The 57,671-nt window shown below is 67.1% G+C and carries 43 protein-coding genes and 1 tRNA gene (2 of these 44 only partly in view); 15 read left to right on the top strand and 29 right to left on the bottom strand.

Annotated elements, in window-relative coordinates; genetic code table 11:
• From DB354_RS03475 to DB354_RS03455, 5 genes are all read right to left on the bottom strand, one after another.
• Positions 1-265, bottom strand: the beginning of a protein-coding gene (locus DB354_RS03475; protein ID WP_107834029.1) for a ribulose-bisphosphate carboxylase large subunit family protein. It extends 1,004 nt beyond the left edge of the window; 265 of the gene's 1,269 nt are visible here — the first part of the coding sequence; it begins with the start codon at positions 263-265; its stop codon lies off the left edge, out of view.
• A gap of 22 nt (positions 266-287) precedes the next feature.
• Positions 288-2,363: a beta-L-arabinofuranosidase domain-containing protein gene (locus DB354_RS03470; RefSeq protein ID WP_107834028.1), complete on the bottom strand. Its 2,076-nt coding sequence runs from the start codon at positions 2,361-2,363 to the stop codon at positions 288-290.
• 213 nt (positions 2,364-2,576) lie between these two features.
• Positions 2,577-4,640 (bottom strand): beta-galactosidase, encoded by a 2,064-nt coding sequence (locus DB354_RS03465; RefSeq protein ID WP_107834027.1) that lies wholly within the window; start codon positions 4,638-4,640, stop codon positions 2,577-2,579.
• A gap of 129 nt (positions 4,641-4,769) precedes the next feature.
• On the bottom strand, positions 4,770-6,308 hold the full coding sequence (locus DB354_RS03460; RefSeq protein WP_107834026.1) for a sialate O-acetylesterase: 1,539 nt from the start codon (positions 6,306-6,308) through the stop codon (positions 4,770-4,772).
• Positions 6,309-6,361: 53 nt separating this feature from the next.
• Positions 6,362-8,776: a glycoside hydrolase family 2 TIM barrel-domain containing protein gene (locus tag DB354_RS03455; protein ID WP_158277344.1), complete on the bottom strand. Its 2,415-nt coding sequence runs from the start codon at positions 8,774-8,776 to the stop codon at positions 6,362-6,364.
• Between the two features lie 264 nt (positions 8,777-9,040).
• On the opposite strand from DB354_RS03455, the gene DB354_RS03450 reads away from it, so the two are divergent.
• Positions 9,041-10,510, top strand: coding sequence for an arabinose isomerase (locus DB354_RS03450; protein ID WP_107834024.1), 1,470 nt, complete (start codon positions 9,041-9,043; stop codon positions 10,508-10,510).
• Between the two features lie 49 nt (positions 10,511-10,559).
• Here the strand turns inward: DB354_RS03450 and DB354_RS03445 are convergent, their stop codons facing one another.
• The 3 genes from DB354_RS03445 to DB354_RS03435 all read right to left on the bottom strand — a co-directional run bounded on the left by DB354_RS03445 (position 10,560) and on the right by DB354_RS03435 (position 13,011).
• Positions 10,560-11,942, bottom strand: a complete 1,383-nt coding sequence (locus tag DB354_RS03445; RefSeq protein WP_107834023.1) for an ATP-binding protein — start codon at positions 11,940-11,942, stop codon at positions 10,560-10,562.
• Positions 11,939-12,607: a response regulator transcription factor gene (locus DB354_RS03440; protein ID WP_107834022.1), complete on the bottom strand. Its 669-nt coding sequence runs from the start codon at positions 12,605-12,607 to the stop codon at positions 11,939-11,941. Before DB354_RS03440 ends, DB354_RS03445 begins: the two co-directional genes overlap by 4 nt.
• A 71-nt stretch (positions 12,608-12,678) precedes the next feature.
• Positions 12,679-13,011: a DUF4405 domain-containing protein gene (locus DB354_RS03435; RefSeq protein WP_107834021.1), complete on the bottom strand. Its 333-nt coding sequence runs from the start codon at positions 13,009-13,011 to the stop codon at positions 12,679-12,681.
• Between the two features lie 174 nt (positions 13,012-13,185).
• Between DB354_RS03435 and DB354_RS03430 the strand changes: the two genes are divergently transcribed.
• A complete protein-coding gene (locus DB354_RS03430) occupies positions 13,186-14,256 on the top strand; it encodes a D-alanyl-D-alanine carboxypeptidase family protein (RefSeq protein WP_107834020.1) in 1,071 nt (356 codons plus the stop codon).
• A 62-nt stretch (positions 14,257-14,318) separates the two neighbouring features.
• Complete coding sequence (locus tag DB354_RS03425) at positions 14,319-14,534, top strand: hypothetical protein (RefSeq protein ID WP_107834019.1); 216 nt, start codon at positions 14,319-14,321, stop codon at positions 14,532-14,534.
• A gap of 61 nt (positions 14,535-14,595) precedes the next feature.
• Here DB354_RS03425 and DB354_RS03420 read toward each other — a convergent pair whose 3' ends face one another.
• The 5 genes from DB354_RS03420 to DB354_RS03400 are packed head-to-tail and all read right to left on the bottom strand — an operon-like array spanning position 14,596 to position 24,006.
• Positions 14,596-15,780, bottom strand: coding sequence for a HupE/UreJ family protein (locus DB354_RS03420; RefSeq protein WP_233256542.1), 1,185 nt, complete (start codon positions 15,778-15,780; stop codon positions 14,596-14,598).
• Positions 15,780-20,096, bottom strand: coding sequence for a glycoside hydrolase family 38 C-terminal domain-containing protein (locus DB354_RS03415; RefSeq protein WP_107834018.1), 4,317 nt, complete (start codon positions 20,094-20,096; stop codon positions 15,780-15,782). Before DB354_RS03415 ends, DB354_RS03420 begins: the two co-directional genes overlap by 1 nt.
• A 28-nt stretch (positions 20,097-20,124) precedes the next feature.
• Positions 20,125-22,653, bottom strand: a complete 2,529-nt coding sequence (gene ptsP, locus DB354_RS03410) for a phosphoenolpyruvate--protein phosphotransferase (RefSeq protein ID WP_146180092.1) — start codon at positions 22,651-22,653, stop codon at positions 20,125-20,127.
• A gap of 31 nt (positions 22,654-22,684) precedes the next feature.
• Positions 22,685-22,981, bottom strand: a complete 297-nt coding sequence (locus tag DB354_RS03405) for a PTS fructose transporter subunit IIB (protein WP_107834016.1) — start codon at positions 22,979-22,981, stop codon at positions 22,685-22,687.
• Entirely contained in the window at positions 22,978-24,006 is a 1,029-nt protein-coding gene (locus tag DB354_RS03400) for a PTS fructose transporter subunit IIC (protein ID WP_107834015.1), read from the bottom strand. The genes DB354_RS03405 and DB354_RS03400 overlap by 4 nt, the downstream gene beginning before the upstream one ends.
• Before the next feature lie 111 nt (positions 24,007-24,117).
• Here DB354_RS03400 and DB354_RS03395 point away from each other — a divergent pair, with 111 nt between their 5' ends.
• The 5 genes from DB354_RS03395 to DB354_RS03375 all read left to right on the top strand — a co-directional run bounded on the left by DB354_RS03395 (position 24,118) and on the right by DB354_RS03375 (position 34,149).
• Positions 24,118-25,005, top strand: a complete 888-nt coding sequence (locus DB354_RS03395) for a helix-turn-helix transcriptional regulator (protein ID WP_107834014.1) — start codon at positions 24,118-24,120, stop codon at positions 25,003-25,005.
• A 64-nt stretch (positions 25,006-25,069) separates the two neighbouring features.
• Complete coding sequence (locus DB354_RS03390) at positions 25,070-26,164, top strand: substrate-binding domain-containing protein (protein WP_107834013.1); 1,095 nt, start codon at positions 25,070-25,072, stop codon at positions 26,162-26,164.
• A 263-nt stretch (positions 26,165-26,427) separates the two neighbouring features.
• A complete protein-coding gene (locus DB354_RS03385) occupies positions 26,428-29,538 on the top strand; it encodes a TonB-dependent receptor (protein ID WP_107834012.1) in 3,111 nt (1,036 codons plus the stop codon).
• 62 nt (positions 29,539-29,600) lie between these two features.
• Positions 29,601-30,722, top strand: a complete 1,122-nt coding sequence (locus DB354_RS03380) for a sialidase family protein (protein ID WP_107834073.1) — start codon at positions 29,601-29,603, stop codon at positions 30,720-30,722.
• A 157-nt stretch (positions 30,723-30,879) separates the two neighbouring features.
• Positions 30,880-34,149, top strand: a complete 3,270-nt coding sequence (locus DB354_RS03375; protein ID WP_107834011.1) for a glycoside hydrolase family 2 TIM barrel-domain containing protein — start codon at positions 30,880-30,882, stop codon at positions 34,147-34,149.
• A gap of 83 nt (positions 34,150-34,232) precedes the next feature.
• Here DB354_RS03375 and DB354_RS03370 read toward each other — a convergent pair whose 3' ends face one another.
• The 4 genes from DB354_RS03370 to DB354_RS03355 form a co-directional block, all read right to left on the bottom strand.
• Entirely contained in the window at positions 34,233-34,616 is a 384-nt protein-coding gene (locus DB354_RS03370) for a VOC family protein (protein ID WP_107834010.1), read from the bottom strand.
• Positions 34,617-34,630: 14 nt separating this feature from the next.
• Positions 34,631-35,773: a hybrid sensor histidine kinase/response regulator gene (locus DB354_RS03365; RefSeq protein ID WP_107834009.1), complete on the bottom strand. Its 1,143-nt coding sequence runs from the start codon at positions 35,771-35,773 to the stop codon at positions 34,631-34,633.
• Positions 35,770-39,000 carry a PAS domain S-box protein gene (locus DB354_RS03360; RefSeq protein ID WP_107834008.1) on the bottom strand — a complete coding sequence of 1,077 codons (3,231 nt, stop codon included), beginning with the start codon at positions 38,998-39,000 and terminating at the stop codon, positions 35,770-35,772. The genes DB354_RS03365 and DB354_RS03360 overlap by 4 nt, the downstream gene beginning before the upstream one ends.
• Before the next feature lie 162 nt (positions 39,001-39,162).
• Positions 39,163-40,332, bottom strand: a complete 1,170-nt coding sequence (locus DB354_RS03355; protein WP_107834072.1) for a DNA polymerase IV — start codon at positions 40,330-40,332, stop codon at positions 39,163-39,165.
• Between the two features lie 277 nt (positions 40,333-40,609).
• On the opposite strand from DB354_RS03355, the gene DB354_RS03350 reads away from it, so the two are divergent.
• The gene (locus DB354_RS03350) at positions 40,610-41,341 is read left to right on the top strand and encodes a YebC/PmpR family DNA-binding transcriptional regulator (protein ID WP_107834007.1); all 732 of its coding nucleotides are present in this window, start codon (positions 40,610-40,612) and stop codon (positions 41,339-41,341) included.
• Between the two features lie 91 nt (positions 41,342-41,432).
• Here DB354_RS03350 and DB354_RS03345 read toward each other — a convergent pair whose 3' ends face one another.
• Both DB354_RS03345 and DB354_RS03340 read right to left on the bottom strand, forming a co-directional pair.
• A complete protein-coding gene (locus DB354_RS03345; protein ID WP_107834006.1) occupies positions 41,433-42,131 on the bottom strand; it encodes a zf-HC2 domain-containing protein in 699 nt (232 codons plus the stop codon).
• A complete protein-coding gene (locus DB354_RS03340; RefSeq protein WP_107834005.1) occupies positions 42,128-42,730 on the bottom strand; it encodes a sigma-70 family RNA polymerase sigma factor in 603 nt (200 codons plus the stop codon). Before DB354_RS03340 ends, DB354_RS03345 begins: the two co-directional genes overlap by 4 nt.
• A 173-nt stretch (positions 42,731-42,903) precedes the next feature.
• Between DB354_RS03340 and DB354_RS03335 the strand changes: the two genes are divergently transcribed.
• The 3 genes from DB354_RS03335 to DB354_RS03325 all read left to right on the top strand — a co-directional run bounded on the left by DB354_RS03335 (position 42,904) and on the right by DB354_RS03325 (position 44,369).
• Positions 42,904-42,978 (top strand) — tRNA-Lys (locus DB354_RS03335).
• 27 nt (positions 42,979-43,005) lie between these two features.
• Positions 43,006-43,653 (top strand): response regulator transcription factor, encoded by a 648-nt coding sequence (locus tag DB354_RS03330; protein WP_107834004.1) that lies wholly within the window; start codon positions 43,006-43,008, stop codon positions 43,651-43,653.
• Positions 43,654-43,721: 68 nt separating this feature from the next.
• On the top strand, positions 43,722-44,369 hold the full coding sequence (locus DB354_RS03325) for an OmpA family protein (RefSeq protein WP_107834003.1): 648 nt from the start codon (positions 43,722-43,724) through the stop codon (positions 44,367-44,369).
• Between the two features lie 129 nt (positions 44,370-44,498).
• Here DB354_RS03325 and DB354_RS03320 read toward each other — a convergent pair whose 3' ends face one another.
• The 10 genes from DB354_RS03320 to mce form a co-directional block, all read right to left on the bottom strand.
• Entirely contained in the window at positions 44,499-45,872 is a 1,374-nt protein-coding gene (locus tag DB354_RS03320) for a M20/M25/M40 family metallo-hydrolase (protein WP_107834002.1), read from the bottom strand.
• Between the two features lie 167 nt (positions 45,873-46,039).
• Complete coding sequence (locus tag DB354_RS03315; RefSeq protein ID WP_107834001.1) at positions 46,040-47,497, bottom strand: pyruvate carboxylase subunit B; 1,458 nt, start codon at positions 47,495-47,497, stop codon at positions 46,040-46,042.
• A 54-nt stretch (positions 47,498-47,551) separates the two neighbouring features.
• Positions 47,552-48,319, bottom strand: a complete 768-nt coding sequence (locus tag DB354_RS03310) for a biotin--[acetyl-CoA-carboxylase] ligase (RefSeq protein ID WP_107834000.1) — start codon at positions 48,317-48,319, stop codon at positions 47,552-47,554.
• A gap of 10 nt (positions 48,320-48,329) precedes the next feature.
• Positions 48,330-48,545 carry a hypothetical protein gene (locus tag DB354_RS03305; RefSeq protein WP_107833999.1) on the bottom strand — a complete coding sequence of 72 codons (216 nt, stop codon included), beginning with the start codon at positions 48,543-48,545 and terminating at the stop codon, positions 48,330-48,332.
• Positions 48,542-49,792 (bottom strand): sodium ion-translocating decarboxylase subunit beta, encoded by a 1,251-nt coding sequence (locus tag DB354_RS03300; protein WP_107833998.1) that lies wholly within the window; start codon positions 49,790-49,792, stop codon positions 48,542-48,544. Before DB354_RS03300 ends, DB354_RS03305 begins: the two co-directional genes overlap by 4 nt.
• A gap of 44 nt (positions 49,793-49,836) precedes the next feature.
• Positions 49,837-49,959, bottom strand: a complete 123-nt coding sequence (locus tag DB354_RS22805; RefSeq protein WP_255420668.1) for a hypothetical protein — start codon at positions 49,957-49,959, stop codon at positions 49,837-49,839.
• A 78-nt stretch (positions 49,960-50,037) separates the two neighbouring features.
• Complete coding sequence (locus tag DB354_RS03295) at positions 50,038-50,439, bottom strand: acetyl-CoA carboxylase biotin carboxyl carrier protein subunit (protein ID WP_107833997.1); 402 nt, start codon at positions 50,437-50,439, stop codon at positions 50,038-50,040.
• A 24-nt stretch (positions 50,440-50,463) separates the two neighbouring features.
• Positions 50,464-50,859, bottom strand: coding sequence for a hypothetical protein (locus tag DB354_RS03290; RefSeq protein ID WP_107833996.1), 396 nt, complete (start codon positions 50,857-50,859; stop codon positions 50,464-50,466).
• Between the two features lie 99 nt (positions 50,860-50,958).
• Positions 50,959-52,509 (bottom strand): acyl-CoA carboxylase subunit beta, encoded by a 1,551-nt coding sequence (locus DB354_RS03285; protein WP_107833995.1) that lies wholly within the window; start codon positions 52,507-52,509, stop codon positions 50,959-50,961.
• Between the two features lie 28 nt (positions 52,510-52,537).
• Positions 52,538-52,945: a methylmalonyl-CoA epimerase gene (mce, locus tag DB354_RS03280; protein ID WP_107833994.1), complete on the bottom strand. Its 408-nt coding sequence runs from the start codon at positions 52,943-52,945 to the stop codon at positions 52,538-52,540.
• Between the two features lie 250 nt (positions 52,946-53,195).
• On the opposite strand from mce, the gene DB354_RS03275 reads away from it, so the two are divergent.
• The 3 genes from DB354_RS03275 to meaB all read left to right on the top strand — a co-directional run.
• Positions 53,196-55,235 (top strand): methylmalonyl-CoA mutase family protein, encoded by a 2,040-nt coding sequence (locus DB354_RS03275; protein ID WP_107833993.1) that lies wholly within the window; start codon positions 53,196-53,198, stop codon positions 55,233-55,235.
• Positions 55,232-57,379: a methylmalonyl-CoA mutase gene (scpA, locus tag DB354_RS03270; RefSeq protein ID WP_107833992.1), complete on the top strand. Its 2,148-nt coding sequence runs from the start codon at positions 55,232-55,234 to the stop codon at positions 57,377-57,379. The genes DB354_RS03275 and scpA overlap by 4 nt, the downstream gene beginning before the upstream one ends.
• Before the next feature lie 84 nt (positions 57,380-57,463).
• Positions 57,464-57,671: the start of a methylmalonyl Co-A mutase-associated GTPase MeaB gene (gene meaB / locus DB354_RS03265; RefSeq protein ID WP_107833991.1), read on the top strand. Its footprint extends 929 nt past the window's final position; 208 of the gene's 1,137 nt are visible here — the first part of the coding sequence; its start codon is at positions 57,464-57,466; its stop codon lies off the right edge, out of view.

The following is a 57,671-nucleotide window of genomic DNA, read 5'->3' as shown; positions in this document are numbered from 1 at the left end:
CGAAGTTCTCGATCGACCACGAGACCGCGATCTCCGCCCGGTGATACACCGCACCGCCACCCCGCGCTCCCGGCAGCGAGGACTGCGCCACGTCCTCGAGCGGCGTGATCCGCTCCACCCGCGCGGCGAACCGCTGCTTCAGCTCCTCGGTCTCACCCGGCACGGCTACGAACGTGCCGGAGGACTGCTCGCCCGCCAGCGCCGCGGCCGCCTGCCCGACATCCCGCGGCGTCTCGATCAGGTAATGCGCAACAACTCGGTCCATGGGGCTCAAGGGTTCGGTTGGCTCAGCGCGCGGGAATCCAGACCGACATGTCGGTGTCTCCGCGATTGCCCCAGGCGAAATAGGGCACGAAGGTCAGCTCGGTCCGACGCACTCGTCCCAGGGTCGCCTCGCGGTACAGCTCGCCAGCCGCCCACGCCGGCGCTTCCTGCGTCCAGCCGGGCAGCTTCAGTGCCAGCACGTTCGCGTTCACGATCTGCAGCGGGACGGTGCGACACTCGCCAGCCTTGAGCCAGCGCCCAAGGGACACGTCGTCCAGCTTCACGCCCTCGGGCAGGTCGTTCTGCTCGAGGCAGTACACCAACGGGCCGTAACGCACCGCGACCTGGTTGCGCGTTTCCTCCACCAGCGGGTTCGCCTCCCAGACCGTCGGTGCAAACGCAATCTTGAGCTCAAGCGTGTCGCCCGCCTTCCAGGTCCGGGTCACGTCAAAGTACGTGCCCGGGACGGGCCGCCCGCCCAAACCGTCCGCAAGGGCGTCGCCGTTAACCGTCACCACCGCGCGGTCGGGCTTCGACCAGCCGGGGATCCGGAGCCGCACCTTGATCGGACGCGCTGGCGCTTCGTCGATGGTGAACTTGATCGCGCCGTCCCAGGGATAGTTGGTGTCCTGCCGCAGCCGGATCCGCGCGCCATCCGTCCACGCCGTATCCAGCGTGCTCGCCGCGTAGAGATGGACCCAGAGGGTATCGGCCGAGAGCGAATACACGTAGTTGTGCGCCTCGGCGATCGTGCGCACGACATTGGGCGGGCAGCAGAAGCTCGACTTGATGTTCGGCATCCGGCTCCGCGACCAGCGCATCGGCCACTGGAAGTCGGCCGATTTCCGCAGCGGGTTGACGTAGAAGTAGTCCTTGCCCTCGAGACTGATGCCGGGGAGCACGCCGTTGTAGAGCGACTGTTCGAACAGGTCCGCATACCGGGCGTCGCCGCTCAAGGTGAGCATGCGCCAGTTCCACATCGCGTATCCGATCGTCGCACACGTCTCGTTGTAGGCGGTGAGGTTCGGCAACTGGTAGTCGCGACCGTAGGACTGGTGCGTCGGCTGGATCGATTTGTGGTCCTTCGCGCCGTCGGGTGACGCCCCGTCGTAGAGCGCGCCGGTCATGCCGGTGATGTAGAGTTTCGTCCCGGCGACGTTGTCGGCCAGCACGCCCAACGTGCGGAGGAGCGTGGCGTCGCCCGACTCGGCGAACACATCGGCGACTCCGGCATAGAGATAGTTGGCCCGCACGGCGTGGCCCGCCGCGGTGGTGAGTTCGCGGAAAGGCAGGCGGTCCTGGTTGTAGTCACTTCCGACCTCCGCCGGCACGAGGCTGCGGATCTCGATCAGCTTCCGGCCGAGCTCGAGGTAGCGCGGCTCGCGCGTCACGCGGTAGAGCTCGATCACGCCCATGTAGTGCGACGGACAGATCGCGTTGCGCGCCAGTTCCTCCGGCACGCGGGTGCAGAGCCCGTCGATGTAGTCCGCGGCCTTGCGCGCCAGGTCGAGCATCGTGGTCTTGCCCGTCACGCGGTAGTGAACGCACGCGGCGGTCATCAAATGCCCCATGTTGTAGGTCTCGAAGTGCTCGCGGTCGGCGAACTCCTTCACCTTCGGGTCGCCCTGGCGCTGGGGAATGACCGTCTGGGTGTGCAGGTAGCCGTCCTCGCGCTGCGCTTTCGCCACCACGGCGATGATGCGGTCCATCTGCGCGTCGATCGCGGGGTCGCGCGTGACCGCGTAAACCTGGGCCAGGGCCTCGAACCACTTCAGGAAGTCGCCGTCATTGAACGGCGGACCGTGAAACTTGTTGTCGCCACGGGACTCCACGCCACCCGCGATCAGGAAGTTCGCCCAGGCGTGACTGTCGGTATCGCTCTGAAAGATCTCCCAGAGATGCGGTACCATGGTGTGCTGACATGCCGCGAAGCGCTCGGCCCAGAACCCGCTGGTCCATTTCACGTCGGCGAGATCGACCATGTACATCTTCGCCGCGGGCGAGCGGGTCGTGTCGATGAGCGACCGCTCGCCGCCGCGGAGCGTGAGCGGAACGAGGGCCGTCAGGAACGAAAGGCCGAGGGCAAACGGAAGCTTCATGAGACCGGGAAACGGGAGCAACGAGGCAGGCGGTTGAGGGCTTTTCCCGCGCGAGCGGGTCCGGGACAGGGGGAACAAGGCTGGACCGAGCGGAGCTGCGGCGCCTTCAGCGTAGACCAATTTTCCGGCGGGTTCTCCCGAGTTTGCGGCAATTATCTGCCGCATCCTAAGGCCGGGCGCCGAGGTGGAGCCGCCGAACGCCACGGAGCTGGCTTAGTTGGGTTTGGCGGGATTGCGCTGCAGGACAGCCACGTCGTATTGGGGGAGCTCGATGCGCTCCTGGGCGGACGGTCGCAGGAGGTCGCTGCACCCCACGGGGAGGTCGAGCACGACCGGCTTGGGATTGTGGTTGATGACGACGAAGACCTCGCGGCCCTGCCCCACCCGGCGGCAAACCTCGACGCCAGCGGGCACTGGGATCGTGGGCGAATTGACACTGGCGGCCTGCACCAGGTCGCGGGCCGCGCGCTGCATCATCGCCGGCTCAAGCAGAGCCCCAAGATACGAGATCGTGCCTTTGCCGAGCTTGCGGCTGACCATGGCCGGCTTGCCGTCGAGCCAGCCATTGGCGCGACCGTACGTCAGGGTCACGGTCGCGTCGGGCGCGAGCGGCCGGAGATACTCCGCCCAGATCGTCGCGCGACCGTCACCCCAGCGGCCGGAGACCGGCACGTCGTCGAGCAACGCGTAGAACTGCTCCACCTTCGCGCCAACCAGGTCGCGCAGCAGGCCGGGCTGCCCGAGCGTGCTGAGGGCGTTGTACTCGTTCATGAGCCCCGAACGCGGCCCCAGCAGCAGATGCCCACCGCCCCGGACATACTGTTCGAGGCGCCGCGCCATTTCCGGCGAGACGACATTCAGGTTCGGGGCTACCACGAGCTTGTAGCCCTCCAGTCCGCCCCGGGGATCGATGATGTCCACGGACTGCGTGAGTTCGCGCAGCGCCGCGTAGTAGCCAAGGAGGGTCTCGATCTGGTCGTAGCGCTTGGAGTGCAGGTGAAAATCGATCGCCCAGCGGCTGTCGTAATCGTGCAGGATGGCGACCTGCGATTCGGGTGACGTACCGGCGAGCGCGGGCCCCACCCGCGCGAACTCGGCGCCGAGCTGCCTGGCCTCCTCGTAGAACGGCACCGGCTCACCGTCGGGCCCGACGAGCACGCCGTGGTATTGCTCCTGGCCGTTGAGCGCCGCGCGCCATTGCCAGAAGGCGACCGCGTCGGCGCCATGGCCGACCGCTTCCCAGACCGCGGCCCGGGTCTCGCCCTTGTCGAGCGAGTTGGCGATGCCCGCCCAGTCGACGAAACCGGGCTGGATTTCCATCACCCAGAAGTTTTTCCGCTTCCACCCGCGCACGAGGTCGTGGGTCGCGCCAATGCGCGTGGGATTCAGGTGGCCCTGGCCCACGTACGTGTCCCAGGAAATGAAGTCCAGGTCCGCGGCGATGTCAGTCCGGTTGAAGCGGTTCGCCCATCCCAGCCCGCCGAGATTCGTGGTGATCCACTGGCGCGGGTCGGCGTGGGCGCGGATAACCTCGAGCTGGTTGCGCTGGAGGTGCACCCACTGCTCGGTGACGAACCGCTTGTAGTCGAGCAGGAGTCCCGGGTTGCTCCGCCCCGTCTCCATCGGGATCTGGTCCCACGCGCTGTACGTCTGGCTCCAATACGCCGTCATCCAGTGGTGATTGAGCTGGTCCAGGGTGCCGTACTTGCGCTGCAGCCACTGGTGCCAGAGCTGGCGCGAGTGCGGGTCGAAGGAGTCCTCGGTGTACTCGTTGCCGATCTGCCAGCCGATGACGTTCGGATGGTGCCCGAAGCGACGCGCCAACTCCTCGGCGATGCGGCGGCTGAGCTCGAGGTACTTGGGGCTGGTGTAGTTGAACTGCCGCCGAAAGCCGTGGCGGATCTGCACGCCGGCCTCCGTCACCCGCAGCGTCTCCGGGTACTTGCTGGTCAGCCAGGCCGGCGGCGCATCTGACGGCGTGCCGAGAACAACGACGATGTTGTGCCGGGCCGCGGCATTGATTGCCCGCTCGACCCAGTCGAGCGTGTAGCGCCCTTCTTCGGGCTCCATGCTGCTCCAGGCGAACTCGCCGATACGCGCCATGTGCATGCCGGCATCGGCCATCAGCTTGAGGTCTGCGTCCCAGCGCTCCTCCGGCCACTGCTCCGGGTACCACGCGGAGCCGAGCAGGAGCGGGCCCGGCCCGGCGGCCCGGCCGGCCACGGAGAAGACGGCGAGCGCGAAGAGCACAGCGAGAAGGCGGGGAACGGATTTCATGACAGATCGCACGAGGGACGGGGGTTGGGGGCTGCAGGCGGTGATTGAAGCGGGAGAACGGAAGGCGGAATCAGGAGCGCAGGTGACGAGGGCCAAACTAGCGCGCAAATTTCCGGGTCTTCGTCTGCCCTACTGACGGACGGCGCCGGATTTTCCGTGATCGGCGGTAGGCGCCGGCGTCGGAGCTTTGGGTTCAGCCGGAGGCTTGGGCGCATCCGAGACCACGGGCCAGGTGTCGGTCCGGAATGGCATCGCCGGCAGCCCGGCCGAGTTGACCAGGTTGGGCGTTGCCGTCTCGCGCCAGGCGAAGCGCACCGCCACGGGATCCTTGATCTCCGGGCAGCTCACGATCACGCGGTCCCCCTCGATCTCGGCCATCGCGGGCACGAACCGCTGGTCGGAACCGGCAACCAGGAAATCCGACACCGGCCGACCGTCGCGCGTGCGCAACCCCGTCCCGGCGTCCGCGAACCGGACTTCGAGCCTGCCATCCGCCCGTCGTTCCAGAGCGCGGAATTGCGGGCTGCGCGCCAGCCGTTCGCGGCCGTAGGTCTCGGCCAGCGCGAGCCCCGCCAGCCTAAGGCCGACGTCCCGCTTGTTTGTCGGGTGGATGTCGCGCACGTCCGCCACCAGATCCGTGGTAACGACCATCCCGGTATGCGGCACCGAAAGCGCCGCGCGCTGCGCCTCCCAGAACACCGGCAATGCCTCCGGCGTCTGGTGGCGCGGAAAGCTCGTCCACTGCGAATAGGTGAACGGCGCAAGCTGGACGTAGTACCAGGGCGCTTCGGGCTGGCCCCAGGCTTCGCGCCACGTTTCAACTAGCGCCCGCATCTTCTCGGTGTAGATCGCGCCCTCCGACTGCATCAGGTTGCTCTCGCCTTGATACCAGAGGAAGCCGCGCAGCGTGTAAGGCACGAGCGGGGTGATCATGCTCTGAAACAGCTCGGTGGCCTGGAGGCCCTTCACCCAGGTCTTGTAGGTGACGTGACGCAGCTCGCGCAGCGCGTCCGACCGCGCGAACGCGCCTTCCGGCAGCCAGGTCTCGATCTGAGTGCCACCGTAACTCGCGTTGATGACGCCGACCGGCACCCCGAGCTCCCGGACCAGTTCACGGCCGAAATAGTAACCCGCCGCCGAGAACTCGGTACGCACCACCGACTCCGGGGTGCACACGACCCAGGTAAAGCCGAGGACCTTCTTCTGTGGCCGGCCGTGCTTGGGCATCTGGTACAACCGGAGCAGCGGATGATCCGCCGCGCCGATCTCAGCCTCGTAGTTGTCGGTCGGCTTCTGTCCCCCGCGCGGGCCCAACTGCTTCTCCATGTTGGACTGGCCGGAGCAAAGCCAGACCTCGCCCACTAACACGTCCGTAAGCGTCATTGTGTTCGTCCCGCGCAACGTGAGTGTCCGCGGTTCCGCGCTGGCTGGCATGGCCGGCAGCTGAACACGCCAATGCCCGCCGGCATCGGCGGTCGTCGCCCGCGTCTGGCCGGCAAACTCAACCGTCACCGCTTCGGCCGGCGCCGCCTCGCCCCAGATCGCCACCGGGCGATCACGCTGGAGCACCATGTGATCGCCAAACACGGCGGCACAGCGAACCTCCGCCCGCACGGCGACGGCCAGATAGGTGAAGAGCAGCAGCCCAAGGAATCCGGAAGCGCGCATGAGGAGTAGACGACGGGGGTTGGCGGTTCGGCGAAGCGCCGGGGGGCGATGCATCAACGCGAACCAGGTTTGGCGGCGCGTTCAGATCGCATCTCGAGGCGGGACTCGGGCAAGCCCTCCGCCTGCGCGCGGAGGCTGATGGTCCCCGGTTTTGCGCCGGTGCGCAGAATCAACTGCGCGCGCCCCTGGAAAGTCCGATGCGGATTAGCCTGGTAGGTCTCCATCGTGGTCAGGTCGGCGTTGCCCACCCCGGCGATCATCGCCGGTCCATCAACCGTGAACCGGACACTCGTGTCCGCCGTCGGGACCCAGCGGCCTTCGGCATCCGTCACCTCGACGTCGACGAAAACCAAGTCCTGCCCGTCGGCTTGCACGACGCGACGATCGGCGGTGAGCCGGAGCTTGGCCGGTACCCCGGCAGTCTCGAGCGTGAAGCTCTCGACCTCGCGCCCACCCTGGACGCCCACGGCCTTGAGCACGCCAGCAGCATACGGCACGGCAAAGGTTGCCTTGAACTCCGCATTACGGGAGGTCGGCTTCTCGCCCACGAGACGGCCGTTGAGGTAGAGCCGCACGCGCTCGTAGCGGGAGTAGACTTCGACGTTCAGCTCCCGGTCCTCCTGGCCGGGCCAGGTCCAGCTCGCGAGCGCCGGCGGCAGCGCCCAGGGCGACACGCCCCAGGGCCGGCCGTCGGGCGACGGCACGAGCACGGCGGCGTAGAGTTTCTCGCCGCGATCCCAGACGATCGCGCGATAGTGCGAGGAGGGTCGCCGTTGCCCGATGAGGTCGATGTCGCCGCAGGCGGCGCCATGCCATGGGAACAGGTTGCCCTCCCAGTGCTTCACGATCGGTGCGCCGGGCGGAAACACGCGGCCGATGCCCGCCTCGCCGAGGTAGTCCAGCGCACTCCAGACGAAATCGCCGATGATGTAGGGGAAATCCTGCGCGGCGGCCCAGACCGAGAACGTCTCGTTGAGGTATGACTCCGTGACCAGGATCACGCGCTCGGGAACGCGGGTGTGATCCGCAGGATGCCGGGCAAGTTCGTAGTTGTAGCCCGCGACATCGAGCGTCGCGAAGAGCGGATCGAATTTCGTCCAATCGCCGTCCTTGCCCGGGCCGTTGATGCCCGCGGTCACCGGCCGGGTGTCATCCAGCTCCCGGATGCAAGCGCGCATCTGCTGGGCGAACGCGAGGCCCTTGGCGTTCCCACGCTCGTACATCTCGTTGCCGATGCTCCACAACACGACCGAGGGGTGGTTCCGATCGCGCCGCACCATCGCCGCAAGGTCACGCGGCCACCACTCCTTGAAGTACACGCTGTAGTCCTGTTTGTTCTTCGCGCTCGCCCAGCCGTCGAACGCCTCGTCGAGGACGAGCAGGCCGAGCTGATCACAGGCCGCGAGGAAAGCGGGAGACGGCGGGTTGTGCGACGTGCGGACCGCATTGAAGCCGGCGCGCCGCAACAACTGCACCCGCCGCTCCTCCGCGCGATCGTAGGCCGCCGCGCCGAGCGGACCGTGATCGTGATGCACGTTACCGCCGACGAGCTTCAGCGACCGGCCGTTCAGTTCAAAGCCCCGCTCGGCCGAGACGCGGACGGTCCGGATGCCAAACGTGACCTCGACTTCGTCCAGCACCTTGCGCCCCGCGAACACGCGCGTGACGGCCCGGTAAAGTACCGGAGTCTCAGGCGACCACGCTCGCGGGTGGGCGACGGTCAGCTCGATGTCGGCGCTCTGCGTTCCACCGGCAGGAATTTCCAGTTCGGCGCGTTGTTTCGCCACTTCGTGACCCGCGGCATCCAGGACCCGGGTCTCGACCGCGACCCGCTGCGCCCGGGCGTGGGCGCTGCGCAATTCGCGGCGAACGAGCAGGACGGCTTCACCCGCGGTGAGTCGCTTGGTGGAAACGAAGAGCCCGTCCGGCGCCACGTAGACGGGACCGGTGGCGATCAGCCGGACATGCCGGTAGATACCCGAGCCGGTGTACCAGCGGGAATTGGGTTGGGCGGAGTTGTCGACGCGAATCGCCAGCACGTTGTCCGCGCCTGGCTTGAGCTGCGGCGTCAGGTCGAAGCGGAAGCCGCTGTAGCCGTAGGGCTGACGGCCGAGGCTGACGCCGTTGAGCCAGACCTCCGCGTTCATGTACACACCCTCGAACTCGACGGCGACCTGCTGCCCGCGCCATTGCCGAGGCGCATGGAAATGGTGCCGGTACCAGCCCACCCCCGTCTGGAAGAACCCGCCGCCCCCGGAGGACGGCGCCTTTTCATCCTTCGGCAGCCCGATACTCCAGTCGTGCGGCACATCGACGCGGGCCCAGGTCGTCGCATCGAAGTCGGCGGCACTCGCCTGCGGCACGTCGCCCAGATGGAACTCCCAGCCGGCGGTCAGCGGCACGACGTCGCGGGCGGCCAGGGTCGCGCCGAGGAACGGCAGGACCCAAAGAATCGGACGGAGTAGCACGGTGGCCAAGCGGACACGACGGGCGTCGCGAGCAGCACCAAGCGAAAGGGGGGACGAGGGGCATCGGCTCATACGCAGACAGAAACAAAGCGGGAAAGGCCAAGGGATGAAGGCTGAAATCGGACCGGCGCTGACGCGCACTCGAAAGACGCGCCGGCACCGGAAACGGTACGATTCCGCACGCCTCGATGAATGACTATTCTCGTCGCATGTGACCGTCCCGGAGTTTTCGCTGCCCGCGTCAACCCGAGCAAAACTCCTCCCATGGCCCCATCCTCACCCGTTTCCCCCGCCTCGCCCTCCCTCACCTCCCCGACGCTCCGAGTTGGGCTCTTCGGCATCGGCCTCGACGCCTACTGGCCGCAGTTCGCCGGTCTCAAGGAGCGGCTCGAAGGGTACCTGGCACGCGTTGGCGCCAAGCTCAGTCGTCCCGGCGTCGAGATTGTGAACGTCGGCCTGGTGGACTCGGCGGATCGCGCGCAAAGCGCGGGCCGGGAACTCCGGCGCGCCGACGTCGACATCGTGTTCCTCTACGTCACGACCTACGCGCTCTCCTCGACGGTTCTGCCGGTGATCCAGCGGGCACGAGTCCCCGTGATCGTCCTGAATCTCGCCCCGGAACCGGCGATCGACTACGCCCGTTTCAACCAACTCGGCGACCGCACCCGCATGACCGGCGAGTGGCTCGCCTACTGCGCCGCCTGCCCAGTCCCGGAAATCGCCAACGTCTTCAAACGCGCGGGCATTCCGTTCCACCAGGTGACGGGCGTCCTCGAGGACGATCCGGTCTGCTGGAACGAGATCGATGGGTGGGTCGAGGCCGCGCGCGTCGTCGCCGGCATGCGCGACAACCGCCTCGGTCTCATGGGCCACTACTACAGCGGGATGCTGGACATCTACTCCGACGTGACGCTCCAGTGTGCCACCTTCGGCACCCAAGTGGAGATACTCGAAGTGGACGAACTGGCCGCGCTCCGTCGGGAAGTCCCCGCCGCGGAGATCACCCGCCGGGTGGCCGAGATTCGGCAGACCTTCGACGTCCAGTCGGACTGTGAAGCCGACGATCTGGCTGAGGCAGCCCGCACGTCGCTCGCGCTCGACCAGATGGTGCGCCGCTACCGGCTGGGCTCGATGGCCTACTATTACAAGGGCACCGGCGTGGCGGAGAACGAGACCACGCTGGCTTCGATCATTCTCGGGACCTCGCTGCTCACCGGCCAGGGCGTACCCGTCGCCGGCGAGTACGAAGTGAAGAATGTGCAGGCGATGAAGATCATGGATCTCCTCGGCGTGGGCGGCTCGTTCACGGAGTACTACGCGATGGATTTCAAGGCCGACGTCGTCCTCATGGGGCACGACGGCCCCGGGCACATCCGCATCGCCGAGGGCAAGACCAAGGTCCGCCCGCTGAAGGTTTACCACGGCAAGGTTGGCCGCGGCCTGTCGGTCGAGATGGCCGTCCGGCACGGCCCGGTCACGCTGCTCTCGATCGTCGAGGGTGCCGACGGCAAGCTGGCGCTGCTGTGCGCCGAGGGTGAATCGGTGGCGGGTCCGATTCTGGAAATCGGCAACACCAACAGCCGGTACCGGTTCGCCTGCGGCGCCCGCGAGTTTGTCAACCGCTGGAACGCCCACGGCCCGGCGCACCATTGCGCGGTGGGCATCGGCCACGTGACGGCCAAACTCGAGAAGGTTGCCCAGCTCCTCGGGCTCGCCTGCATCCGCGTGGTCTGAGCCCGCGCACACGCCCCGCCCGCCGCCGCCGCTCCGGCCCGCGCGACTCTCAACGGCCGGGCGCGGCCAGCGGTCCGCGAACGCGCATCGCCAACAGTCCAGGTTGCGGCATCTCGGCCTGGATGCTCCACCCCATCGCCACGCAGAACCGCTGCGTCAGCGCCAGGCCCAGTCCAAAATGGGCGCCGGAACCTCTCGCGGCGTCCTTCCGCCAATAGCGCTCGAACATCCGCGGAACCTCGTCCGGCGAAAGGTCCGCCACCGCGTTCGTGATCACGACGACCGCCGTTGCCGGGTTCTCGACCTGAAACGCAATCGTGAGCGCGCCGCCCTGGGCGGTGTAGTCGACGGCATTCTCGAGGAGATTCGTGATCACCGAGCGCAGCAGCACGCGATCCGCGCTCGCGGGCAGCGGCGTCCAGGCGACCGACGGCACGATCCCCCGCGCCTGCGCGCGCTCCTCGAGCCGCGACCACACCTCCCGAACCAGCGCGTCCACCGCCACGGTTTCGAGCGTGAGTGCGATCCGCCCTTCCTCGCTGCGGGCGATCAGCAGCATCCGGCTGAGCAAGGCGTCCATGTGGGTGGCGATGGCCAGGACGTCCCGATCGCTCTCCGGGTCCCGCGTGTCCGGCCACTTCAGCGCCGACTCGGCGAGCACGCGCAGTTCGGCCAGCGGCGTGCGCAGTTCGTGCGCCAAGTCCGAACTCACCCGCCGCTCGCGGGCAAAGGATTCTTCGAGCCGCGCGAGCAGGTCGTTCAGGCGCAGGGCAATCGGACGCAGTTCCGCCGGCAGCCCATCCAGCCGGAACCGGCGATCCAGCGACCGCGCATCGATCGCCGCCGCTTCTCCCGCCAGCCGGTCGATCGGCCGGAGCTCCCGCCGAAGCGCCCAGAGCACGAAGGCGACGATCGCGGCGATCAGCGCGACACCCAGCACCGAGATACCAACGACGAGCGTTCCCAGCACGTGCGCCAGCGCCTCCCGATCGGTGGCAACCACAATCCGGAGCGGTCCCCCCGCCGTGGACACGGACTTGGCCATGAGCAACAAGGCGCGGCCGGGCTCGCCTTGTGGCAGGACGATATCGCCGAACACCGGCCCGCCACGCCGTTCCGGCCGCGGGCTAAAATAGGCCGTATCCGCGAGGCCCTGCGCGTGGAGCACCTTACCCTCGTGGTCGGCAATCTGGAAAAAGTAGCGCTGCCCCCGCCGCGGATCGCGACTGTGCGGCGGCGCGGAATCGATCATCGGGGTCTCGCCGCGCCGGAGGTCCGCCTCGAGGTCGTGGGCGATGGCCAGAAGCGTCTCGTCCAACTGATGCACGAGCGCACCGCGCAGGCCCCAATAGAGCCCGCCCAGTCCGAGCAGGAGGAGGACGCCGAGCCCGAGGCACAGCGCGAGCGCGAGGCGGCGGCGAATGGAGGTCATGGCGCCGGCGACACGGCGAGCACGTACCCCTGGCCCCGCCGGGTGTGGATCAAAGGCGTGCCCAGTTTCTTTCGCAGCAGGCAGATGGCCGAGTCGACCACGTTGCTCATCGGGTCCACGCGTTCGTCGTACAGGTGCGCCTCGATCTCGTGCCGCGGCACGACCTCGCCGGCGCGGCGCGCCAGGTACTCGAGCAGCGAATACTCACGCGCGGAGAGTTCGAGCGGAGCGTCCGCGACGAAGGCGCGCTTCGCCGCCGTATCCAGCACCAGCGGCCCGACCTCGAGGCGGCTGCTCTTGCGGCCATACGCGCGTCGGCAGAGCGCCTCCACGCGCGCCAGCAGTTCTTCCAGCGCAAACGGCTTTACGAGGTAATCGTCCGCGCCGCCCTGCAACCCGGTGACACGGTCCGCCACCGTGTCGCGCGCCGTCAGCATCAGCACGTGGGTCTCCTGCCCCGACTCGCGCAGGCGCCGGAGGACGGTCAGGCCGTCGCGCTTGGGCAGCATCCAGTCGAGGACGACGGCATCGTACGCGTTTGCCTGCGCCAGCCAGAGGCCCTCTTCGCCGTCGCCGGCGACATCCACCGCATAGCCGGCATGGCGCAGGGCCGCGGCCACGGCGCGCTGCAAGCGCGGGGCGTCCTCGACCACAAGTACTCTCATGGCCCGGGAGCGTAGCAGCTCTCCGGCCGATGGGAAGCCGGCGGCGTGCCGGCACTCGGATCCCGCCCCGCTCACGGGGTGCCGCCCTGCGCCACCATAGGGCGGCCATGCGGCCCGCCGCGGTGATTCCAGCCCAGCGCGCCGAGCGCGACCACCAGCACGAGCGCAACCGTGAGCGACAGCACGCCGCGCCGGAGCTTCAGATAGCCGAGCAGCGGGCGCCAGTTCAGCAGCACGTGGACGGCGCCCGCGATGACGAAGGCCCAGCCGAACCATTCGTGCAGCACCATGATCGGGCCGTTCTTCACGTGGAAGAACAGGAGCACGCCGGTGATGGAGATCACGGCAAAGGCGACCGCCACAAAGGGAGAGAGCGAAGGCTTGGAAGGAAGAGACGCATTCATGTTCGAGGCGCCAAGATTACCGGATCGAACATTACGGCCGCATTACGCCGGCGAAGAATTGGCCACGCCGCTCCGGCAGCGCCTAACCCTTTGCCACCAAAGGTCAACCAGCCACCCTTCGGCCGCCCCGCCTTTTGACTCGCCCGGCGGACGAAATTCCCCTTTGTCGCGCGGATGGTTTTCTCGTCTCGCTTCCGCACCCGCATCCTCGGTGGACTCCTTGTCCTCGTCGCGGTGGTGGCCGCGCTGCCGGCCGCTCACGCCGCCGGCGCCCGCGCCAAGTCCGGTGCCGCCAAGGCCCAGCCTACCTACCGCAGCATCATCGCCACGGACGCCACGTCCGGAGCGGTACTGGTGGAAGAGAATGCCGACGAGGTGGGCGCGCCGGCCAGCATGACCAAGTTGATGACGTATGCAGTCCTCGCGGACAAACTCGCCGCCGGCAACCTCAGCCTCGATACGGTCGTAAAGATCGACAAGTCCGACTGCGGAATGGGTGGAACGCAGGTTTACCTCGATCCCCGGGAGAGCTTCACGGTCGAGGAGCTCATCTACGCGATGATGATCCAGTCCGCGAACGACGCCGCCCATGCCCTGGCGCGCGTCTCCGCCGGTTCGCGGGACGCGTTCGTCGCGTTGATGAACCAGAAGGCCCGCGAACTCGGCATGACGAAGACGACCTTTCGTTCGCCGCACGGACTGCCGCCCTCCACCCGCCGCACCGCCGACGGCGACATCACGACGGCGCGGGATTTCGCGGTGCTCTGCCGGCATCTGCTGCTCCACACTGATGTCCTGAAGTACTCGTCGGTCCGTCAGCGCGACTTTGGCCCGCTCCGCAAGCAGGGCCCGCTACAGATGGTAAACCACAACAAGCTCGTCGGTGAAGTTGACGGCGTGGATGGGCTGAAGACGGGATTCACGAAGGATGCCGGGTACTGCCTGAGCGCCACGGCCGAACGCAATGGCCGGCGCGTGATTGTGGTCATCATGGGCGCCCTCGGGCCCGGTGGTCAGCTCGACTACGGTCGTTCGCGGGACCGCAAGACCATCGAGACGCTCGAGCGCGCGTTCGCTGCGCTGCCGACTGAAGGCCCCACGTTTGCGTCCGAACGCGCCAAATACGTAAAACCCGCAGTGATCGCCATCGAGCCCGGGCGGGCCGCCCCTGCCGCCGGCTCTCCCTCGGCGCCGGCGGGAACGCCGGAGCAGCCGAGCATCACTTTTCCGCTCCCGAGGAAGTAGTTTCGCCACCCGGCGGATTTTCACCTGTATTTTGCGAATGATCCCTGCCTAACTCGGCGGCCATGAATCCCGTGGATCGGATCAACCAGACCAGCAGGCTCACGTCCGAAGTCGGCCGGCAGTCGGCCAATCCCGGCGATTCCGCGCTATGTCGGCAGACCGCGGAAGACTTCGTGGCCATTCAAAACCGGCTCGCGGCGCATCCGGAGGAACTGGCGCCCACGCCGCAGATGGACTCGATCTTCGACCAGTTGCGAAAGCAGCTCGCGAAAGGGTAAGCCGCCCCGCGGCGTCCGAGGCCGGGATTTGCCCCCGGCCTTTTTTGTGTCCAGCGGGCAACTACGCGATCACGCGCTCAACCGTCCAGAACAGCGCGACGGCACCAATGGCCAGCGACGCGGGCACGACCACCCAGCGCCGGTACCGAGGCCACGCACGCGCCCAGCCGACCGCTAGGAAGGCCAATGCGATGACGGCAAGCTGGCCGAGTTCCACGCCCGCATTGAACCCCACCAACGCGGGCACGAATTCGGCCCGCGGCAGCCCGAGTTCCTGCAGCGCCCCGGCAAAGCCCATGCCGTGAACCAGGCCGAACGCGAATACGACGGCCACGCGCCACCACCGCAGCTCCCCTCCCCGCAGGTTGTCGATTGCCACGAGGACGATCGAAGCCGCGATCAGCGGCTCGACCACCGCATCCGGCGCCTTGAACACGCCGTAGAGCGCCAGCGCGAGCGTCGCACTGTGCGCCACCGTAAAAGCCGTCACCTGCCACAACAGTCCGGAAAGCCGGCCGCCCAACAGGAACAGTCCCAACACGAACAGCACATGATCGAGGCCAAGAGGGAAAATATGCACGAACCCCAGTCGCACATAGCTGCCGTATCCGGCCAACCTTGCCCGCCAGGGCCGGCCCGTCGCCGACCGCGTGGCGTCCAGCGCGAGCGGCAGTTCCAGGCTGCGCGTCCCCGGCGGCACCGACTCGGCGTAGGCCTCTTCGCCGGGCCGTTCCACGGTCAGGACGACGGCGCCAATGACGTCCGGAAACTCAAACGCCACCTGCCGCGTTCCCGGAGGCAGCACGCAGGAGAACTCGGCGGTCGCGAGCACCGGCAGGCGTTGCAGGCGGTGCGGCGCGCCGGGTTTGAGCAGGTCGGCGGCCGCAGGAAACCGGTCGGCCTCGAGCGGCAGCTCGCGGCCGTCGGCCAGCACCCGCGAATGCCGCAGGAAGCGCCGGCTCGCGTCCTGCAACTGGCGGTCCAACTCGGCCCGCGGGCCGTCGAGCAACTCGAGCATTGCCCGGTCAGGCACACGGTCCGACAGATCGTTCAGCGCGAGCGCCAGCACGTCGCAGGTCACCGCCACGCGACACGTGCCCTCGGTGCCAATGACCGCCCGGGCCGAGGTCAGGTATCCCGGGTGTGCGACAGCAGCCGAGCCAAAGAGCGCCAGGCCAAGCACCGCCAGCACCGAACGAACCGGGCGGTACCCAGCCAGCCGCACTGCGATATGCGCGAATCGCATCATCGTTGCGGTCCCGCCGCCTTGAGCACCTCGATCGCAGCGACTGACAGGACGCCGTCCCACGCACTCACCTGCTGAATCTGCCCCTTGAACTTCCGTTCGTTGTCCCACGGATCCAGCGGCGCGAGCCGCAGCATGTCCTCGTCGTTGCCGAGTTCGGTGTCGATCGCGCCCACGTCCTGGCCGTCCACGTACATGCGCAAGGTGCGGCCATCGTACGTCGCGGTCAGCATCTGCCAGACGCCGGGCTTCAGCTCGACATTGCTCTCCAGTTCGATGCGCGGACGGCCCATCCAAAAATGGAGTCCGTTGGCGAAGTTGCCGAAATACCGGCCGACCCCGTCGCGGCCCTTCACGTCCAGGCGGCCGAAACCGAACAGCATTGTGCGGTTGGCCACCGGCTGCTCGGTGCGGACGAATCCGTTGATCGTCCAGGACCGGCCGCGCTTCGCGAAGCCCGCGGGCAAGGCGACCTCCTCACTTCCGCCGGCGACCGCGCCCTCGCGGACAAGCACCGGGCGAACCACCTGCAGCTTGAGGGTCTGTTCCGCCAGGCGGTTCGGAGTGGGCGCGCGGTCCAGGACCGCGCGCACCGTCACGTCGCCGGGACCAGCCACGGGCGCCGCGAGCGTCAGCATCACCGTATGGCCATCGGCCATCAGCTTGGCCGCGCGCACCTCGGCGCCACTGACCGCGTAGTTGGCCGCGACCTCCGCCGTGCTGGGATCGACCGGCTCCGAGAAGGTGAGCCGCACCAGCGGGCTCGTGGACGTGCCACAAGCCTCGAGGAGGCGCGGCGCGGTGCGGTCGGTGATCCGAAGGGTGGCCGAAGCCACCGGGCCGGAACGGCCGGCGGCATCAAACTCCGCGGCGGACACGACGACATCATGATGAACGGTTACCGGGCCGCTGTAGACCGGGGACGCCGCGGTCGGCTTCGAGCCGTCGAGCGTGTAACGCAAGCCGCCCTGCCGCCAGTAAAGCGGCGGCTGCAACGTCACCGCCAGCGAATCATCGAACGTGCCACCTGCCGGCGACACGCGAGGCGCTTCAGGCAGATGATCGCGCATCGTGTCGAACAACGGCGTGGCGGCCTTGGCCTGCGCGTGATCATCACGCGCGACCGAGATCGCCAGGACACGGATTCGCGGATTATCGGGCAACGTGAGCGTCTTGGCCCCCGCCGGGACCTCGAGTGCGTACTTGAACAGGTAGCTGTACTGGTAGTGGTCGTCACCTTGCGCGCTGTGGCGGTGCGAAGCGTACCACGCGACGGTCGCGGGCTTGCTAAAGCCGGGAGCCAGACCGGCGAGCGGGTTGAACCAACTGAACGCGATTTCACGCACGGTGCCGGCCCAAAGGCGGTTGTCCCATTGTCCGATGTAACCCGTCCAGTCCTGCACGCGCAGCTCCGTGGAGCGGTCATCGATCCGGAACACGCCGGTCGTGTCGCCGTCCGCCGCCGCCAGTAGGTAGACGCGATCGAAGCCCGCCGGCAGCGCGATGCGCTGGCCCCGGGCGGTGAGCGCATTGGCGCGGCCGTCCTGCGTCGGGCCCATCTGGAACTCGACGCCCTCGCTCACGATCGTCGCGGGCAACTGCTCGGCCGGAAGCGCGCGCCCGGCGGAGTCGAAACTGCCGTCGGTACGCTTGGCGTTGGTGCTCACCACGTCGTCGGTGAAGGTCAGCGGCACAGGTTGCGACGCCGTCGGGGTCACGAGGGACTTCGCCGGATCCAACTTCAGCGCAAAAGCACGAAGGCCGTAGCCCTGCAGGTCGAAGACCAGCTCGCCGTGGTCGATCGTCGCCCCGGCCAGCGGCCGCTCCTGCCCATCGACCTCGCGCGCCGCGGCAATGGCGCCGGCGGCACGGAGCCGCACGCCCTTTGCCGCGGTGCCGGAAAGCTCCCGGAAACGAACGACGATCTCGTCGCCCTGCTCCGCCTTCTTCACGGCCTGCAGAAGCACGTTCTCCGCGGTCACTTGGAAGAGTGAGACGCCGCGGCCGAGCGCGCCCGGGTGCGATGGCGTCGTGAATGCCAGCATGGGCTGATTCAGCCGCGCAGCGCTCTGCGGCACCTGTCCACGCCGCCAGTCGCCGGCGTGGCCCGTGATGGCATACAGGATCTCATGCCGGCCAAAGTCCTGCGTGGCCTGGTCCTGGTACCGGTCCCGCGTCGCTGGCGTGTAGAGCAGAGTCAACCGCAGCGTCGCATCATCGGGTTTGTCCGAGCCGAACTTCGAGTCGTTGAGCACCGCCACGCCGTAGCTCTGATCCGGCGCGTCGAGGTTGAACCACTGGTGCTGCGGCACCTCGTACTTCTTCGGCTCGTTGTTGCCGCGGTCGAGCGTGCCCACCTGCGAATCGTACGTTGCCATGGGATTGCTGACGGTCAGCGGGAACACGGCCTTGAGCGACGACTCGCGGGTCTGCCAGTCGATGCGTGTGGCGACCTCCACGCGATCGCCCGCCCCGCCACGGGCGAGCCGCACCGTCTGCACAAAGCGTGATCCATCCGTCTCCCGGGTGATTTCCAGGGCCACGCGCACCGGTCCCGACTCGACGATCCTCACCTGGGCCGGGCCTGAGACAAAGCCCCGCGGCGGTTTCTGCCGGTCCTCCCAATCCATGTTCCAAGCCGGGTACTCCCGGGGTCGTTCAAACTGAAACGCCAGGCGCGAAGGACCTGCGAGCAGCTCCCGGTTGGCGACCTTGTCGTGGACGGAGGCGATATCACCCTGCGCATCCACGGCCACCCGATAGCGGGCGTTCTCCAAAGCCGACGCACTGATCTTCAGCGTGCCATCCGAGGCGGCGGCCGTGTCGGCGCCGGTCACGTCAAACGTCGCGAAACTCACGGGGGCAAGCCCCGCCACGAAGGCGACGTGCAGCGTGTTGCCGTCCCGGCGCAGCACCTGGACCGGAAGGTCGTGGCCATCGGGTGCCCGCACGCGGACGTGCGCCGGCGCGCCGGCGGGGAACGTGACTGCCGCCTCGACCACATCCTCGCGGGCGAACCCCAGCGGGTTGTAGACGACGAGCGCCACGCCCTGCGCCCGCGTGTCGAGGCCGGCGGCGATGCCCCCGACCGAGTGCTCGAGCACCGCCGCATACTGGTTCGCGGCCAGAATCTCGTCGTTCCAACAGAACTCGTACGCCTTGGGCACGCTCGTGCCGGGCAGCATGTCGTGCATCTGGGAGCCGAGGACGAGGTCCCACGCGCGGTAGAGCTTCGCGGCGGGATAGCGCGCGGCGCCCAGCCAGTCGGCCGTGACGGCGGCACGCTCCGCCGCGTCGGCCAGCAGCTCATTCTTTCGGTTCCACCGCTTCATGTAGGCGGCGGAGGTAATCGAGCCGGCCGAATGCTGCGTGAGCAGCAACTCGCCGCGGTATTGCGGCAGCTTCGCCCGTTGTTCCGGCGAGAGGTCGAGGAACAATTGGTCCGCCTTCGCCGGAATCACCCGCACGGGGCCCTTGCCCGCGATGCTCTGTTCCACCCAGCGAACCGACTCCTCGTCCGGCGCGCCACCTTGGTCGCCGGTGCCGAAGTAGTGGTAATCGACAAACGCGCCGGATTGCGCGCCCGTGGCATTGATACGTTTCAGCCAGGATTCGCTCGCGCTCAGATCGGTCCGGACGCGCCCGGTGTAGGCCCCGGGGTCGAGCGCAGCCACGACCGAGTTGCCATCCGGCCCGATCCACACGCCGACCTTGAACGGGATTCCGGCGGCCGAGCCCCAGGTCAATTTCTGCGTGGAGAATCCCTTCACGCCGGCATGCGCCAGCATCGTGGGCAGGCTGTACGGGAACCCAAAGCAGTCGGGCAGCATGAACTCCTCGCTCGCCACGCCGAAATGCCGGCGGAAGTACGCGTTTCCATAGAGCACATGGCGGAGCGTCGATTCGGCCGAGGGCACGACCGAATCGTTCTCATCCACGGACGATCCGGCCGGAAACCAGCGCCCGGCGGCGACGAGGTCCTTCAACCGCGCGAACTCGGCCGGATAGTACTCCTCCATCATCTCGTACCGCCGCGAGCCGCTGAAATTGAAGACGTAGTTGGGGTACTTCTCCAGCAGCGCGAAATTGTCCTTCAACGTGTTGCCGATGAACTGGCGGATCACCTGCGGATACGTCCACCGCCACTGCGTATCGAGGTGCGAGTAACCAACGACGTAGAGATTGCGGTCCCGCGCCGTGTCGACCGGACGCGCCGGCGCCCGCTCAAACGTTTCGCCCGGGACGGGTGCGGCGGCGAAACAGGTCGAAGCCAGGAGGATGCTGAGGCCGAGGACGCGGGGGACGTGAATACTCATGTTGGGGGGAATGGACTTGCGTAACCGTTCAGGGAGTTGGGTTGCCGGGTAGCGCGGCAGCGGGAGAAAGCAGGGTGAGCAGCGCCGCGGGATCGCGCTCTTGCCGCACGGCATCCCGGAACGTGTCGTGCGTCACCAACCGGGAGAGCCGGGCCAGCGTCGCGAGATGCTCGCGCGCATGGTCGCTGGCGCGAATGCCGAGAAAGATCACCACGTCGACGGGTTTGCCGTCCAACGCGCCCCACTCGACCGCCGTGCGCAGCCGCACGAGGACGATTGAGTTCGCGCGCAGGGCGTCGGTCTTCGCGTGCGGGAGGGCAAACCCCTCGCCGAAGCCGGTGGAGTACGCCTCCTCCCGCCGCCACACGGCCGCCTCGATCGCCGCCGGCGTGTCGGTGCGGCCCGCCACCTGCAGGGCATCGGCCACAAGGCGGAGGACCTCCTCCTTGGACGCGGCCACCACATCGTTGAGGACCAGCTCCGGAAGCAACAGCGGTTCGGCGTTGCTGGCGGCATGGCTGAGCACGTGGTCCACGGCGGATCGGGTCGCGCAGGCAAGCACCTGCTCCAGCAGCGGAACCGCCCGGGCATACTCCAGCCGCGCGAGCGCCGCCTTGGTCGCGGGAATGCGGGGGGCGGCCAGACTGATCTCGTCGAGGCCAAGCGCCACGAGCAGCGGAAGGGCCGCGGGGTGCTCGGCCATCTCGCCGCAGAGGCCAATCCAGCGGCCATGGGCGCGCACCCGCATGACGATCTGCCGCAGCAGCCGCACGAATGCCGGCTGCAACGGGTCATGCAACGCCGCCACGCGAGGGTTCTCCCGATCCGCGGCCGAAAAGTATTGGGCGAGATCGTTGGTCCCGAGGCTGAAGAAGTCCGCCTCGGCACAGAGCTCATCCAGGATGAACGCAGTGGCCGGGACCTCGATCATCAGGCCGAACGGGATCGATTCCGGCACGGCCTCGCCGCGCGCGACCAGTTCGGCCCGCGCCTCGCCGAGCAGTTGGCGGACAAAGCGCGCCTCCTCCACGCTGGAGATCATCGGGACGAGAACCTTGACCGGCCCGAGGGCAGCCGCGCGCAGGATCGCCCGCAGCTGGGTGCGGATCAGGTCGGCATGCTCGCGGTAGAGCCGCGCCCCACGATAGCCGAGAAACGGGTTCGCCTCGGTCGTCCGGGGCAGGAACGCCACGGGTTTGTCGCCGCCGGCATCCAGCGTGCGAATGATGACCGGCCGGCCGGCCGCCGCCGTCACCACGCCGGCATAAAGGGCATACTGGGTCGCCTCGTCGGGCGCGGTGTCCCGTCCGCTGAAGAGCAACTCCGTCCGCAACAGGCCGATCCCTTCCGCCCCCTGGGCGAACGCCGCCGCGGCTTCCTCGAGGGAGGCGATGTTGGCGCCGATCTCGAGCCGCCGGCCATCGGCCGTGGCGCCCAGCCGGTTCTGCTGCGCCGCGTTCCTGGTCGTGAGCCGGCGATACTTCGCCTCTTCGCCGTCATAGTACTTCCGCAGGCGCGCGTCCGGTCCCGCGATGACGATGCCGAGGTTGGCATCCACGATCACCTCGCTGCCCGCCTGCCCCAGCGCCACCGCGTCCGCCACGCCCGTGAGGGTCGGCACGCCAAACGACCGGGCCAGGATCACCGCGTGCGAGGTCTGTCCGGCCCGGGCCAGGACCACCGCCCGCAGGTGCGCGCGATCGAGGGCCAGGAACTGACTGGGCGAAAGCGCTTCGGCGAAAACGATTGATGGCTCGGCCAGCCGCAGCGTGGGCCGGCGATAGCCGGGACCACATAGTCTTTCCCAGAGCCGACCGGCCACATCTTCGACATCGATCACCCGCTCGCGCACGTAGGCGCTCTCCGCGGCGCCCAGGATCTGCCGCTGCCAAGCCACCGCCTCTGCCAGCGCGTGCGCCGCCGGCCGACCGCCCTGGATCCCAGCGACCACGGCGCTCCGCAAGGTTGCGTCACCCACGATCGCCAAGTGCGCCCGCAGCACCGCCGCGGCGGGTCCGTCCGCCGCACGGGATTCCTGCTGCAGGTCGAGCGCCACGCGGTTCAGCGCCTCGTCAAACCGGGCTTCTTCGGCGGCCGGATCTGACGCCGCACCTGTCGCCAGGTCCGTGGGGATGCGAAGGCCGCCCGACAAGACGGCGCGACCGCGGCCCAACCCGCGCGCCGCCACGCGGCCCGCGACGTACGTCTCGAGCCCGGCCGCGCGCAAGGAACGCGGGATCAGAATCTCGCCCGGCTCCGTGGCGTCGGGCACGAGCTCGGTGTCGCAGCGGAGAAACGCTCCCGCCAGAAACGTTTGGAACGCCGCGCCCGCAGCGGCCTCGTCCCCACCCGCAAGTTCGAGCCGGCAGGCGTCGTTCGCCCGCGTGGCCGTGCCCACCAGACCGAGCACGCTGCGCGCGTCCGCCGTGCGTCCGTTGCGCTCGTTGACGAAGCTGATCACGCAACCGAAACGATGCGCGACATCGGCAAAGTGACTCGCCGGCCGGGCATGCAGCCCGTTGGGCAAGGGGAAGGCAAAGCGGAGGGTCTGTGCCACAGGAGGACCGGCGACCAAACGAACGCGTGGATCAGAGGAGTTTCGCGAGCACGCCCTTGGGATCGCGGATCGCGAGCTGGACCGGCACGTTGACCACCTTCTTGCCGGCAAAGCGCTCGTTCTTCTCCACCTCGATATCCACGGCGAAGAGCACGGCGTCCGCCGCTTTGATGTCCGCGGCGGTCAGCTCATTTTCGATGCCCATGGCGCCCTGCGTCTCGACCTTGATGTGATGGCCAAGCGCCTTGGCGGTCTTTTCGAGTTTCTCGGCCGCCATGTAGGTATGGGCGATGCCGGTCGGACAGGCGGTGACTGCGACGATGTTCATGACGACGAAGAGGACGTTTGACGTGATTTGACGAAGGTGACGGCGAGCGCGGTGACGAGGGTGCCAGCCAGGATGGCAACGACGTACATGAAACGATGGTCGACCACGGGCAGGACGATGGGGCCGCCGTGCGGGGCGTGGTCGCCGACGCGTGCAGTCATGGCGACGGCGGCCGCCACGGAGGAGCCGGCCATGAGGCATGGGATGATGCGGACCGGATCCGCGGCGGCGAAGGGGATGGCGCCCTCGGTGATGCCGATGCAGCCCATCGCGAGCGCGGCGCCGCCGGCGTCACGCTCCTCCTCGCTCCAGAGGCGGCGGCGGAGCAGCGTGGCAAGCCCGAGGCCCAGCGGGGGCGTGCAGATGGCGGCCGCGACGCAGCCCATGATGGCAACGTTGCCCTGGGAAATCAGGCCGGCGGCAAAACCAAAGGCGACCTTGTTGACGGGGCCGCCCATATCGAAGGCGATCATGGCTCCAAGCAGGACGGCGAGCAGGACGGCGTTGCCGGTGCTCATGGTCTCGAGCCAGACCTTGAGGCTGGCCATCAACTCGGCAATCGGGACGCCGAGCACGTGCAGCATCAGCACGCCGATCACCAGCGTTGAAAGGATGGGAATGATCAGAATCGGCATGACGGGGCGGAGCCAGGCCGGCACCGGCAGCTTCTTGATCAGGTTCACGAGGTACCCGGCCAATAACCCGGCCACGAGCGCGCCCAGGAATCCCGCCTTCACCTCGTTGGCCAGGAAACCGCCGACGAAGCCCGGGACGAGACCGGGTTTGGCCGCCATGGCGTGCGCGATGTAGCCGGCGAGCACCGCCGGCACGAGGCGGAAGGCGGTCTCACCGATCGTCAGGATGAGGCGGAGGTTCGGACTGGCGCTGAAGTCGGCGCCGTGCGGTCCCATCGGGGCGAGGGCAATGGCGGCGGCGATCAGGATGCCGCCGCTCGCGATGAACGGGATCGCGAAGGAAACGCCGCTCAGCAGGTACGTTTTGATCTTGAGGAGTTCGTCTTTCATGGGGTTCCGGCGCGGCCGCGCCAGCGAAGCACCGTGTCTATTGCACAGGCGTGCAGGCCGCACCAACTAGAATCCCATCGCATTCGTTGGAGAATTGTAACCTGCTGGGGCATGCGCCGCCGGCCCATCACGCGCCCCGAGGAAGTCATCGTCACCGCCTTGAAACGCGCCCGCGAACGCCTCCAGGTGAAGGCCGTGCATTTCGCCGAGACGGGCGCCACCACGCCACCCGCCCTCGCCTACTTCGTGCACTTTCCCCGTCTGTACCTCGCGCTTGGCGGCACCGATGCGATGTGGATCGAACAGGCCGGCCATGCCCGCCTGGTGCGGCTCGCGGCCGGTCACGCGGTCGTCGTCCCGGCCAACTGCTGGAACCGGCCGGTGACGACCGCGCCCTGCCGCGCGCTGAACGTGCTGTTTGGCCGCCACCAGATCGGGCTCAGCCTGGTCACGCACGACGCCGCCGGACACCCGCAGGTGGCCAAGGCCGTGCTCCAGGGCGCGATCGAGGAGGCGCCGCGCAACATCATGCACGCCCTGCTCGCGCTCCGCGGGACCGGCGGAGACGCCGCGCCGCCACTCGTCGACGCCCTGCTGCGCGCAACCTTGCACGCGCTTACCGCCGCGGCGCCGGAACCGCGCCGACGCACCGCCAACCTCTACGAGAGCATCTGCATGTACGTGCAGGAGCACTTCCAGTCGCCGCTCACCCGGGATGCCGTGGCGCAGCACTTCAACATCTCGCCGCCCCACGTTTCCCGGCTCTTCAAACGCGAGGGCATGGTGTCGTTCAACGCCTACGTCACCTACGTGCGGCTCAACTGGGCCAAATACCTCCTGCGCCACCACCACCAGACCGTCGACGAGGTCGCCGCCCGGTGCGGGTTCAGCGAGGCCGCCTACTTCTGCCGGGTGTTCAAGCAGCGCACCCGGATGACACCGTCTGACTACCGCCACAGCGCTCCCGTCGCCCCGTCCGGGCCTGCCGCCGCGCACTGACGCGCGGGCAGGCGCGCGGCAACTCCCGGATTGCGGCGCGCCGCCGGACCCGTTGAGTCGGCGCGTGGACCGCATTCCCCAACGCCTCTCGCTGGTGGCCCAGACCGTGGCCTGCATCCGACGCCAGATCTCGTCCGGACAATGGGTGGAATGGCTGCCGCCGGAGCGCTCGTTGTGCGAGATGCTGCAGGTCAGCCGCAGCACGCTCCGCCGCGCCCTCGCGCAGCTGCACCAGGAGGGAGACATCCGGCCCGAGCATGGCGCCGGCAACCGCGTCCTGGCCACGCCGGAGGCGCCGAGCGGCCTGCGTGCCCGTGATGTCGCGCTGCTCACCCCGCAGCCGGTGGAGCAATTGCGCCCCACGCAGGCCCTCTGGATTGACGAGCTCCGCGCGATGCTGGGTGAGCGCGGCTGCCAGCTGCACATCTTCCACGGCGCGCAGTATTTCCGCGCCAATCCCGCCGCCGCGCTCGAGAAGCTGGTACGTCAGCACCACCACGGCTGCTGGGTGCTCGCGCTCGCCAGCGCGGGTTGCCAGCAGTGGTTCGCGCGGCGGGATATCCCGTGTCTGATCGCAGGTTCGTGCCACGCAGGGGTGGACCTGCCGTTCCGCGATCTCGACCACCGCGCGCTTTGCCGCCACGCCGCCGGCGTGCTGTTGAGCCAGGGACATCGCCACCTCGCGTTGGTCGCCCAGAAGACCCGGCTGGCCGGTGACATCGAGAGCGAAGCCGGCTTCATCGAAGGTGTGGCACGCTCCCAGCACAGCGACGCGACGGCGAAAGTGCACCACCACGACGCCACCGTGCCGGGCATCGTGCAATTGCTCCGCCGGATGCTCGCGCAGCATCCGGCACCGACCGCCCTCGTCGTCGCGAACGCCTACCACTACCTGACGGTGGCGACGTGCCTCACGCAGCTGGGCCGGCGGATTCCCGGGGACATCTCGCTCATCTCCCGCGACGAAGATCCCTTTCTCTCCTTCCTCGTCCCCGCGCCCGCCCGCTACGTGGCCAGCCCGCGTGCGTTCGCCCGCACGCTGCTCCAGGCAGTGCTGGAGCTGCTGGAACACGGGACGGTGACCCAGCGCGCCGTGCAGCTGATGCCGGAGTACATCGCCGGCGCGACCATCGGGCCGGGTCCGTCCGCCATCCGCTGACATCGAGCCCAAGCGGGCACCCGCGCAAGGGGGCGCAACACGCGCGTCCCCGGGGGGATCACGGTCTGACGAACCAGACGCGACTGGTCTGATTCCGACACCACTGGTTTCGACTGTTGCCGGGCCACGGCAGTTTCCAGCGTGTCGCCGCCTCACCCGGGGATCGTCACCCCCGCCCCTGCCCCACCGGTCTGCCGCGCGCAGCGCAGACCTTAGCCTTGATCAAAATTCATCGGCTCACGCCAACGCCTGAACCAAAGCCCATGTCACCCCTGACCTCGTTTTCCCGTCTTGCTCGGGCCGTCCGGCGCATCCTGTACTTTCTCCTCCTGCCCGTGTTGGGCTTCGCCGCTTCCACGCCGTCGGCGCAAACCGGCGCGGTTGAAGGCCGCGTGTTCAACGCGACCAGCGCCACCGCCCTCGTGAACGCCCGCGTGGCGCTCGGCGGCACCAACCGGGAGGCCATCACCGACGAGACCGGCTCATTCCGATTCACGAACGTGCCCGCGGGTGAGAACCACCTGACCGTCACTTACGTGGGCATGGCGCCGCAGTCCATCGTCGTTCAGGTGCCACCCGGCGGCACGGTGCAACGGGAGATCGAGTTGGCGCGCGCCGGGACGGCGAAGGCCTATGGCGCCGACGGCGAGACCGTGAAGCTCGACACGTTTACCGTCGTGGTGGATCGCGAGATGAGCGCCCAGGCCATTTCGATGAACGAGCAACGGAACTCCGCCAACATCAAGAACGTCGTGGCCATCGACGAATTCGGTGATCGCGGCACGGAGAACATCGGCGAGTTTCTGCTCTTCCTCCCGGGCGTCTCCATCGAAACCTCGGGCTCGGAAGCCAGCTCCATTTCCCTGCGCGGCTTCCCCGGCAACAACACCGGCCTCACCATCGACGGCGGTTCCGTCGCAACCTCCTTCAACGGCGACACCCGGTCGCTGGATCTGCGCGAGATCCCGATGAGCAACATCTCCCGCGTCGAGGTCACGAAGGTCCCGACCCCCGACATGCCGGCCAGCGGACTCGGCGGCTCCGTCAACCTGATCAGCCGCAGCGGCTTCGAGACCAAGAAGCGGCGGTTCGGTTTCAACGTCTACACGATGTTTCACAACCGTGATGGCATCACCTTCAAGCCGGGGGTGCGCGCCCACACCGGTGCCACCAGCCCCACCTGGGTCCAACCGTCCTTCGACTTCAATTATCGCCAGCCCCTTTCGCGCAACTTCGCCATCACGTTGGGCGGCGGGCGGACCTGGCGCCACAAGCCGATGGAACACGGCGACGTGACCGACGAGGTCGCCGTCTGGGACATCGTCCGCATGTACCAGCGCCAGAGCCAGTGGAACAGCCTCGCCCAGGTCTTTCAGACCCTCTCCGGGCAGATGGGCTTCGACTGGCGGCTGAGCCCGCGGGACCTCCTCTCCGCCAGTTTCCAGTATCGGAAATACGATCTCTTCATCACCCGCAACGTGCTGGCCTTTGACTACGGCACTGGCGCCACCGGCGGCGAGAACTACACCCAGGGCGCGGCGAATGGCGTCGGCAAGGTCACCATGAACGGCAGCGGCGGAAACGTCGACGTGCTCACCGAAACAAAGCACTACACGCTGAAATATAAACACCGCGGCGATACTTGGCGCGCCGACGTCAGCGGCTCGTTCTCCACCTCCGCGTCCGACAAACCCGACAACGAACTCGGCTTCTTCAACAACATCCCCGCCGAGCTCAGCAATGTCGTCCTCCGGGGCGAAGGCATTCCCGGCTCGGGTGGCATCATTCCGATGAGCTACAGCGCGACCGATCGGGCCGGCAAACCCGTCGATATCTACGACGGCGGCAATTACGCTCTGACCTGGGGCAGTACCAACCAGTCGGACTGGAATGTGCACACGATGAGCGCCCGCGCCGACCTCGGCCGCGACTTCAACGGGCGCGTGCCCTTCACCCTCAAGCTCGGCTCCGCGCTGGACCGGACCAATCGCGATGGCCGCGGGTATTATCGGCGCTGGAACTTCCGGCCGAACGGAAAGACCGATGTCGCCTCCCGGCTGGCGCGCAATTTCGACGTGTTCGACGAGGAATACAACGCGGCCTCGCCCGACATGTACGGGAAGCAGGTGCGCTGGATCAGCCAGGTCAAAATGTACGACCTGTTCCGCGCCCATCCCGACTGGTTCGTCCTCGACCCGGCCCAGGTCCACCAGGACCAGGTGACCAGCTCGCGCGAGTTCACCGAGACGGTCTCGGCCGGCTATATCCGGGCCGACCTGCGCCTGCTCAACAACCGCTTGTGGCTCGTGGGCGGCGCCCGGTACGAACACACCGCCATCGAGGGCAGCGGCCCGCTGAACGACATCAACGCCCAGTATAAGCGCAACCCCGACGGCTCCTTCGTCCGCGACGCCGCCGGCAAGCGCGTGCTCATCACCACCGATCCGCTCGCGCTGCGGCAGCTCCGCTACGTCGAGCGCGGCGCCCGGGCCAAACGCAACTACGACGGCGTGTATCCAAGCTTCAACGCCAGCTACAACCTGACCGAGAACCTCGTTCTCCGCGCCGCCTATGCCCAGACCATCGGTCGTCCCAACACGAGCTTCATCATTCCCGGTCTGACCATCTCCGAGCCCGACGTGGCGAACCCGCGGATCACGGTGAACAATCCCGCGTTGAAGCCGTGGACGGCGGACAGCTACGACCTCTCGCTCGAGTCCTACCAGATCAAGGACGGCTTCGGCTCGGTCGGGGTGTTCCGCAAAGACATCAAGAACTTTTTCGGCGTTGTGATCACGCCCGCCACGCCGGAACTGCTGGAGCAGTACGGGCTCGAGAACGACCCCACGCTGCTCGACTACGACATCTCGACCCGCGAGAACGTCGGCGACGCCAAGGTCCAGGGCGTTGAGTTCAGCTACCGGCAGTCGCTGGCCTTCCTGCCGCGCTGGGCCCGCGGCCTCCAGGTGTTCGTCAATGCCACGAAGCTCGAAATCACCGGCAGCAACACCGCCGACTTCACCGGCTTCAATCCCGAGACCTTCGCCGGCGGGATCAGCCTCGTGCGCGAACGATTCTTCATCAAAGGCACCATCAGCTACCTGGGCGACACCCGGCGTGCACTCGTGGCCGTCAGCGCCGCCGACGGCATCCCCGCCGACACCTACACCTACCAGGGCAAGCGGACTCGCATTGGGATCAACGGCCAGTACAGCCTGAACAAGCGCTACTCGGTCTACGTGTCGGTGAGCGATCTGGGTGGCTTCGTGCAGAACCTTGAACGCTACGCGCCGAACACGCCAAAGTACGCGCGCGGCAACCGGCTGCAGGAACTTGGCTTTTACTACACCTTCGGCATCCGCGGCAGCTTCTGAGCCCTCCCCCCCGTCCGACCGCATCACCCATGCACCTTGCCTCGCGCCTCGCCTCCGTGACCATGAACCGTCTGCTTCGCGGCATCCCGCTCCTCGCCCTCCTCACCCTCGCACTCCCCTCGCGTGCGGCAGTCGTCGAACAGGCCGACGTGTATGTATCGGGCCGGGACGGCTACCACACGTACCGGATTCCCGCGGTGATTCGCGCCGCCAATGGCGACCTCCTCGCCTTCTGTGAGGGTCGGCGGGAATCGGGCTCGGACACCGGCGACATCGACCTCCTCCAGAAGCGTTCCACCGACGGTGGCAAAACCTGGGGCCCGGCGCAGGTCGTCTGGGACGATGGCGCCAACACCTGCGGCAATCCCTGCCCGGTCCTCGACGAGTCCACCGGGACGCTATTTCTCCTCACCACGCATAATCTCGGACAGGACCATGAGCGCGAGATCGTCACCCGCAGCAGTGTCGGGACCAGGACGGTTTGGCTCCTCTCCTCAAAGGACCACGGCGTCACCTGGACCAAGCCGATTGATATCACCGACGCGGCGAAGGATCCCTCGTGGACATGGTACGCCACTGGGCCGGGCGTCGGCATCCAGATCAAGTCCGGCCCGCACGCCGGTCGACTCGTCATCCCGTGCGATCACAATTACGCCGCCCCCGCCGAGCCGAAGGGCAATGGCAGCGGCTCGCACGCCCTCTACTCTGACGACCACGGCCGGACGTGGCGGCGCAGCGAGCCAATCCGACCACGCCTGAACGAGTGCCAGGTGGCGGAGCTATTCGATGGCCGCGGGACGCTCTTGATGAACATGCGCTCAAACCGTGGCCGGCACTGCCGGGCCGAAGCGACGAGCGCCGACGGCGGGCAGTCCTGGACCCCGGTCAAGGATGCACCGGCGCTGGTGGAACCGGTCTGCCAGGCCAGCCTTGTCCGCCACGACGCCGCGAGGCGGCTGGTCTTCTCCAATCCCGCCGACACGAAGCGCGTGAACATGACCGTCCAAACCAGCAGCGACGACGGGCAAAATTGGCGCAGACTCGCCGTCCTCCACCCGGGCCCCTCCGCCTACTCGTGCCTGGTGCCGCTCGACGAGACCACCGTCGGCTGCCTGTACGAACGCGGCGAGAAGAAGCCGTACGAGCGGATCACCTTTGCGCGCGTCCGCTTGAGACCGGAGTAAGCGGTCACGGCGCCACGGCGCTTGGTGATCGACTTGGCTGGACGCGCCGACGAGCAGATGGAAGCCTCGCGATGGCTCACGGCTTCGGATGCGGCGATCCAGCTAAATATCCGAATTCCCGCGCCCATAATCGCGTTACGTTCGTCTACAGATCATCATGCCTCCGCTTCCCCTCCCCCTCTGGTCACGCTTCGCCGGCCAGACTTTGGCCTCAGCCTTGTTCGCCGTCGCCGCGGCCCAAGCCAATACGGGCAGCTCGCGGCCGGAGTGGCAGGACGAGACCCGTCTGCACGAAGGCGTGGAGCAACCGTTCGCCACGATGGCGCGGTTTCCCGCCGAGACATTGGCACGCGTCGCCAACGCACGGTCGCCTTGGGAGCAGTCCCTCAACGGCGATTGGCGATTCCACTGGGTATCGAAGCCCGCCGAACGCGTCCCGGATTTTTGGCGCCCCGACTTCGATGACCGCGCGTGGAAGACCATCCCGGTGCCGGCCAACGTCGAACTCCAGGGCTACGGCATCCCGATCTACACCAACGTCGCCTACCCGTGGAAAACCACGACGCCGCCGGTGATTCCAGAGACGTACAACCCCGTCTCCTCGTATCGCCGCACGTTTCAGGTGCCGGCGGAATGGGCGGGGCGCGAGGTGTTCATCACTTTCCACGGCGTCAACTCGTTCTTCTACGCCTGGCTCAACGGCGAGAAGCTCGGCTTCAGCAAGGACAGCCGCACGCCGGCGACTTTCCGCGTCACCTCCCAGCTGAAGCCGGGCGAGAACCTGCTCGCCGTCGAGGTCTTCCGCTGGTGCGACGGCTCGTATCTGGAAGACCAGGATTTCTGGCGGCTCAGCGGCATCTTCCGCGATGTCACGCTCTGGTCTGCGCCGGCGGTGCACGTCCGCGATTTCCGGGTGCAGACGCCCCTCGACGCGTCGTACCGCGACGCGCAGCTCATCGTCGACACGGAGTTTCGCAATGCCAGCGCCAGCGCGCGCGAAGTCGCGCTTGAAGCGGCGTTGATCGCGCCGAACGGGGCGGAATTGTTCCGCGGTCCGGCGGGCACGGCCAAGGTGGCCGCGGGCAGCACAGCCTCGCTCCACTTTGCCCACCCCGTCGCGTCGCCCCAGAAATGGTCCGCGGAGATTCCCGCGCTCCACACCCTCGTCCTCAACGTGCGCGACGCGCAGAGCGGGCAGATGCTGGAGTCGATCCCGTGGCGCGTCGGTTTCCGCAGCGTCGAAGTCAAGGACGGCCGGCTGCTGGTCAACGGCATGCCCACGCTCATTCGCGGGGTGAACCGTCACGAATGGGATCCCGACCTCGGGCAGGTCGTGACGCGCGCCCGCATGATCGAGGACATCCGGCTGATGAAGCAGAACAACATCAACGCCGTGCGGACCTGCCATTACCCCAACGTCGCCGATTGGTATGCGTTGTGTGACGAATACGGCCTGTACCTGGTCGATGAGGCCAACATCGAATCCCACGGCATGGGCTACGGCGAAAAGACCCTGGCGAAGGTGCCGTCCTGGGGCCCAGCCCATCTCGACCGCACGGCCCGGATGTTCGAACGCGACAAGAACCACGCGTCCGTGATCGTGTGGTCCCTCGGGAACGAAGCCGGTTTCGGTGACAACTTCCGCGCCACAGCCCGCTGGCTGAAGGCCCACGACGCCACGCGGCCAGTGCAGTACGAACAGGACCATGAATGCGAGGTCACCGACATCCGGTGCCCGATGTACGCGCGTCCCGACACCGCCCTAAAATACGCCGCCACCGCCCAGGCGCATCCGTTCATCCAGTGCGAATACTCCCACGCCATGGGCAACAGCAACGGCGACATCTGGGCCTACTGGCGACCGATCTATGAAGGGCAGAAGCACCTGCAGGGCGGGTTCATCTGGGACTGGGTTGACCAGGGCCTGCGGACGCCCGTCCCCGCCAGCCGCAAGCTCGAGTCGCTGGAAAACCCGAAGTCGCTCCCGCTGGATCCGAAACTCGGCACCTTCTTCGCGTACGGCGGCACGTTTGGCCCGGCCGACATCGCGTCCGACGGCAACTTCTGCGCCAACGGTCTGATCTCGGCCGACCGGGTGCCGCATCCGGGACTCGCCGAGGTGAAGAAGGTGTACCAGCCGATCCAGATGACGGCGGGCGACCTCACCAAGGGCGAAGTCGTCCTCCAGAACTGGTTCGATTTTCTCCCCGCCGAGCAATGGCTCACGGCGGAGTGGCGCGTCACCGCCGACGGCCGACCGCTGCAACAGGGCCGGCTCGACGGCATCCAACTGGCCCCTCGCGCCCGCCAGGGGGTGACCATCCCACTGCCCGCCGTGACGCCCACACCCGGCACCGAGTATTTCCTCGAGGTTCGTTTCCAGTTGAAGACCGCCACCGTCTGGGCCGATGCGGGTCACGAGGTGGCTTGGGAGCAGTTCAAGTTGCCCTGGTCGGCCTCCGCCGCAGCGGCCCCGAGGCAGCGCGGCACGCTCACGCTCGTCGAATCAGTCCCGGAGTTCCGCGTCAGCGGTTCCGGTTTCAGTGCGGCGTTCGATCGCCGCACGGGACTGCTCGTTTCGCTGCGCACGGGCGACGTTGAGCTGCTTGAGCAGCCGCTGCGGCCCGACTTCTGGCGTGCCCCGACGGACAATGATCGCGGCAACCGGATGGCCGGCCCGCTCGATCCGAAGGGCCGCGGACTCATCCTCACCGCCTGGCGCCGCGCGCATGAGAGTTGGACGGCCACGGATGTCCGCGCCGAACCGGCCGGGGCGGACCGGGTAACCCTCTCGGCCACCGGCGTCATCGGCGCCTTCGGCGCCCCCTACCGCCTCACGTGGACCGTACTTGGTTCGGGTGACATTCTCGTGCGCGCCGCGCTCGAGGAAGGCGCCACGCCATTCCGCGAAGTCCCCCGCTTTGGCATGAACACCGTGCTGCGCGAGGGTTTCGACCAGCTCACCTGGCTCGGCAAGGGACCGCAGGAGACGTATTGGGACCGCCAGGACGCCCGCGTGGGCCTCTATTCGGGGCGCGTGCGGGACCAGTATTTCGACTACATCAAGCCGCAGGAGACCGGGAACAAGGTGGCGGTGCGCTGGATTGCGCTTACCGACGCGTCCGGTCGGGGCATCCTGGCGGTGGGCCGGCCGCTCCTCAGCGCCAACGCGCTCCACTACACGGCGGACGATCTGTTCTGCGCGACACACAACGAGCACCACTACCGTTACCTGATGCCCGATCGGCGCACGGTCAGCCTGAACCTCGACTGGCACCAGCGCGGCCTCGGCGGCGACAACTCCTGGGGCGAACTGCCCCACCCCGAGTTCCGCCTGACCAAGCCGCCGTTCGCCTACGAGTATCGGCTCCGCGTGCTGCGCGGGGGCGAAGACCTGGGCGAAGTTGCCCGGCAGCGGGTCGAGTAGCCAACGCCCCGGGTCTTGGGGGGGGCCGCCAGGGACCCCGGTCCGGTCGACGTCGACCGGCGGTCCTGGACTAGGCGCCGCTCCTAGGCGGCCACGATCTCGATGAGATTGCCCTCGGGATCTGTCACCACCGCTTCGAAGTAGCCGTCGCCCGTCCGGCGCGGCTCGCCCACCACCGGTACGCCGGCCTGCCGGAGACGCTCGATCGTCGCCCGGACTTCATCCTCAGCGCCCACGGCAAAAGCCAGGTGCGCCGGGCCCTGCACGGTCGCCTCGGCGCGACGGGTGACGTCCCCCCGCTGCATCAGCTCGAGTCGCGCGCCGGACGTGAAGCGCAGGAAGTACGACGAGAACTGCTTGGTGGGATTGTCGTACCGCGGACCGGAGATGGCGCCAAACTGGGCCTCATAGAAGCGGCGCAACGTTTCCAGGTCGGCACACCAGATCGCCGCGTGTTCGATTCGCATGGTTGAGATTCGCCTTACGCCCCCGTCGGCCGCTGCTCCGCGGGGGTGGTGGGGAGCGTAATCCAGAAGGTGCTGCCCTGCCCCAGCACGCTCGTAAGCCCGATCTGACCGCCGTGCGCCTCGACCGCCATCTTGGAGAACGTGAGCCCCAGCCCCGTGCCGGGCAACCGGGCGTTCCCCGTCCCGACCCGGCCGAACTTCTGAAAAATCCGCTGGTGGTGCTCGGGTGCGATGCCCGGCCCCGTGTCGCGCACGCGGACCCGCACCAGCGCCGGTTCCAGATCAATTCCAACCTGCACGATCCCAGGCGCGGGGGTGAACTTCAGCGCGTTCGCGACGAGATTCGCCAGCACGCGGCGGATGATGCTCGCATCACAAGTCGCGTACGCCTTGGGCGGCGCACTCAACTCGATCCGCCGCTCGGGCGAGAGCGGCCGCAGGGTTTCCAACACGTCGGATGTGAGCGAAACCAGCTCGGTCGGCTGGCGGTCCAGTTCCATCGTCCCCGCCTGCATCCGGCTGACATCGAGCATCTGCGAGACCATCTCGATCAACTGCGAGACGCTGCGGCTGGCCGTCGTCATCATCTGCGCGGCGTCCGGAGCCGGGTTGGGAATCATCTCCCGCAACAGTTCCATCGACATCTGCAACGCGAGCAGCGGCGAACGCATGTCGTGCGCGATCATGTGCGTGAGGCTGTCGCGCAGTTCTTCGGTGACCTTGAGCCGGGCATAGCTCTCCTGCAGCTCACGCTGGTGCCGCCGCAGCTCGAGATGCGTGCGCACCCGCGCGTCGACCTCCTCGAACTGAAACGGCTTCCCCACGTAGTCGATGCCGCCCGCCTGGAACGAGCGAATCTTGTCCTCCGTCCCGCTCAGCGCGCTGATGAAGAGCACGGGAATGTCGCGCCACCGCGGGTCGGCCTTGAGCCGGCTGCAAACCTCATAGCCGTTCATCCCAGGCATCGTGATATCGAGCAGGATGAGATCCGGCGTCTGGACCTCCACCGCCCGCAGCGCCATCTCCCCGCTGCTGACGGGGCGCACGCGATAGCCGCGCGCCTTCAGCATGCTCGCGAGGAGGTGCAGGTTGGCCGCCGTATCGTCGACGACGAGGATGTTGGCGGGAGAAGAATCGGGCGGCTGCGGCAGCGTCATGAGGACCCGGGTGTATCGTCGCCCGGCACGTGCGCAGCAAGCGCTTCCCAATCGTAACGCTCGGCCAGCCGGCGCAACTCGGCGGCAAAGCTGGGCGCCTGCGCGCCCATGGAGTTCAGAATTCCCATCACGGCATCGAGATCCGCGGCGGCGATCGCCTGCCGCAGAGCGGCGGCAAACTCGACGGGGACCTGGCCGGCAATCGCCGCTTTCGCGCCGGCCGGAGCACTCGGCGCGGCGGCGTATTCAAATTCGACGTCAAGCAGCCGCCGCAGGCGCTCGAAGAGTTCGGCGTCGCGAAACGGCTTCCCCAGGAAATCGTCCGTGCCTGGGATCGGCCGCGGATCCTCGCCCAGAACGCTCGCGGAAAGCCCCAGGATCTTCACCGTGCGCCCGTGCTCACGTTCGCGAATCCGGCGGGTGGCCTCGGCGCCGTCCATGTTCGGCATCCGCAGGTCCATGATGATCGCGTCTGGGCGCCAGGCTTCGAACACGTCGATGGCGGCGGCGCCGTCCGCAGCCTCGCGAATCTCGAAGCCCACCCCGCCGAGCAATTCGGACAGCAGCCGACGGCTGTCGCCCTGGTCGTCGACCACCAGCAGGCGACGGACGCGCTGGCCTGGGCGCAGCCGCAGCACGCAGCGCGCGGCGGCGCGGCGTTCATCGGGCGCCTCGTCCGCCACCGCGCCCACGCGCAAGGCGACGCTGAAGGTCGAACCATGGCCCACTTCGCTGCGGACGGTGATGTCTCCGCCCATCAGGCGGGCGAAGCCGCGGCTGATAACGAGGCCCAGGCCCGTGCCACTCCCCAGGGCGCGTCCGGCGGCGGCTTGTTCAAAGCGCTGGAACAACCGCGTCTGGTCTTCGGCGGAAATGCCCACGCCCGTATCCTCCACCTCGCCCTGGATCAGCCAATGGGCGTCATCCTCCCGCAGGGCGCGCAGGCGCAGGGTGATGCGCCCGTGGGGCGTGAATTTCACCGCGTTGCCGAGGAGATTGACGAGAATCTGGCGCAACTTGCCGTCGTCCGTGATCACGCGCCGGGGCAGGCTGGACAGGCCCTCGATCACGAGCGCAAGGCCTTTTGCCTCCGCGCGCGCGCCGAACATCGAATGCACATCCCGCGCGAGCGCGCCGAGGTCGCAGGGCGCAAGTTTCAGCGACGCGCGATTCGCCTCGATCTTCGAGATCTCGAGCACGTCGTTCAGCAGCGCAAGGAGGTACTCGCCGTTGCGATCGATCGTTTCGAGCCGCTCGCGCTGCGCCGGCGTGACCGTCTGGTCCCGCAGCAGCAGCTGGGTGAACCCGAGGATGGCGTTCATCGGCGTGCGGATCTCGTGCGACATGTTGGCGAGGAACGCGCTCTTGGCGCGGTTCGCGATCTCGGCCTGGGCTTTGGCGGCCTGCATCTCCGCGAGGCGCTTGTGTTCGGTGATGTCGAGACACGTGCCTTCGTAGTGCAGGAGCTTGCCCGTGGCGTCGTACACGCAACGGCCGGTGAGCAGGACCCAGAACGCGTGCCCGTCCTTGTGGCGCGCCGGGTACTCGTAGGCGTCAACGCGGCCGGTGCGGGCCAGATAATCCAGGATACGCTGGCGATCCTCGGGATTGGCATACACCTGCGTCGCCATGTCGGTCACGGTCTCGATCATCTCCGCGGGCGATGCGTACCCGTGCATCCGCGCCATGGCGGGGTTCACGTCGACGTACCGGCCCGAGGGAACGCTGCGGAAGATGCCTTCCAGCGCGTTCTCAAAGATGCCGCGATAGTTGGCCTCGCTCAAACGGAGCGACGCCTCCGCCTGCCACTTGCTGGTGACATCGTTGATGATGGTGAGCCCCGCCGTCGTCGCATCGCCCGAGCGGAATTCGCGCACCGCCACCTCCGCCCGAAACTCACTGCCGTCACGCCGGCGAAAAGCAGTCTGGAAGCCGCGGGTCTCCCCATTGGTCTGCTGGAGCAATTCGCGCATCCGGGCGCGCTCGGCGGGCACGGCCCAGAGGCCCAACTCCAGCGCGGTACGGCCGACGGCCTCCTCGCGGCTGATGCCGAAGTACTCCTCGAACCCCCGGTTCACCTCGATCAGCCGACCGCTGGCATGGTCGGACAGGGTGATGGCGTTGGGAATGAGATGGAAGATGCGGTTGAAACGGTTCTCGCTCTCGCGAAGGGCCGCCTCCGCGCGCTTCCGTTCCGTGATATCGAGGACGGTGACGACATGATCCTCCCCCGAACCGCCCTCGATCGGCGCGCTCTTGAGGAGAACCTCGACCCGGGCCCCATCCTTGCGCACATAGGTGCTCTCGGTCGGAACGGGCGATGCCCCGGCCGGGGATCTCAGCTCATGGCCGGCACGCTCGTAGCTTTCGTCGTCCGGGTAAAGGAGGCGGGGAGAGCGCCCGATGAGCTCGTGTTCGGCGTACCCGAACATATCCGCGAACCGGTCGTTGACGCGGCGGAACACGCGACGCCGCATGAGCGCGATGCCGACCGGCGCGGCATGGAAGACGCTGCGGATCTCCTGCTCACGCTGCTGCACCGTCGCCTGGGCCTGAAGCTCGGCCTTGAGGTGTTCCATCTCGGCCTCGGCGCGGCGCTGCTGCTCCCGCTCCACGGCCTGGGCGAGCTCACGCTGTTCGACGTTGTGGCGCATGAGCTGCCACACCAGCAGCAGCACGACGATGACGATCACCCCGCCGCCGATCACGAAGCCGCCCGCCTGCTCGATCCAGTAGAGCGGCTCGCTGCGGGCCCGAGACGGCACGGCTCCGCGGGGAGGGAATATGCCCCGGGACCAGCCGTACCCCGCGATCACCAGCCACAGCAGGGCCAGGAAAAAGCCGACGATCATCAGGCGCCGGCCGAACAGGAGTCCCGGCACCAAGACCGCGAAGGCGAGCAGGAAAACGGCGTTGGCGGACGACGTACGGTAGACCAGCGCGCCCAGCGCGAGGGCATTCACGTAAACCATCAGCACCGTCGCCCGGGCCCCGAACGGGCCCCGCCGCCAAAGGGCCATGGCGAGCACCGCAACCTGCAGCACCCACGCGATCAGGAACGGCGTGAACCGCCAATCCAGCTCGGGGTTGGCCAGTGAGGCTGCGAACAACAGCAGCCCGCCGCCGATGCCAGCCGCCCACAATGAATTGTGCAGCAGCGGATCGCGGACCTCCGGCGATAGTTCCAGCCGCAGGATGGGCGGTCGTGGGTTCTCGGACTGGTTCATGGCTGGGGTACGGCAGCGACGAGTCAACGCACGGCGAAAAGTAGTGATTCCGGAGTCACTGACCAGCGCATAACATCCGGGCGCGGCCTGCACGCCGTCCCGCGTGCAGGTATCAGCTCTGGTAGGACAGGTGCACCTGCCGGTCAGACTGGACGCACGTGCTCACGACGGTTTCCGCAGTTGGTGGCCATGCCGGACCACCGGGGAGCCTCCCTTGATGTTGAGGCGATCGAGCACCCCCGCCAACCGGCGGCGCTTTTCGTCCTGATCCGCGAACATCTCCAGTTGCCCGCCGCCATCCTCCACCCCGGAAAACCGCACGCTGATCAGGCGCAGCGGACGCCGCTTCCGCCATGCCGCCTGCAGCAGCGGCATGACCAGGGGATAGAAGTGTGCCTCAAGGTCGGTCGCCGCCGGCAGGGTCCGCCCGTGCGACTCCTGTGAAAAGTCGGGATACCGCACCTTGAGGGTCATCGTCCGCACCCGCTTATGATCCTGTCGCACCTTGGCCATCAACTCGTCGATCATGCCCTTGGCCACCTGTTCAATAAACGCGACCTCAGCCACATCGCGCGCAAACGTCTCCTGCTGCGAGTAACTCTTGGCGTCCTCGTCATCGACCTCGACGGCGCGGTCATCCCTGCCCCGCGCCATGGCGACGACCTCGGGCCAGCTCTGGCCAAAAATGACCCGCAGCTCCGTTTCCGACCGCTCCAGGATGTCCCGCACCAGCCGGATCCCATGGCGCTCTGCCAGGGTGACCTCGGTCTTCTGACCGATTCCCGGCAACTTACCCACCCCGAGCGGCCAAAGGAACTCCCCCTCCGTGCCTGGCGGCACCACCACGAACCCCCGGGGCTTGCGCAACTTCGACGCGATCTGGGCCACCAGCTTGTTCGTTGCCAGGCCGAAGGACACCGGGATCTGGAGCTCCTCCCAAAGCCGTCGCTGCAGGCCCCGCATCGCCTCCTCCACCTGCGCCGAGGACGTGAAGCCACAGGGCGCGACATCGAGGTAGCCCTCATCGATGGAATTGCGCTGCACCAACGGGGTAATCTCCTCGCAGCGGTCAAACATCTGCCGCGACACCCGGGAATAGAGCCCGGCGGTATGGGGCAGGAGCACCAGGTCGGGGCACACCTGCAACGCCCGGCGGGTCGGCATCGGAGTGTACACGCCACAGGCCCGGGCCTCGTAACTCGCCGACGAGATGATCCCCCGCTCCCGACCGCCGACGGCACACTTCCGCCCCCGAAGCTCGGGCTTCAGCGCCAATTCGCAGGACACGAAGAACGCATCCGCGTCGAGGTGGACGATGGTCGGTAGCGGCAAAGACACCCCAAAACCCTCCTGCAACCCGTTGGCTGCGGCAAAGCGAAACTGAATTCTCCGTCAGAATCGGTTTTTGGGCTGGCCTCCCTCGGAGACGTCGCTTCGTTTCATCCAGCTTCAGTTACCTCCCCGCTCGGTCCCCCCGGATACCTTCATGCTTTTGCTGGCGATCTTCTCGGTCCTGATCCTCGTCCTGTGCGTACTCTGCTACAGCGGGGACTGTAATCACTGACAGTTCAGCTTGCCGAGGTGCCGGCGGTTCCCAAGCTGAGCGCGCATGGGACGTCAATGGCTTCACGCGAAACGTGCGATCGTCAACCTGAAGAAAGGTCAGGTTGTCGGGAAACTCGTCAAGGAACTCACCGTAGCCGCAAAGCTTGGTGGTCCGGACATCGAAGCGAACGCGCGGCTGTTTGCCGCCGTTGAAAAGGCCAAGAAGGCCAGCGTGACGCGAGACGTCATCGAACGCGCCATCAAGAAGGGCGCGGGCGTCGGCGATGACAAGCTCATGCTCGAGCATGTCACGTACGAAGGCTACGCGCCGCACAAGGTGGCCGTGATCGTCGAGGTGATGACCGACAATCACAACCGCACCGCCGGCGAGATCCGCCTGCTCTTCAAGCGCGGCCAGCTCGGCGGGGCCGGCAGCAACAAGTTCCTTTTCGACCACGTCGGCATCGTCGAGGCGCACAAGGCCGATGCGCAGGCGGATATCGAGGCGGCGGCGATCGAGGCCGGGGCCAACGATTTTGAACGGCTCACCTCCGAGCAGAACGACGACATTCCCGAGGGCAGCACCGGCGCCCGCTTCCTCACCGACCGCACCGCGGTGCACGCCGCCTCCACCTGGCTGAAGCAGAATGGCTGGAGCATCGTCACGGCCGAGCTCGGCTACGTCGCCAAGATGTATCCGAATCTCGATGACGCCCAGCGCGCCGACGTGGGTGATTTTCTGCAGGCCCTCGAGGATCACGACGACGTCCAGCGCGTCTGGGCGGCGGTCAAGTAACGCCCCCTTCCACGGCCAACGGCCGGCCCGAAAAACCACAAGCCCCACGGACACCCTCCGCGGGGCTCGGATGGACCTGGCGAAAGTCTCCTCAGCGCTCGAACCGGATCGAGATGTGGGGGATGTCGGCCGGCGCCGGACGGTTTCCGCTCGTAAAGGTCCGGCTCTCGTTCGAGAGCGCCGGCGTCACCTGGAAACGCAGCGGGTCAGCCGGCGCCGGGACCTGGATCGGCGTCAGGCGAACATCATTGAGCCACGCGAAGCGCGCATCGTTCTGCCCGTTGGCCGCGGAAACCAGGCTGGCGGCCTGCAGGTTGCTGTTCAGCGAAAAGGCGCTCGAGCTGCGCCGCTCGATGCCACCGCGCGTAACCGGAGCGGCGGTGGTGGTGGCGACCGCGGCGACCGTCGGTGCCGCAACGGTCGGCGTGGTTTGGGCGACCGGCGCGGCGAGTGGAGTCGATTTCTGGCTGGGCGACTGGCCGACGAAAACGAGCGCCACACACGCCGCGGCGGCGGTCAGACCGCCGGCCAGCGCATAGACCTTGGCGCGGACCGAACGACGCGGTTGAGCATTGAAAGCGATGACCTTGCGTGAGGTCTCCGGCGTGGGTTCGGAGACAAAGTCTTCCGCCAGCATCCGACACGCCTTCTGCATGCGGCAATAGTCCTGATAAATGCGCCGACGGGACGGATTCCCCTGCACCTCAGCCTCGAGCCGGGCGGCATCGGCCGCACTGATCTCATGGTCGAGGTAAAGGTTGAGCAGTTCGATAAACTCGGAGTCTTTCATTTGAAGTCTTCGCCGAGTTTCGCGCGCAGGCTTTCGCGGGCACGTGCAATCCGGCTCTTTACGGTTCCAACAGAGATGCCCAAGATCGCGGCGATCTCCTCGTACGATAGGTTTTTGATGTTCCGCAAGACGAGAATCTCGCGGTGCTTGGCGCTAAGGCGTTCCATCCCTTTGCCGATCCGGGCGACGAATTCGTCGGTCACTGCGATATCGTCGGGCGATTCGACTTCAGCCGGGATGACTTCTGCGAGGGTCATGTCGTTTTCGGGGCCGACCGGAGCGTCAATGGAGACGGACTGGTCACGCTTGCGGCGCCACCAATACCAGTACCGGTTGCGCGCGAGGTTCGTCGCAATCTGGTACAGCCAGGTCGAAAAGGCTGAATCTCCCCGAAAATTCACAAGCCCGCGGTGCGCCCTAATGAAGGCATCTTGCGTTACCTCCTCGGCATCCTGCTGGTTGCGCAGCAGCTGATGCACCATCGAGTAGATCCGGTCCCAGTAGCGCGCGACCATTTCGTCAAACGCGGACTGGTCGCCGCTCTTGAAGCGGTCCACCAACAGGCGATCGAGCGCAACTTCCTGGGCTTTGGCAGACATACGTTCTGCCTCGCTGTGATTGGTGTAGTTCTGAATTGTTCCCACTTTCGAAGGGCGAGCCAATAGGTGAGTTGCCGTTGCCGGTCAATGGCCCCGCCTGATATGGAGGGGGAGAAATTTCTTGCAAACCCAGAGAGCGAAAACCCATTTTCCCCCTTCGTTTCGGTCAGTGGGGGTCGATAGCTCAATGGTAGAGCAGCGTCCTTTTAAGTCGTTGGTTCAGGGTTCGAATCCCTGTCGACCCACCATCTGTAATTCCATACTACCGCACCCCAATGAAGCGCCTTGTCATCATCGAAGACCAAACCGCGATTCGCGAGATGTTGGCCGAGATTCTGCGGTTGGACGCCAACTACCAACTCGTCGGCGAGGCTGGCGATGGACAAGCTGCCATCACCCTTTGCATGGAAGCCCACCCGGACGTCTGCGTGCTGGACGCCAAGCTCCCCGGGCTGAACGGCGTCGATATTCTCCGCCGGTTGAACAAGAAGCTCCCCGAGATGCGCGTCCTCGTGTTTTCGGGACACGAGAACCCGGTGCTCGTGCGTGAGATGCTCGAAGCCGGCGCCCATGGCTTCGTCGAGAAGACCGCCGGGCTGTTCGAGTTCAAGAAGGGCCTGGAGACCGTCGCCAACGGCGGCACCTACTTTGGGCCGGCCGTCGCCGCCCTCCTCCGCAACGTCGTGGCCAACCCCGCCACGAGCAGTGCGCCTGACTTCCTGACCGATCGCGAACGCGAGATTCTGCAGCTCGTTGCCGAGAGCCACAGCACCAAGGAGATCGCCGCCAAACTCGGCATCAGCGTGAAGACGGTGGACAACCACCGCACCAACCTGATGCGGAAACTCAACCTCCACGACGTCGCCAGCCTCACCCGTTACGCCCTGGAAGTCGGCCTGATCGAGCCCAAGAAGCCTGTGTAAATGGCCTTGCGGGAGGGGGCCGGTTGGCCCCATAAGCTCGTCTTTCCGTTCTGACCTCCCTTTCTCTCATGAACCTTCCTTCCAAGAGTCTCTGCCTCGTCGTTGCGAGCGCGATGCTTGTCTTCGCCGGCTGCACCAAGAAGCCCGCGCGGCCGGATCCGTCCGCCACCGCCATGGGCCCGCAGGGCGCCGGCGCCGGTCTCGGCTCCGTTAGCCCGACCGATCTCGCCGGCAACACCTCCGCCGGCGGTGAACTCCAGCAGCGCGATGCCGGCTTCGATGCCAATGGCCAGAACCGCGCCGCCCTCGCGGACCAGACGGTCTATTTCGATTACGACAGCTCTTCGATCAAGTCGGCCGAGCGCGCGAAGCTCCAGGCCGCCAAGGACTATCTCGACAAGAACGCCGGCCAGCGCCTCCTCCTCGAGGGTCGCTGCGATTGGCGCGGCACTGCCGAGTACAATCTCGCGCTGGGTGATCGTCGTGCGAACTCGGTGAAGAAGTACCTGCAGTCCCTCGGCGTCCCCGCCGACCGGATCGAGACGCTCTCCAAGGGCAGTCTCGAGGCCGCCAAGAACGCCGACGAGGCCACCATGGCCAAGGATCGCCGCGTCGACCTCATCGTCGTGCAGGCCGCCGGGGCCCTCCCGGCCGCTGGCGCTCCCGCCGCCGCCCCGGCCTCGGCTCCCGCCGCCGGCGCCGTGCCGCCGCTCTGAGCGCGTCATCCTTCCCAAGCAAGACGCCGCGGTCTTCACCGCGGCGTTTTTTGTGTCCTCTCCGCGGCATCGCTGCGGGAGAACTCCGGCCGGGAAGCCTTCGCTCCCCGGCCCGATCTACCCACGCGCTCAGCCCTTCGCAATCTCCGCGAAGATCCGGCGCGCGGTGGCGATACCCTTCTTCATCACGTCGAGATTGAAGCTCTCGTTCGGCGCATGGAGGTTATCCTCCGGCAGGAACAGCCCGAGCATCACGGAGTCGAGCCCAGTGGCTCGCTTGATCTCCGCGATGATCGGCACGCTTCCGCCCTCGCGCAGGTACAGCGGCGGGCGTCCCCAGATTTCGGTTACAGCCTTGTCCGTCGCCCGGAACGCGCGCGCCAGCACCGGCGACTGGTCCTTCGGCGTGTTGCTGCGGTCCGGCGGCACCACCACGTACGCCTCGCCCTTGTGCTGGTCGATGAACTCCAGCTTCACGCCCTTCGGCGCGCGGGCCTTGATCGTCTCGATGACGAGGCGCTTGATCTTGTCCGGCTCCTGGTTCGGCACGAGCCGGCAGCTCACCTTCACGAAGGCCTTGCTCGGGATCACGGTCTTCGTGCCCTCGCCCTGGTAACCGCCGCCGATGCCGTTGAACTCGAGTGTCGGCTGGAACCGGATCGCCTCCGCCGGCGAGAAGCCCGGCGGCGTGTAGAAGATGTCCACGCCGAGGAACTCCGCGTACGCCTTTTCATCGACGCCCAGCTTCTTCAGTTCCGCCCGCTCCCAGTCGTGCACCGGCAGCACCGCGTCGTAGAAGCCCGGCACGTTCACCCGCCCGTCGGGCAGGTGCAGCGTCGCCATGATCTCGGCCAGCGCCTGGATCGGGTTGCGGAACGCCCCGCCGTGCAGGCCTGAGTGCATGTCGCCCTTGGCGCCCGTGACCACGAGGTCGAAGAGCGTCAGGCCGCGGAGGCCCGCCGTGATGACAACCTGGTTCTCATTCGGCAGCGCCGTGTCAGACAGATAGACGAAGTCCGCCTCGCGCAGGCGGTCGGCATACTGCTCGAGGAATTTTGGGAAGCTCGGGCTGCCCATCTCCTCCTCGCCCTCGATCAGAAACGTGATGCGCAGGGGCAGGTTGGGCTGCTCCTCCAGGAGCTGGGCGATCGCGGCGATGTTGGTCATCAGCGGTCCCTTGTTGTCCGCCGCGCCCCGGCCGTAGATACGGTTGCCGATGATCGTGGGTTCAAACGCCTCCGTCTTCCACAAATTGAGCGGGTCGGCCGGCTGCACGTCGTAGTGCCCGTAGATCACCACGTGCGGCCAGGACTTGTCGCCGCCGCGCTGCGCAAAAATGAGGGGGTGCTTCTCGGTCCGGACGACCTCGACCTGGAAGCCGATCGAGCCGAGCAGGTCGGCGACGAATTTCTGGGCACCCAACATTCCGTCCCGGAACTTCGAATCGGTGGAAACGCTGGGGTGGCGGATAAACTCCTTCAGTTTTTCAATCGGGTCGAACATCGGGCCAACGTGTCCAACTCGCTGCCCTTCGCCAACGTAAAAGCTGTCCGCCGGCGAAATCGCACGCCGCCGCCGAGCCCCTACCCGCCCAAAACAAAACGCGGTCCGGGGGCCATCGCCACCCGGGCCGCGAATTCAAAACGCCGAGGCGGTCAGCCTCGCGCCGCTCAGTTCAGCTCGGCGACCGTCACCTCGGTGCGCTGCCCATTCACCGTGAGGGCATACCGCGAGACCGGGCCGGACGCCTTGGCGGGAGCCGCCGCCGGAGCGGCCGCGGCCGCCGGGGCCGCCGGCTTCTTGTACAGCGCGGAGAACTCGCGCGGGAACATGGCATGCAGCACACAGGCTTCGTCGTTGGTCGGCAGGCCGGCGGCCGCCAGCTCCTCGCGGAGCTTGGCCATCCGGGGCGCCAACGCGTCGGCGGGGCGCCCTTCGATCTGCTTCTGCCCCGACTTCTCCAACGCGAGCTTGAGCACCTGCGGATCGATCGGCCCCGGGGTGCGGCCGTACTTGCCGAGCGCGATGTCCATCGCCGGCTGGGAGAAATTCTTCCAGCGGCCGAACTTCACGTTGAGCATCGACTGCGTGCCGACGATCTGGGAGGTCGGCGTGACCAGCGGGATCCAGCCCAGGCACTGCCGGACGTACGGGATCTCGGCCATGACCTGCTCGAACTTGTCGGTCATGCCCTGCTCCTTCAGCTGATTGCGGAAATTTGAAAGCATGCCGCCCGGCACCTGGTAGCACAGCGTGTCGGAGTCGACGCGTTCGTTGGCCGGCGAGGTGAACTTCTCGAGCTCCTTGTACACGCCGGTGAAGTACTCGCGGAGCTGCTGCAGCTTCGCCGTGTTGAACTTCGGGCAGCGCGGATGGCCTTCGAGCAGCGCGAGCATGCGCACCGTATCCGGCTGAGCGGTACCGTTGGCGAACGGGGTGATCGAGGTCTCCACCGCGTCCACGCCCGCGTCGATCGCGGCCAGGTACGCTGCGGCGCCAAGGCCGGCGGTGTCGTGCGTGTGCAGCGTGATCGGCAGGCCCACCTTGCTCTTCAGCTCCTTGACCAGGTTGTAGGCAATGCGCGGCGCGATGACGCCGGACATGTCCTTGATGCCAATCGAGTGGCAACCCATCTTCTCGAGCTCCACGCCGAGCTTCACGAACGCCTCGATCGTGTGCACCGGGCTGGTCGTGTAGCAGATCTCACCGCGCGCGTGCTTGCCGCAGCTGCGCACTGTCTTGATCGCGGTCGCGAGGTTGCGGGTGTCGTTCAGCGCGTCGAAGATGCGGAAGATGTCCTGGCCGGCGGCCGCGTTGGCGCGCACGAACGCCTCGACGACGTCATCGGGGAAGCTCGTGTACTGGACGATGTTCTGGCCGCGCAGCAGCATGATCTGCGGCGTCTTCGGCGCGGCCTTCTTCAGCGCGCGCAACCGGTCGAACGGGTTCTCGCCAAGGTACCGCAGGCAGGAGTCGATGGTCGCCCCACCCCAGGTCTCAAGGCCGGCAAAGCCAAGTTCGTCGAGAATCGGCGCTGCAGGCAGCATCTGCGCCGTCGTCATGCGCGTGGCGGCGAGCGATTGATGGCCGTCGCGGAGGACGGTGTTATTGAAGGCAACGAGGGACATGTTGGAAGAAGTGGGAATGAAGGAGCGGTTTTGGTTTCGCCGCAGTAGGAATAATCAGGCGAGTTCGCGCAGCAGTGCCACCTGCGTGGCGTCGTAATACGCCGGCGCCCGCCCCTTGACCGTCAGGCGCAGCCGGCCCTGCAGGTCCACGCCGTGGAATTGCCCGACCAGCGGCTCGGTCTGGCCCTGAAGCGTGACTTCGACCCGGCGCGGTTCCTTCCACGCCCGGTTGAGCTCGTCCGCGATCACGCCGAAACCCGGGCCGAGGACGGTTTCGTGCGCCTCCCGCAGCGACCGCAGCACCACCCGCATCACGGCATCGAGGTTCTGGTCGCCGGGCACCAGGTCCGCCAGGCGCACCGTCTGGCCGGCCAGGTCGGCGGCCGCCCGTTCCGGGTGATTGAAGACATTCAGGCCGATGCCCACCACCGCCGTCTCGGCCGTGTAGCGCTCGACCAGCAGACCGGCGAGCTTGCCGCGGCCGACCATCACGTCGTTCGGCCAGCGCAGACGGGCGCCGCTGACGCCGAGTTCGCGCAGCGCATCGAGCACGGCCCAACCTGCCGCCAGCGGCAGGATCTCCCACGCGGTACGCGGGCCCGGACAGGGCAAAACCGCCGACAACCACAGCCCGCCCGAATCCGAAACCCAGCGCCGGTCACGCGTGCGCCCGCGACCGCCGGTCTGGGTGTGCGCGCGCAGCGCGGTCCAGGCGGGCTTGCGCCCCGCGAGCGTGTTCGTCGAGTCCACCTCGTCCAATACCGCGATATCCCACCCATCGGCGGGATAAGCGGCGGGGATGGTTTCAGAGACGATGCTCACGGTGAACGCGTCAGACGTCGGCGGATTCCTTCCGGTTCACGCGCCGACTCACGCCGAAGCAGATCACCAGGAGTCCGCCGATCGCCAGGATCTCTCCGCCCAGGGCCGCCGGCACGCGCAGCCCCGCCGCAGCGTGCGGGGCGACGACGCGGGCGAGCAGCACGCCGACCGTCGCGGTCAGCGTGCCCGTCACCCAATACCGGGCGTTGCCGAGGACGTTCTTCATTTCGTCAGCAGCGGGACGAGCGTCACGTAGATACCGGTGAGGATCGCCGTTGTGATCACACCGCTGATGTTGGCGCCCAGCGCCTCCGGCAGGATGATCGAGTCCGGTCGAACCTTGGACACTTCCTTCTGCGCCACCTTCGCGGTGGACGGCACGCAACTCACACCTGCGATGCCAATGACCGGGTTGATCTTTCGGCCGCTGGCAAAGTACGCGATGTAGCCACCCACGATGCCGCCGATGCCCGAGAGCAGCAGCGCCAGGATGCCGAGAACCAGGAGGATCAGCACGCGCGGATCGAGGATGATCGAGGCTTCGCACAGCACGCCGAGCAGCAGGCCGAGGAACAGCGTCGACCCGTACAGCACCGGACCGTCGATGAACGCCACGAAGTAGCTGAGGCCGGCCTCGCGCACCGCGACGCCCACGAAGAGCGAGAGGAACAGCGGGGCCGCCGACGGGAAGAGCAGGCAGAGAACCGTGCAGGCAACGACCGCGAACGTCAGCTTTTCGTCCGCCGTGATCTTCACGATCGGCTTCGGCGGCATCTTGAGACCGCGCAGCTTCTCCGGCACGAGCAGCCGAATGAGATACGGATAGCCACCGTAGGTCAGGCCAAGGTACAGGTACGCGACGACGGTGATCGGCACGAACAGGTCCTTCGCCAGGGTCAGCGAAGTGAAGAGCACCATCGGGCCGTCGGCACCGCCGACCATCGCGATCGAGGCGGCCTCGCCGTAATTGAGGCCCATCGCCACGGCGATCGGGAACGTCACGATCGTGCCGAGCTCGGCGCAGAGCGCGAGGAACATGCTGAGAAACGGACGCGCCAGCACGAAACCCACGTCAAGCAGCACGCCAATGCCCATGAAGACGAAGCACGCGATCAAGCCGTTGCTGAAGGCAAAGGTGTAGATCGGCTGCAGAAAATCGATCTGCAGGATGTACATCAGGTTATCGGTCTTCTGGACCAGCGGCGCCATCATCAGCGTGCCATGCTTCACAGCGGTGCCCTCGCCGACCGCGGCGGCGGTCATGGGATCAAGGAAGAGCACGCCCGCGTTCACCGCGGCCATACCCAAACCCATCGGAATCATCAGCAGCGGCTCGAGGACGCCTTTGCGGCCCAGATACACGAGCAACATGCCGAGGAGCATGAGGCCGATTCGCCCGACAAAGATCGGGGTCGGAGAGTCGAACAGGGTCGTGATGCCCTGGAAGACATTTAGGAGATCATGAAATTGCATTTAGAGGTATTCCGCTAACGAGGAGCGTGACTCGGTCACACGTCCTATTTCGACCGGTTCAGCCGCTGCACGACGGCGTAGAGAACCTTGATCAGCCCGGCCACGAGCATGGAGATCGCGAACGCGAGCGCGTAAATGGTGAGGGCGCTAAGAATGGCGGTTTTCATCGTGGTTCTGGAACCAAAACGGGCACGAGGCCGGGCGGGGCGATTGCCGCCCCACCCTGGCCTGACCGGTTGGCAAGTTTAGGCGATCTGCAGGAGCAGCGCGCCTTCCTCGACGCCGTCGCCGGCCTTGGCGTGCACGGCCGAGACCGTGCCGCTCTTCGGCGCAAAGATGTAGGTATTCATCTTCATCGCCTCGATCGTGGCAATCTGGGCGCCTTCCTGCACCGCCGCCCCGACCTTGACGTCGATGGAGACGATCTTGCCCGCCAGCGGGCTGCGCACGTCGCCAGGACCGCCGGCGGCGGGCTTGGCCACCGGAGCGGGCGCCGCCGAGACGGGCGCGCTCACGCTGGCAGCCGAGACCGGGGCGGAGGCCACCGGAGCGGCGGCGGGGGCCGCGGCAGCCGGAGTGCCACCGTCGAGGATTTCGACGAGGACGTCGTAGCTCTTACCTTCAATGGTAACGCGAAGCTTTTTCATGAAATGGATGAGAAGAAGTTTGGATCAGCGAATTTGGTGAGAGGAATAGATCTGACGGCGGCCTTCGATTGACCACTGCTGCATCAGCATCTCGACGGACGGTGCCTGCGATTTGACCGGAACAACGGCGGCAACGCGGGCGCGAGGCCCAACTGTCACGGCGACCGCGGAAGCGATCACCGCCAGGATCTCGGGAGAGATGGTCTGAGCGGCGGCCGCCGTCGTGGCGGGAGCAGATGGAGCCGACGCCGAGCTGCTCCGAGACGGAGCATCCGGATGAGTCGCCGCCAGCCAGCGACCGACCACGATGATCAGGGCCATGAAGCCCGCGACGCCGCCAAGGATGGCGAACAGCGCGAGCCACTGGTTCCCGAACAGCGGAGCATTGGCGAGGACCGGGGTTGGAGCGAGAAACGACATGATGGATGAAGAGTAAGGAGAAACCGGGCGGCCGTCCTGCGCCGGAGGCGGCGGCACGCGTCGAAACGCGCGCCGCGGACGGCTGCCCGACCAATCCGATTAGAGCGGAATGTTGCCGTGCTTCTTCGGCGGCCGCGTCTCGCGCTTCGAGAGCGTGTTGCGCAGCGCCATCGCCACGATCCCGCGCGTCTGCGCGGGCTCGATGACGTCGTTGATCATCGCCTTGGCGGCGGCGGCATACGGCGACCCGAAGGTCTTCCGATACTCGTCCGCCAGCTCAGCGGCCTTCTTCTTCGGGTCGGCCGCCGCGGCGATTTCCTTCTTGTAGAGCACGCCGACGGCACCGCCGGCGCCCATGACCGCGATCTCGGAGCACGGCCACGCGTAGACGAAGTCCGCGCCCATGTCGCGGCTGCACATCGCCAAGTACGCGCCGCCGTACGCCTTGCGCATGATGACGGTGATCTTCGGCACCGTGCAGGCCGCGTAGGCGAAGAGCATCTTCGCACCGTGGCGGATGATGCCGCCACGCTCCTGCGCGACGCCCGGCATGAAGCCCGGGATGTCGACCAGCGTCACGACCGGGATGTTGAAGACGTTGCAGAACCGGATGAACCGCGCGCCCTTGTCGGACGAGTCGATGTCCAGCGTGCCCGCCTTCACCGCCGGCTGGTTGGCAATGATGCCGACGACCAGGCCGCCGATGCGGCCGAAGCCCACGACGATGTTCTTCGCGAAGTCCTTCTGGACCTCGAGGAAGTCGCCGTCGTCGACCAGCAAGTTGATGACCTTCAGCACGTCGAGCGGCGCCTTCGAATCCTCGGGCACGAGCTCGTTCATGCGCTCGTCGCGCTCCATCGGCACCGGCACCGGGCGGTGCGGCGGGTCCATGATGTTGTTCTGCGGAAGGAACGACAGGAGCTTGCGCGCGATGTCGAACGCGTGGTGATCATCCTCGGCGACGAAGTGAATGTTGCCGGAGATCGTGGCGTGCGCCGCGGCGCTGCCGATCTCGTCCATCGTCGTCGTCTGGCCGGTCGAGGCCTTGATGACGTCGGGACCGCAGATGAACATCTGCGCGTTCTTCTTCGTCATGATGATGAAGTCCGTCAGCGCCGGCGAATACGCCGCGCCACCGGCGCACGGGCCGGCGATGATGGAGATCTGCGGCACGACGCCGGAGAGCAGCACATTGCGGAAGAAGATCTGGCCGTAGCCGGAGAGCGAGTCATCACCCTCCTGAATGCGCGCGCCACCCGAGTCGTTGATGCCGACCATGGGCATGCCCGCCTGCATGGCGTAGTCCATGACGTCGGCGACCTTCTTCGAGTGGATCTTGCCCAGCGCGCCGCCGCCGACGGTGAAGTCGTGGCTGAACGCGGCGATGGGCCGGCCATCGATGTAGCCGACGCCGGTGATGACACCGTCGGTCGGCAGGGTCTTCGACTGCATGCCGAAGTTGTGGCAGTCGTGCTGCGCGTGCAGGCCGGACTCAAGGAAGCTGCCCGGCTGGAACAGCGCCTCGAGGCGTTCGCGTGCGTTCAGCAGGCCCTTCTTCTTGCGTTCGGCGAGCTTGTCGGCGCCACCGCCGGCATAGGCCGCCTCGCGCCGCTTCTGCAGCTCTTCAAGATACGATTTTGGAATCGCCATGATAGGCAGTAATTTGGTGAGCCCGCGCTCAGCTGTTCTTCGGCATGCAGATCTCGGTCAGCACGCCATGGGTGGACTTGGGATGCAGGAAGGCGACGAGCTTGCCGGCCGCGCCTTCGAAAGGCTTGTCGTTGATCAGGCGGGTACCGGCGCCGGCGGCCTGCGCCAGCTGGCCGACGATGTCGGTCGAGGCGAAGGCGACGTGATGCACGCCCTCCCCGTTTTTCTCGATGAACTTGGCCACCGGGCTCTCCGGGGACGTCGGCTCGAGCAACTCGAGGTGAACCTCGCCCACGGTGAAGAAGGCCGTGCGCACCTTCTGCGAGGGAACCTCCTCGCGGTGCTCGCACTTCAGACCGAGCGCTTTTTCGTAGTACGGAATCGTTTCGTCCAGCGAACGAACCGCGATTCCCAGGTGATCGATACGAGTGATCATAGCCGATGTGATAAGTTGGATGGGCCGCGATGGCCCAGTTGTTGATCATACTTACATAGCGGCACCTCCGGGCGCGCCGCATGGTTTGCCTGTTCCCGCCCGTTTCTTGGCGGGTCATCGACCATGCCGCACGCTTATAGTCCCGATGAAACGCCGGTCGACGCCCGATTCTTGACAATTTCTGCGGAGCGAAGCGGTTACCCGCCAGCGTATCCTCGGATCCGACTGACAACTCACAACTGCACATACGATGTCCTCTGTGCCAGATACTAATACCAATACGGCGCCTATCGAGGCCGTGACCGACGCGTTCGCGCGATGGAAAAAAACCGTCGAAGCCGAGCTCAAGGGCGCGCCTTTCGATAAAAAACTCGTCACCCGCACGTTCGAAGGTGTTGCCCTGCAACCCCTCTACACGCGGGCCGATCTCGTCGGCCTCCGGGACGTCGCGACCCAGCCGGGCCAGGCGCCCTTCCTGCGCGGCAAGTCCGCCACGGGTTACAAGGCTCGCGCCTGGGAAATCGCCCAGGAGATCGCCGCCTCCACGCCCAAGGATTTCAACGCCGCAGTAAAAGCCGACCTTATGCGCGGCCAGGACAGCGTCGTCCTGAGCGAGAGCCTCCCGGTCTCCTCGCTCGCCGACCTGCGCACCGCCCTCGACGGCGTCGCGCTGGACGCCATTCCCGCCCACCTCGAGGCGGGTGCCGACGCCCTGCCGGTCGCGGCCCTCTACGTGGCCCTCGCCGAAGAGCGCAAGGTCCCGCTCGCCAAGCTCACCGGTAGCGTCGCCGCCGACCCGCTCAGCCAGTGGGTCAAGACCGGTCACCTGCCCCACAGCCTGGCCGACCTCTACACCAACCTCGCCGAATGGACCCGTTGGGCGTCTCAGAACGCCCCGGCGCTCCACACCATCGGCGTCAACGCCCGCGTCTGGGGCGATGCCGGTGCCAACGCCGTCCAGGAACTTGCCTTCGCCCTCGCCGAGGCCGCGGAATACCTCCGCGCCCTGCAGGAGCGCAACGTGAGCGCCGACGTCGCCGGAGCCCGCGTCCGCGTCCAATTCGCCGTCGGCCCGCAGTTCTTCACCGAGATCGCGAAGTTCCGCGCCTGGCGCTCCCTCTGGACCCGCGTCCTCGTCGCCTTCGGCGCCGCCCCCGCGACCGCCGCCAAGTCCGCCGTCCACGCCGCCACCGGCCGCTGGAACAAGACCCTCCTCGATCCGCACGTGAACATGCTGCGGGTCACCACCGAGGCCCTCTCCGCCGTCCTCGGCGGCTGCGACAGCCTCCACATCGCGCCGTTCGACGAGGTCACCGGTTCCACCGACGACTTCTCCCGCCGCATCGCGCGCAACGTCCACACCGTCCTCGCCGAGGAATTCAGCTTCACGCAGACTGCTGATCCCGCGGGTGGCTCGTGGTACGTCGAGAAGCTCACCGACGAACTCGCCCACAAGGCCTGGGAGCTCTTCCAGAGCATCGAGGCCAAGGGCGGTTACGCCGCCGCCGTCCGCGAGGGCTTCCTCCAGAAGCTCGCGACCGACGCCGCCAACGAGAAGACCGACGCCATCGGCAAGCGCCGCCTCGGCCTCATCGGCACGAACCTCTTCCCCAACCTGAAGGAGAAGCCGCTCGCCCCGAAGGCCGCCAAGCCCGCCAAGAAGGCCAAGGCCGCGAAGGCCAAAGCCGCCAAGGTCACCGCCGGCGCCAACTGGTCCGAGACCTTCGCCAGCGCCGTCAAGGCCGCCGCCGCCGGCACCGCCGCCGCCCAGCTCACCGTCGCCACCAGCGCGCCGGAAGCCGAGGCCACGCCGGTCGCCGCCTTCCGCGCCTCCGCCGGCTTCGAAACCCTCCGCGCCGCGTCCGACGCCTACGCCGCCGCCAACGGTGGCAAGCGCCCGCGCGTGTTCCTCGCGAAGATGGGCCCCGTCCTCCAGCACAAGGCCCGCGCCGACTTCTCGGCCGGCTTCTTTGCCCCGGGCGGTTTTGAAATCGTCGCCAAGCAGGCGTTCGACACGCCCGAGGCCGCCGCCAAGGCCGCCGCTGAGTCCGGCGCCGCGATCGCCGTCCTCTGCTCGACCGACGACACCTACCCGACCCTCGTCCCGGCGTTCGCCGCCGCGGCCAAGGCCGCCAAGCCCGACCTCAAGCTCGTGCTCGCCGGCCTCCCCGCCGAAAAGGAAACCGTCGCCGCTTTCCGCGCCGCCGGCATCGACGAGTTCATCCACATCCGCGCCAGCGTCTACGACCTGCTCGCCAACTTCCTGAAACTGATCGGAGCCCTTAAATGAAGAACGCGCCAGATTTCACCAAGCTCGCCTACGATTCCTTCGCCTTCGACGCGAAGCCTTCGGCTGGCGCCGCCCCGGCGGCCGATGCCTGGCAGACGTACGAGCAAATTCCGGTGCAGCCGGTGTTCACCGCGGCCAACCTGCCGCCGGCGCCCACCCTCGACACCATGCCCGGCATCGCCCCGTTCACCCGCGGGCCGTACGCCACCATGTACGTCCAGAAGCCGTGGACCATCCGCCAATACGCGGGTTTCTCCACCGCCGAGGAGTCCAACGCCTTCTACAAGCGTAACCTGGCCGCCGGCCAGGCCGGCTTGTCCGTCGCGTTCGATCTCGCCACCCACCGCGGCTACGACAGCGACCACCCCCGCGTGGTCGGTGACGTCGGCAAGGCGGGCGTCGCGATCGACTCCGTCCTCGATATGCAGGTCCTGTTCCGCGACATCCCGCTGAACAAGGTCTCCGTCTCGATGACGATGAACGGCGCGGTCCTCCCCGTGATGGCGTTCTACATCTGCGCCGCGCTCGAACAGGGCGCCAAGCTCGAGGAGCTCGCGGGCACGATCCAGAACGACATCCTCAAGGAGTTCATGGTGCGGAACACCTACATCTATCCGCCCGCTCCCTCGATGAAGATCATCGCCGACATCTTCGCGTTCACCTCGCAGAAGATGCCGAAGTTCAACTCGATCTCCATCTCCGGCTACCACATGCAGGAAGCCGGCGCCACCGCCGACCTCGAGCTCGCCTACACGCTCGCCGACGGCCTCGAGTACCTCCGCACCGGCGTCAAGGCCGGCCTCAATGTCGACGCCTTCGCGCCGCGGCTCTCCTTCTTCTGGGCCATCGGCAAGAACTTCTTCATGGAGGTCGCGAAGATGCGCGCCGCCCGCACGCTGTGGGCCGAGATCGTCGGGCAGTTCAACCCGAAGAACCCGAAGTCCAGCGCCCTGCGCACGCACTCGCAGACTTCCGGCTGGTCGCTCACCGAGCAGGACCCGTTCAACAACGTCGCCCGCACCTCCCTCGAGGCGCTCGCCAGCGTCTGCGGTCACACGCAGTCCCTGCACACCAACGCCCTCGACGAGGCCATCGCCCTCCCGACCGACTTCTCCGCGCGCATCGCCCGCAACACCCAGCTGCACCTGCAGCAGGAGACCGGCGTGTGCAACGTCGTCGATCCGTGGGGCGGCAGCTACTATGTCGAATACCTCACCAACGAGCTCATCACGAAGGCCCGCGCCCACCTGGCCGAGGTCGAGAAGCTCGGCGGCATGACCAAGGCCATCGAGGCCGGCATCCCGAAGCTCCGCATCGAGGAGGCCGCCGCCCGCCGCCAGGCCAAGATCGACTCCGGCAAGGAGACCATCGTCGGCCTCAACAAGTACCGCCTCGAGCAGGAGGCCCCGCTCGACATCCTCGAGGTCGACAACACCGCCGTCCGCGAGTCGCAGATCAAGCGCCTCAAGGAACTGCGCGGCGCCCGCAACGAGGCCGCCTGCAAGGCCGCCCTCGCCGCCCTCACCGCTTGCGCGAAGTCCGGCCAGGGCAACCTGCTCGAACTCGCCGTCGCCGCCGCCCAGGCGCGCGCCACCCTCGGTGAAATCAGCAGCGCCCTCGAGGAGGTCTTCGGCCGCTACCAGGCCCAGATCCGCTCCATCTCGGGCGTGTACCGCCAGGAATTCGGAGAGGAGAAATCCGTGCAGGAGATCAAAAAGAAGATCGCCAAGTTCGAAGCCAAGGAGGGCCGCCGCCCCCGCATCCTGATCGCCAAGCTGGGTCAGGATGGACACGACCGCGGCGCCAAGGTCGTCGCCACCGCGATGGCCGACCTGGGCTTCGACGTCGACATCGGGCCGCTCTTCCAGACGCCCGAGGAAGCCGCCAAGATGGCCGTGGAAAACGACGTCCACGTGGTCGCGATGAGCTCGCTCGCCGCCGGTCACAAGACGCTCCTCCCCGCCCTCCGCGACGCCCTCAAGGCCCTCGGCCGCGAGGACATCATGATCGTGTGCGGCGGCGTCATCCCCGCGCCCGATTACGACTTCCTGCTGGCCAACGGCGCCTCGGCCATCTTCGGCCCCGGCACCGTCATCCCGAAGTCCACCGATCGCGTGCTCGACCTGCTGCTCGAGCGCATTTGATCTAGATCGTCTCTCGAGTGGCGCCGGCTCCTTGTGGGCCGGCGCCACTTTGCTTTATACCCAGCCCGCTCCCATTTTCCGCCGATGTCCGCGTCCGACCCTCATCACGCCCACTGCCCGCAACCGCGCCCCGACTGGGTGCCGGAGAACGCCGGTCCCGCCTTCGCGACCCGGGTCATGCAGGGCGCCACGCCCGTCGCCAGCGCGCGCGCCGGCTCCGGCATTAAGCGCCGCCAGCTCAGCCTCGACGAATACGCCGAGGGCGTCCTCGCCGGCCAGCGCACCATCCTCG

This window comes from Opitutus sp. ER46 (assembly GCF_003054705.1).
In the GTDB taxonomy this organism is placed as follows: domain Bacteria; phylum Verrucomicrobiota; class Verrucomicrobiia; order Opitutales; family Opitutaceae; genus ER46.
Note: the sequence above shows the minus strand (reverse complement) of the source record. Positions and strands in the feature narration are given on the sequence as shown.

Bases quoted from the DNA above. Each gene is read 5' to 3' on its own strand.
- DB354_RS03470 (WP_107834028.1), bottom strand. From the start codon at position 2,363: ATGAAGCTTCCGTTTGCCCTCGGCCTTTCGTTCCTGACGGCCCTCGTT.
- DB354_RS03465 (WP_107834027.1), bottom strand. From the start codon at position 4,640: ATGAAATCCGTTCCCCGCCTTCTCGCTGTGCTCTTCGCGCTCGCCGTC.
- DB354_RS03460 (WP_107834026.1), bottom strand. From the start codon at position 6,308: ATGCGCGCTTCCGGATTCCTTGGGCTGCTGCTCTTCACCTATCTGGCC.
- DB354_RS03450 (WP_107834024.1), top strand. From the start codon at position 9,041: ATGGCCCCATCCTCACCCGTTTCCCCCGCCTCGCCCTCCCTCACCTCC.
- DB354_RS03445 (WP_107834023.1), bottom strand. From the start codon at position 11,942: ATGACCTCCATTCGCCGCCGCCTCGCGCTCGCGCTGTGCCTCGGGCTC.
- DB354_RS03440 (WP_107834022.1), bottom strand. From the start codon at position 12,607: ATGAGAGTACTTGTGGTCGAGGACGCCCCGCGCTTGCAGCGCGCCGTG.
- DB354_RS03435 (WP_107834021.1), bottom strand. From the start codon at position 13,011: ATGAATGCGTCTCTTCCTTCCAAGCCTTCGCTCTCTCCCTTTGTGGCG.
- DB354_RS03430 (WP_107834020.1), top strand. From the start codon at position 13,186: ATGGTTTTCTCGTCTCGCTTCCGCACCCGCATCCTCGGTGGACTCCTT.
- DB354_RS03425 (WP_107834019.1), top strand. From the start codon at position 14,319: ATGAATCCCGTGGATCGGATCAACCAGACCAGCAGGCTCACGTCCGAA.
- DB354_RS03420 (WP_233256542.1), bottom strand. From the start codon at position 15,780: ATGCGATTCGCGCATATCGCAGTGCGGCTGGCTGGGTACCGCCCGGTT.
- DB354_RS03415 (WP_107834018.1), bottom strand. From the start codon at position 20,096: ATGAGTATTCACGTCCCCCGCGTCCTCGGCCTCAGCATCCTCCTGGCT.
- DB354_RS03405 (WP_107834016.1), bottom strand. From the start codon at position 22,981: ATGAACATCGTCGCAGTCACCGCCTGTCCGACCGGCATCGCCCATACC.
- DB354_RS03400 (WP_107834015.1), bottom strand. From the start codon at position 24,006: ATGAAAGACGAACTCCTCAAGATCAAAACGTACCTGCTGAGCGGCGTT.
- DB354_RS03395 (WP_107834014.1), top strand. From the start codon at position 24,118: ATGCGCCGCCGGCCCATCACGCGCCCCGAGGAAGTCATCGTCACCGCC.
- DB354_RS03385 (WP_107834012.1), top strand. From the start codon at position 26,428: ATGTCACCCCTGACCTCGTTTTCCCGTCTTGCTCGGGCCGTCCGGCGC.
- DB354_RS03380 (WP_107834073.1), top strand. From the start codon at position 29,601: ATGAACCGTCTGCTTCGCGGCATCCCGCTCCTCGCCCTCCTCACCCTC.
- DB354_RS03375 (WP_107834011.1), top strand. From the start codon at position 30,880: ATGCCTCCGCTTCCCCTCCCCCTCTGGTCACGCTTCGCCGGCCAGACT.
- DB354_RS03370 (WP_107834010.1), bottom strand. From the start codon at position 34,616: ATGCGAATCGAACACGCGGCGATCTGGTGTGCCGACCTGGAAACGTTG.
- DB354_RS03365 (WP_107834009.1), bottom strand. From the start codon at position 35,773: ATGACGCTGCCGCAGCCGCCCGATTCTTCTCCCGCCAACATCCTCGTC.
- DB354_RS03360 (WP_107834008.1), bottom strand. From the start codon at position 39,000: ATGAACCAGTCCGAGAACCCACGACCGCCCATCCTGCGGCTGGAACTA.
- DB354_RS03350 (WP_107834007.1), top strand. From the start codon at position 40,610: ATGGGACGTCAATGGCTTCACGCGAAACGTGCGATCGTCAACCTGAAG.
- DB354_RS03345 (WP_107834006.1), bottom strand. From the start codon at position 42,131: ATGAAAGACTCCGAGTTTATCGAACTGCTCAACCTTTACCTCGACCAT.
- DB354_RS03340 (WP_107834005.1), bottom strand. From the start codon at position 42,730: ATGTCTGCCAAAGCCCAGGAAGTTGCGCTCGATCGCCTGTTGGTGGAC.
- DB354_RS03330 (WP_107834004.1), top strand. From the start codon at position 43,006: ATGAAGCGCCTTGTCATCATCGAAGACCAAACCGCGATTCGCGAGATG.
- DB354_RS03325 (WP_107834003.1), top strand. From the start codon at position 43,722: ATGAACCTTCCTTCCAAGAGTCTCTGCCTCGTCGTTGCGAGCGCGATG.
- DB354_RS03320 (WP_107834002.1), bottom strand. From the start codon at position 45,872: ATGTTCGACCCGATTGAAAAACTGAAGGAGTTTATCCGCCACCCCAGC.
- DB354_RS03315 (WP_107834001.1), bottom strand. From the start codon at position 47,497: ATGTCCCTCGTTGCCTTCAATAACACCGTCCTCCGCGACGGCCATCAA.
- DB354_RS03305 (WP_107833999.1), bottom strand. From the start codon at position 48,545: ATGAAGAACGTCCTCGGCAACGCCCGGTATTGGGTGACGGGCACGCTG.
- DB354_RS03300 (WP_107833998.1), bottom strand. From the start codon at position 49,792: ATGCAATTTCATGATCTCCTAAATGTCTTCCAGGGCATCACGACCCTG.
- DB354_RS22805 (WP_255420668.1), bottom strand. From the start codon at position 49,959: ATGAAAACCGCCATTCTTAGCGCCCTCACCATTTACGCGCTCGCGTTC.
- DB354_RS03295 (WP_107833997.1), bottom strand. From the start codon at position 50,439: ATGAAAAAGCTTCGCGTTACCATTGAAGGTAAGAGCTACGACGTCCTC.
- DB354_RS03290 (WP_107833996.1), bottom strand. From the start codon at position 50,859: ATGTCGTTTCTCGCTCCAACCCCGGTCCTCGCCAATGCTCCGCTGTTC.
- DB354_RS03285 (WP_107833995.1), bottom strand. From the start codon at position 52,509: ATGGCGATTCCAAAATCGTATCTTGAAGAGCTGCAGAAGCGGCGCGAG.
- mce (WP_107833994.1), bottom strand. From the start codon at position 52,945: ATGATCACTCGTATCGATCACCTGGGAATCGCGGTTCGTTCGCTGGAC.
- DB354_RS03275 (WP_107833993.1), top strand. From the start codon at position 53,196: ATGTCCTCTGTGCCAGATACTAATACCAATACGGCGCCTATCGAGGCC.
- scpA (WP_107833992.1), top strand. From the start codon at position 55,232: ATGAAGAACGCGCCAGATTTCACCAAGCTCGCCTACGATTCCTTCGCC.